This is a genomic window from Prosthecobacter gellanilyticus (assembly GCF_007992435.1).
Lineage (GTDB): Bacteria > Verrucomicrobiota > Verrucomicrobiia > Verrucomicrobiales > Verrucomicrobiaceae > Prosthecobacter > Prosthecobacter gellanilyticus.
On record NZ_BKAG01000021.1, the window covers coordinates 1 to 57,671 of the forward strand.

The 57,671-nt window shown below is 61.3% G+C and carries 27 protein-coding genes (1 of these 27 running past the window's edge); 17 read left to right on the top strand and 10 right to left on the bottom strand.

Features of this window, described 5'->3' with window-relative positions; translation table 11 throughout:
- Positions 1 to 96: 96 nt before the first annotated feature.
- From rsmD to BGE01nite_RS15210, 5 genes are all read right to left on the bottom strand, one after another.
- The gene (rsmD, locus tag BGE01nite_RS15190; RefSeq protein ID WP_218032999.1) at positions 97 to 657 is read right to left on the bottom strand and encodes a 16S rRNA (guanine(966)-N(2))-methyltransferase RsmD; all 561 of its coding nucleotides are present in this window, start codon (positions 655 to 657) and stop codon (positions 97 to 99) included.
- A gap of 147 nt (positions 658 to 804) precedes the next feature.
- Positions 805 to 1,296 carry a hypothetical protein gene (locus BGE01nite_RS15195; RefSeq protein WP_146851336.1) on the bottom strand — a complete coding sequence of 164 codons (492 nt, stop codon included), beginning with the start codon at positions 1,294 to 1,296 and terminating at the stop codon, positions 805 to 807.
- Positions 1,297 to 1,508: 212 nt separating this feature from the next.
- Positions 1,509 to 2,312, bottom strand: coding sequence for an alpha/beta fold hydrolase (locus BGE01nite_RS15200; protein WP_146851337.1), 804 nt, complete (start codon positions 2,310 to 2,312; stop codon positions 1,509 to 1,511).
- Between the two features lie 104 nt (positions 2,313 to 2,416).
- Positions 2,417 to 4,369, bottom strand: a complete 1,953-nt coding sequence (gene asnB / locus BGE01nite_RS15205) for an asparagine synthase (glutamine-hydrolyzing) (protein ID WP_146851338.1) — start codon at positions 4,367 to 4,369, stop codon at positions 2,417 to 2,419.
- Positions 4,370 to 4,389: 20 nt separating this feature from the next.
- Positions 4,390 to 6,717, bottom strand: a complete 2,328-nt coding sequence (locus tag BGE01nite_RS15210; protein ID WP_146851339.1) for a glycosyltransferase — start codon at positions 6,715 to 6,717, stop codon at positions 4,390 to 4,392.
- 212 nt (positions 6,718 to 6,929) lie between these two features.
- Between BGE01nite_RS15210 and BGE01nite_RS15215 the strand changes: the two genes are divergently transcribed.
- The 6 genes from BGE01nite_RS15215 (at position 6,930) to gcvH (ending at position 14,451) form a co-directional block, all read left to right on the top strand.
- Positions 6,930 to 8,414, top strand: a complete 1,485-nt coding sequence (locus BGE01nite_RS15215; protein WP_146851340.1) for a PTPDL family protein — start codon at positions 6,930 to 6,932, stop codon at positions 8,412 to 8,414.
- Positions 8,415 to 8,775: 361 nt separating this feature from the next.
- Entirely contained in the window at positions 8,776 to 11,292 is a 2,517-nt protein-coding gene (locus tag BGE01nite_RS15220) for a hypothetical protein (RefSeq protein ID WP_146851341.1), read from the top strand.
- A 97-nt stretch (positions 11,293 to 11,389) separates the two neighbouring features.
- Positions 11,390 to 12,721 carry a Gfo/Idh/MocA family protein gene (locus tag BGE01nite_RS15225; protein WP_146851342.1) on the top strand — a complete coding sequence of 444 codons (1,332 nt, stop codon included), beginning with the start codon at positions 11,390 to 11,392 and terminating at the stop codon, positions 12,719 to 12,721.
- A 10-nt stretch (positions 12,722 to 12,731) separates the two neighbouring features.
- The gene (locus tag BGE01nite_RS15230) at positions 12,732 to 13,349 is read left to right on the top strand and encodes a hypothetical protein (protein ID WP_146851343.1); all 618 of its coding nucleotides are present in this window, start codon (positions 12,732 to 12,734) and stop codon (positions 13,347 to 13,349) included.
- Between the two features lie 85 nt (positions 13,350 to 13,434).
- Positions 13,435 to 14,037 (top strand): 3-isopropylmalate dehydratase small subunit, encoded by a 603-nt coding sequence (leuD, locus tag BGE01nite_RS15235; protein WP_146851344.1) that lies wholly within the window; start codon positions 13,435 to 13,437, stop codon positions 14,035 to 14,037.
- A 36-nt stretch (positions 14,038 to 14,073) separates the two neighbouring features.
- Entirely contained in the window at positions 14,074 to 14,451 is a 378-nt protein-coding gene (gcvH, locus tag BGE01nite_RS15240; RefSeq protein ID WP_146851345.1) for a glycine cleavage system protein GcvH, read from the top strand.
- A 108-nt stretch (positions 14,452 to 14,559) separates the two neighbouring features.
- On the opposite strand, the gene BGE01nite_RS15245 is transcribed toward gcvH, so the two are convergent.
- Positions 14,560 to 15,858 carry a (Fe-S)-binding protein gene (locus tag BGE01nite_RS15245; protein ID WP_146851346.1) on the bottom strand — a complete coding sequence of 433 codons (1,299 nt, stop codon included), beginning with the start codon at positions 15,856 to 15,858 and terminating at the stop codon, positions 14,560 to 14,562.
- 107 nt (positions 15,859 to 15,965) lie between these two features.
- Between BGE01nite_RS15245 and BGE01nite_RS15250 the strand changes: the two genes are divergently transcribed.
- Together BGE01nite_RS15250 and BGE01nite_RS15255 are read left to right on the top strand one after the other, a co-directional pair.
- On the top strand, positions 15,966 to 16,691 hold the full coding sequence (locus BGE01nite_RS15250; RefSeq protein WP_146851347.1) for a metallophosphoesterase family protein: 726 nt from the start codon (positions 15,966 to 15,968) through the stop codon (positions 16,689 to 16,691).
- 136 nt (positions 16,692 to 16,827) lie between these two features.
- The gene (locus BGE01nite_RS15255; RefSeq protein WP_146851348.1) at positions 16,828 to 18,198 is read left to right on the top strand and encodes a PQQ-dependent sugar dehydrogenase; all 1,371 of its coding nucleotides are present in this window, start codon (positions 16,828 to 16,830) and stop codon (positions 18,196 to 18,198) included.
- Positions 18,199 to 18,684: 486 nt separating this feature from the next.
- On the opposite strand, the gene BGE01nite_RS15260 is transcribed toward BGE01nite_RS15255, so the two are convergent.
- On the bottom strand, positions 18,685 to 19,389 hold the full coding sequence (locus BGE01nite_RS15260) for a hypothetical protein (protein ID WP_146851349.1): 705 nt from the start codon (positions 19,387 to 19,389) through the stop codon (positions 18,685 to 18,687).
- Positions 19,390 to 19,494: 105 nt separating this feature from the next.
- Here BGE01nite_RS15260 and BGE01nite_RS15265 point away from each other — a divergent pair, with 105 nt between their 5' ends.
- The 3 genes from BGE01nite_RS15265 to BGE01nite_RS15275 all read left to right on the top strand — a co-directional run bounded on the left by BGE01nite_RS15265 (position 19,495) and on the right by BGE01nite_RS15275 (position 22,657).
- The gene (locus tag BGE01nite_RS15265; protein ID WP_146851350.1) at positions 19,495 to 20,571 is read left to right on the top strand and encodes an NHL domain-containing protein; all 1,077 of its coding nucleotides are present in this window, start codon (positions 19,495 to 19,497) and stop codon (positions 20,569 to 20,571) included.
- Positions 20,572 to 20,803: 232 nt separating this feature from the next.
- Positions 20,804 to 22,186 (top strand): HTTM domain-containing protein, encoded by a 1,383-nt coding sequence (locus BGE01nite_RS15270; protein ID WP_146851351.1) that lies wholly within the window; start codon positions 20,804 to 20,806, stop codon positions 22,184 to 22,186.
- A gap of 123 nt (positions 22,187 to 22,309) precedes the next feature.
- Positions 22,310 to 22,657: a hypothetical protein gene (locus BGE01nite_RS15275; protein WP_146851352.1), complete on the top strand. Its 348-nt coding sequence runs from the start codon at positions 22,310 to 22,312 to the stop codon at positions 22,655 to 22,657.
- 148 nt (positions 22,658 to 22,805) lie between these two features.
- On the opposite strand, the gene BGE01nite_RS15280 is transcribed toward BGE01nite_RS15275, so the two are convergent.
- Positions 22,806 to 24,932 (bottom strand): tetratricopeptide repeat protein, encoded by a 2,127-nt coding sequence (locus tag BGE01nite_RS15280; RefSeq protein WP_170266807.1) that lies wholly within the window; start codon positions 24,930 to 24,932, stop codon positions 22,806 to 22,808.
- A gap of 87 nt (positions 24,933 to 25,019) precedes the next feature.
- Between BGE01nite_RS15280 and BGE01nite_RS29010 the strand changes: the two genes are divergently transcribed.
- Positions 25,020 to 25,505, top strand: a complete 486-nt coding sequence (locus tag BGE01nite_RS29010; RefSeq protein WP_170266808.1) for a GNAT family N-acetyltransferase — start codon at positions 25,020 to 25,022, stop codon at positions 25,503 to 25,505.
- 45 nt (positions 25,506 to 25,550) lie between these two features.
- Complete coding sequence (locus tag BGE01nite_RS15290; RefSeq protein WP_146851355.1) at positions 25,551 to 26,021, top strand: hypothetical protein; 471 nt, start codon at positions 25,551 to 25,553, stop codon at positions 26,019 to 26,021.
- A gap of 161 nt (positions 26,022 to 26,182) precedes the next feature.
- Here BGE01nite_RS15290 and BGE01nite_RS15295 read toward each other — a convergent pair whose 3' ends face one another.
- Positions 26,183 to 27,517, bottom strand: a complete 1,335-nt coding sequence (locus tag BGE01nite_RS15295; protein ID WP_146851356.1) for a DUF1501 domain-containing protein — start codon at positions 27,515 to 27,517, stop codon at positions 26,183 to 26,185.
- A 329-nt stretch (positions 27,518 to 27,846) separates the two neighbouring features.
- Between BGE01nite_RS15295 and nuoF the strand changes: the two genes are divergently transcribed.
- Both nuoF and BGE01nite_RS15305 read left to right on the top strand, forming a co-directional pair.
- Positions 27,847 to 29,235, top strand: coding sequence for an NADH-quinone oxidoreductase subunit NuoF (nuoF, locus tag BGE01nite_RS15300; protein WP_146851357.1), 1,389 nt, complete (start codon positions 27,847 to 27,849; stop codon positions 29,233 to 29,235).
- Between the two features lie 391 nt (positions 29,236 to 29,626).
- On the top strand, positions 29,627 to 31,165 hold the full coding sequence (locus tag BGE01nite_RS15305) for a hypothetical protein (protein ID WP_146851358.1): 1,539 nt from the start codon (positions 29,627 to 29,629) through the stop codon (positions 31,163 to 31,165).
- A gap of 112 nt (positions 31,166 to 31,277) precedes the next feature.
- Here the strand turns inward: BGE01nite_RS15305 and BGE01nite_RS15310 are convergent, their stop codons facing one another.
- Positions 31,278 to 32,447, bottom strand: a complete 1,170-nt coding sequence (locus BGE01nite_RS15310) for a class I SAM-dependent rRNA methyltransferase (RefSeq protein ID WP_146851359.1) — start codon at positions 32,445 to 32,447, stop codon at positions 31,278 to 31,280.
- 215 nt (positions 32,448 to 32,662) lie between these two features.
- Here BGE01nite_RS15310 and BGE01nite_RS15315 point away from each other — a divergent pair, with 215 nt between their 5' ends.
- Together BGE01nite_RS15315 and BGE01nite_RS15320 are read left to right on the top strand one after the other, a co-directional pair.
- Positions 32,663 to 34,330, top strand: coding sequence for a hybrid sensor histidine kinase/response regulator (locus tag BGE01nite_RS15315; RefSeq protein WP_146851360.1), 1,668 nt, complete (start codon positions 32,663 to 32,665; stop codon positions 34,328 to 34,330).
- A 259-nt stretch (positions 34,331 to 34,589) separates the two neighbouring features.
- Positions 34,590 to 57,671: the 5' portion of a putative Ig domain-containing protein gene (locus BGE01nite_RS15320; protein WP_170266809.1), read on the top strand. Its footprint extends 13,251 nt past the window's final position; 23,082 of the gene's 36,333 nt are visible here — the first part of the coding sequence; its start codon is at positions 34,590 to 34,592; the stop codon falls past the right edge of the window.

Here is a 57,671-nt window from a genome sequence, read left to right on the forward strand (position 1 = left end):
ATGCTCTAATGTTCCAAACACTCTTTGGCTTGGTCATAAGTGACCATCAGTGTCTATCAGTGGTAAAGAAACGGCTCTTTCTTGATCCGCCATCAACTACCGTTTGCGCAGCCAGACGATGCGCGTGGAGCCATAGTCGCGCTCACGCACCAGCTCCCAGCGCTCACCAAACGTGGCCGTGTTGCGTGTGACCAGTGATTCAAGGATCAGACTGCCTCCTGCTGGAATGATCTGAAGCAGACTGTCCTCCGCCGCCAGCTTCGCACTGAGGTCCACATCTCCCGGCTTATGCGCATAGGGAGGATCGGCGAAGACCAGATCGAAGGTGGAGCCTGCGGTGGCCAGTTGCGTCACCGTTTTGAAGACATCCCCCTGGCGGATCGTCGCACCTTCGAGGCGCGTCTTGGCGATGTTCTTCTTCATCACCTCACAAGCGCCGCGATCCTGGTCCACCAACAAGGCACTCGTGGCCCCACGGCTCAGACATTCCAGTCCGAGCGCACCTGAACCGGCGAAGAGATCCAGCACACGAGCTTCGCCGATGAGCTCACCGAGCATGTTGAAGACAGCCTGGCGCACCCGGTCCTGAGTGGGACGGGTGACAGACTTCGGAACCTCAAGCGGGATGCCACCCGCGCTGCCGGAGATAAGACGCATGCCTCATGTGGAGCGCGAACTCGCACCTGCGGCAACTCCGAAACATTCCAACTGGAGCCGCAACAAACAAAAGACTCAGATCCCCGGAGGAATCTGAGTCTTTGCCGAACCACTAGTCCAACCCGAATGGACCAGCGGAAAGAGTGGTCAGCGCGCCTTCTTCACCGATGCTGGAGGCGGCGGCACAGGAGTGCTCACGGCAGGTTTCGGATGTGGGGCCATTCTCTCGATCCAGCCGCCACGCTCCGCCTTGGGATTCACATGGACCAAGCGCAGGTACTCGAACTCGCCACGCATCACCGCCAACTCTGCATCATTGAGCCACACGATGGCGATGCCGGGCTCATACGGGATGAGTTTGGAGGAGACGTAGTATTTGCCGGCTTCCCCCTGCCACTGATACGGCTTCAGCTCGATGCGATAACCAATCGTGCGGCCATACCTGTCCCCCACTTCCTGCAGTTCCGCACAGGTGAACAGACGCGGTGAATCAGCCTTCCAGGCCTTTGGCGGCTCAGCGCGCTGCAGATTGTCCGGATCATGGGAGTCCCTTCGGTTGTCAGGCCCCGGAGGCCCGACACACGCGGCAAGGATGACTGCCAGCAAAGCAGCTCCGATGCGTAGAAATGAAGCATTCATGATAAGCGACTTGGGTTTTGAGATCCAGCCAGGCCTAACCAACAGGCGTGACTGGAATGAAGGGGGATGAACCCGTCAGGATTCGCCCTGTACTACGCATAGGGTGAGCGCTGCGGATGTATGGCCGGCTCAAAACCTGCCGAAGCCGAAAACGAAGAAGCCGTCACGTAAACGGTGACGGCTTCTCGCATTCTAAATGGAGATCAACTGGATCAATGCTCCTGCAGCCACTTCAGTGTGCGCGGATTGAAGTCGTTCAGGCACTCCCAGTGGAAGGCGTGACCGGCGTTGTCATAGAGATGCAGGTCCGCACCGGGAATCGCGGCGGCGACTTCCTCGCTCATCCATTTTGGTGTGAAGGTGTCGTCCTTGCCGCCGATGACGAGCGCGGGGCACTTCACGTTTTTGAGTTCGCTGATCGTATTGTGCGTGATGGCGGCGGCCGCTTGCGCTTCCGTGGCATGGAGTGGCTGTGGCGCTGGGTTGTTCGCGGCATCCTTGAGTCCCTGCTGCATGTTGTTCCAGCAGTCATCGTTATCAAACCAGGGCTTGGTGAAGATGAGCATCTGGATCCACTGCATGAAGTCTTCCGGACGCATCGTCGCCTTGGCTTTCATGAGGTGCTGCCAGGTGTAGAGACCGAAGCGGTCCTGACGCGCCCAGGTACACATGAGGATCATGCTCTTCACCTTCTGCGGATGACGCAGCGCGAGCTGCTGCGCGATGACGGAACCAAGCGAGCAACCGACCACACGTGCCTGCTTGATGCCGAGCTGGTCCATGAGTCCGGCATAGTCGTCCGCCATCATCGCGGAGGTGTAGGGACCGGCAGGCTTGTCGGTCAGGCCGACACCGCGGTTGTCACCGAGGATGCAGCGGAAATGCTTCGACCACTCAGCGGCATGTGCTTCCCAGACACCGCCGGGAGCCGTGACGCCCATGATGCAGACCAGCGGATCGCCGGTGCCGCGTTCTTCATAATACATCTGGATGCCGTTGGTGCTGACGTGGGGCATGGTGGTGGTGAGTGGAGGTTGGTTGGAAAAAAAGGCCTGAGGGCGGCTAGTGCTAACGAAGCCAGCGCGCCTTGCCAAGCGTGAATGTGCGAACAACGGATCTCTCAGCGGCTGTTTTCATTCAGCCAGGCCTGGAACATGAGCACGTCCCACAGGTAGAAGTGCCAGTTCCGCGTGCCATCCACATGCTCCTGCCATTTTTTGCCAATGGGTGCCGGATTGAAATAGCCCTCACGCTTCAGGCGTGACTCGCTGAGCAGATCCTCCGCCCAGTCACGCAGCTCGCCACGCAGCCAGTGTTCCAGAGGCACCCCGAAACCACGCTTCGGCCGGTCGATCAGGCGCTTTGGCACATGGCGATAAAGCGTCTCGCGCATGAGCCACTTGCCCTTGCCTCCGCGAACCTTCATGGAAAAAGGAATGGTCCAGGCAAACTCGATCAAGTTCGTGTCCAGCAGCGGGATGCGGCTCTCCAGGCTGACGCTCATCGCGGCACGGTCCACCTTCGTGAGAATGTCTCCTGGCAGATAGGTTTCCATGTCCAGATGCATCATGCGGTGGGTGAAGTCACTCACCCGCGGCCAGCCTGTTTGATCGGTGATGCTGCTGTCCCGGTCACGGCCGTTGATGACGAGCTGCTCAGGCTTCTTCCAGTGAGACATCAGCGTGAGATACAGGCTCTCCATGCCAGGAGCGGCCACCACCTCGGCCAGCTTGTGCAGCTTGTCCCCAAAGGGGCCATGGCGCACCCTCAGGGGCAGCACAGGACGGAACACAGCCCCCATGGCATTCAAGGAATCCGGCGAGAACATGGTGAGGGCAGAAGCCGTGAGCTTCTTCAGCGCAGGCGGCATCCAGGCGAACTTGTTCCAAAGATTGCGACCGACGAAGTAGCGCTCATAACCACCGAAGAGCTCGTCTCCCGCATCACCGCTCAGAGACACCGTGACATGCTGCCGCGCCATCTTGCTGACGAGGTAGGTGGGAATCTGCGAGTAGTCGGAGAAGGGCTCATCATACATGCCCGGCATCAGCGGGATGGTGTCCAGCGCGTTCTGGCCGGTCATGTACATCTCCGTGTGATCCGTCTTCAGATGCGCGGCCACCTCCTTGGCAAACTCCGCCTCGTTATACTCGGGCACATCAAAGCCGATGGTGAAGGTGCGCACGGGCCGCGAGCTCTGCGCCTGCATCATGGCAACGATGAGGGAGGAGTCCACACCGCCGGAAAGGAAGGCACCGATGGGCACATCCGCCACCATGCGCATGCCGACGGCTTCCTTGAGCAGAGACTCAAAGGTGTCGATCGCCTCCTTCTCAGTTCCAGCGAAGGGATGATCATACCCGTGCTCGATGACCTGGCGCAGATTCCAGTAAAGCTGCGGCACAGGCTTGTCTGAAGGTGCCTTCAGCGTGATGAGCGCTGCCGGTGGCAGCTTGTGCATGCCTTCATAGATGCACCAGGGATCCGGGATGTAGTTGAACCTCAGCAGCGCGCAGATGGCATCACGATTGATCGTGGCATCGAAGCCAGGCATGGCGCGCACGGCTTTGAGCTCGGAGGCAAAAACGAAGGTGTCTCCCTGCCAGCCATAATAGAGAGGCTTTTCACCGAGGCGGTCGCGACCCAAGGTCAGCGTGCGCTCGTCGCGATCCCACACTGCAAAGGCAAACATGCCGTTGAAGCGCTTCGTGGCCTCAAAGATGCCCCACTGGCGGAAGGCGGCCAGCATGATCTCCGTGTCCGAGTGACCGCGCCAGGTGTGCCCGTGCTTCTCGAGCTCCGCACGCAGTTGCTGGAAATTGTAGATCTCACCATTGAAGACCATGACGAAACGTCCGTCCGCGCTGGTCATGGGCTGATGGCCCAGTGGCGAGAGATCGAGAATCGACAGACGCCGATGCCCGAGCGCGATGCCATTTTCCACATCCACCCACGCTCCGCTATCATCCGGACCACGATGAACGATGGCATCCGTCATGCGGGTGACTCCGGCGGTAAGTTGGTCCAGAGAGCGTGCCCTTGGAGGGGTGAAGTAGCCAGCAATGCCGCACATGAGAAGAATAGGAAACCCTGTCAGTAATTTGTAAGGAGAGTATTGAACTCTGAAAGAACACTTTGCAGCGAAAAATGTTCTTTAATTCGCTGACATCCTTTGATGCCAAGTTCGTGACGTTGACCGGCGGGCAGACGGAGGATGTCCCGACAGGCATTGGCCAGAGCTTGAGGATCCTTCGCGGGAACGATTCGTCCAGTGTCTCCCATGACCCAGGCGGTGTCACCGATGTCCGTGGCCACCACCGGCACCGCGCTGGCCATGGCCTCACCCACGACATTCGGAAAACCCTCGCCAAAAGCTGAAGAAGACACAGCGAGATCGAGTGATGCTGTGATCTCCGGAAGATCGCTGCGTTCTCCGAGCAGTCTGACATGACTCCGCAGATCCAGTTGCTCGATGAGCTGGGTCAGCTCCGTGTTCCGATCATCGACATCCGTTCCTGCGAGCAGAAACTCAGCCCCCGGCTCGTCTTTGACGAGCAGAGCCGCCGCTGACAGAAAAGTGGGGTAGTCCTTCATGGCCGTGAACCGGCCAAAACGGCCGATGCGCGGCGGGTGGGCTGGACGAGACTCCTGGCTCGGAGAAAATCCGCTCCACTTTTCCAGATCAAAGCCGTTCGGCACGAGCTTTGTCTTCGCGGCGGGATATCCGAGGGCCTCATGCTGGCGTGCGCTCAGCTTGGAATTGTAGGTGATGACTCTGGCAAAGCGCGCCAGCCATGGAAGGGAGCGGATCACCAGGGCGCTGCCACGCTTCTCCAACGACAGATCATAGAGAGACTGCCGGATGTTCCAGATCACACGTCCCTGGCCGAGACGGAAAATCTTCACCATCACGGCGGCGAAGCAGCCATGATACATCCAGCCCATGATCACCGCAGGCCTCACGCGCCAGGCGAATTTGAACAACCGCCAAAGCGCGCCCAGCGTGGGCTTACCAGCGGGCATGTCGAGCGAGAGCACCTCCGCTCCAGCAGCACGCAAAGGCTCCACATATTTACCTCCCGAGGTGAGTGAAATCACGGTGTGTCGATGCGCGGGCAGTCCGGTGATGATCTGCGTCAGCATCATCTCCGCGCCACCGGTGCCGAGTCCCGTGGTGATCCAGAGCACACGCTTGGAGCGGTCGGAGGACTGCGGAGGAGTGCTGCCGTTGGACGTGGGAGAAACGCCAGGAGCCCCCGCGAAGGAGCCCCCTGCCCTCATGGCCTCAAAAGTCTCCGTGGCACGTTGCACCCCCTTGCGCTCCAGGGCCTCGGCGAGGCAGATCACCCCCGTGGCCTCCACCATTTTGGTCACGGTGAAGTTCTGCTGAATGCGCTGATGGTTCTTCTGGCCTAACCAAGAACGCTCACGCGGATCCAGGCTGAGGAATGCGCTCATCTTCTCCGCCAGCTCCAGATCATCCCCCGAATGAAAGACCCAGCGCGGATCATCCACCAGCCAGGCGCTGTCTCCCACATCACTGGCGATCACCGGCACGGCGCAGGCCATGGCCTCGCCGAGCACATTGGAGAAACCTTCGCCATAGGCGGAAGTGGACACCAGCGCATCAAAGGTCGGATAAACTTGCGCGAGGTCATCACGCGCAGGCTGCCACTCCACACGATCCGCCACTCCCAGCTCCTGGGCCAGCGCCTGCATGTGCGAGGTGTAGGCCGCATCACCGCTGCCGATGATGACAGCCCGGGCTTCCGGCACCCGGGCGAGGGCGCGCAGGAAGGTGGGGTGATCCTTCATGGGGTGCAGCCGGCCCACCATGGCAAAGGTGCTGCCAAAAGTCTCCCTGGTCTGCGGCCGGAAGCGTGTGTCATCAATGCCATTGGGCACGACCTCGAACTGACCTGCCGGGTAGCCCTGGCGCATGTAGTAGCCGCGTCCCGCACGTGAATTGGCAATGATGCGGTCAGCCCAGCCGGAGAGCAGGCAGTTCAGCCGGAAGCTGAGAATGCCGAGCAGGCCCCAGGTCGCCGCATCCGTTTGAGAATCCCGGATGCCCCAGACCACCCGGGGAAAGCCACACAAGGGTTTCAGGAGGAGCGCCATGAGATTCGACTCATGCAGATACCCATGAATGACATCCGGGTTAAGGCCCCGCATCACGCGGACGAGACGGAGAAAGAAACCGACGAGGTCCCAGCGGTGCTTTTTGCCAATGCAGTGAGTCTTCACCCCGGCCGCGCGCAGCTCAGCCTCAAAGGGGCCGGGATAGAAATGCACCACACTCACAGCGAAAGCGGCCTGCCCAGCCAGGGCGCGTGCGAGCGTGACCAATTGCCGCTGCGCACCGCCATGACCGAGGTCACGAATCAGGAAAGTAAGGCGCGTAGGAGGCAGCTCAGGCATCAGGCTTAACTATAATCTTCATAATCATAAGCTGGCAATAAGGGATTCCTGACCTTTCGTCATGGAGAGGCCGACGCCTAAAGCCAGAAGAGAGCCAGCCCTTCCTGGAAATCGGTTTCTCTCTTTACTCGCAGAACGAATCCCGATTAAATCCGCAAATTCTGCGGTTTTTTGCCGCCTGCCCTTATTACCCGACACCTATCATTCCAGTCATGAAAATCAGCCGATTCCGCACCGCCGTTCTGGCGCTCCTTTGCGGCACCCCGCTCCTGCACGCCGACATCTTGATGCTGAAAAACGGCACTAAAGTCGAAGGCACGATCCTGGAGCAGAACGACCAGGGCGTGAAGATGAGGTACCGCCTCACGCCCAAGATCATGGACGAGAAGATCTTCCCCATGGCTGACATTGACAAGGTGGTGAAGCAGACCCCGCAGGAAGTGGAAGTCATCGAGCTGCGCAAGCTGCTGCCGACACCGAACCTTCTCAAGGCAGATGCCTATGAGCAGATCATCCAGGACCGCCTGCGTCCGTTCGTGAACAAGTATCCCGGCACTCCGGAAGCCCAGGAAGTCGAGGCGATGATCGCCAAGTTCCAGGAGGAGAAGTCCATGGTGTCCAACGGGCAGCTCAAGCATGAGGGCCGCTGGCTCAGCCCGAAGGAATACAAGGCTGAGCAGTGGAACATCGAGGCTTATCTGATCCTTGCCAGCCTGCGGGAGAAGACCGCCAAGCAGGATTACGTGGGAGCTCTGCGTGAGTTTGACCGGATGATGATGCCAGCCCCGGCGTACAAGGGCTCCACTTACTTCGTGCAGGCCATTCCTGAGGCCATCACCGCGCTCGAGAAATGGATCACGTCCCTGGACAAGATGTCCGCCGAGCAGGCCCAGCTGGACCAGGCCCGCAAGGAAGGTCTGAAAAAGCTGCAGGAGCCCGAGCTCTCCAAGACCAAGAACGCCATCTCCGATGAGTACAACAAATGGCGTGCCGCCTATGATGCCGAGCGCCGTCAGAAGCTGCGCTGGACCGCACCTTACAAGTATGACCTGCCCAGCATCCAGACCGCCCAGAAGGAGGCCGTGCAGGAACTCACCCGTCTGCAGACGCTCAACATGGAAGAACTGCGGACTAACAATGAGATCTTCACCGCCTGCTACCGCAAGATCGGTGAAGGTGACTATCTCGGTGGTGCTGCCGCCTTTGAGCGCGCCCAGGCCCTGAATCTGCAGGTGGAGTACCGTGACATCCCCATGGACCTGCGCGCACGCCTGCTGAAGCTGCATGCCCAGCTCAGCCGTGCCGCCGCGACTGGTGCCGCCACCTCAGGCTCCACCGCCATGGGCGGTGTGGCAGCAACCGGCCAGGACAGCCGCGTGGCCCAGATCCTCGCAGAAGCAGGTGCGGCTCCTGCCGCAGCCGCCACCGGCCAGCCTGCCGCTGCTGCCACGGCGCCCGCCGCTACCACTACGACGACCACGACCACCACCGCTCCTGCAGCAGCTGTGGTCCAGCAGCCCGTGCAGCGCCCTGTGGCTCCCGTGGCCCAGCAGCCTGTCCCTCAGGCGCCCGTGCCTCCGATGCCGCTGCCAGCACCCGTTCCAGTGGTGGAGGAATCCAACACCAGCCTCTACATCATGATCGGCATGGGCGTGGTCATCGTCGGCCTGCTCCTCGCCTTCCTGAAGAAGAAGTAAGTTCTCTTTAATCGAGTCTAACAGAGCCGGAGATCTCCAAGCGAGATCTCCGGCTTTTTGTTGGTCAGCAGCTGCCGCCAGAAAGAGCGGCTTGCCATTTCGAGCGGATCGTTTAAACATCGCTCCATGTTCACGACGCACTCAAGTTTTCTTGCAGCGTGGGCGGCCGCATAACAAAGGCCGCCGGAACACTTGTGGTTAGGCATCGCGGCTAGAGCCGCTCATTAGCGACATGACCTGAGCGGTCATTGCATCGCACGCCTGCACCACCTCCCCGCACCTCCATCCAGCGTGCTTTGCGCGACGCTGTGCCCGGATGGCAGGAACCTGCACAGCGTCGTGCCCATTTTTCGACTCTTTCATGAAACTCACTCACCTCCCGCTGCGCTCGCAGCAGGGACGACTGGTCATCATGCGTCTGGAGCAGCTTCCCGCCTCCTCACGCACTCATACACACTGTGCCTGTGGTTCACAGGACAGCGGTCTGCGCATCATCACGGACGACTGCTCCTCGATGATGAACATGCCATTCGGCATCTTGAATGCTGCCTGGCAGCGTCTCGCGCATTTTGAAAGCACACCACGCATGCTGTGTGATGTGCTCATCGTGCTGCTGGCACTGCCAGCGGATGAAGGCACTCTCTCCGTGTCCTTCACGCATGGCTGGGCTGGCCGCGATGTCCGCCCATGGCTGGCAGATCGTGCCGCACGCCGGTGTCTTCTGGCTGCGCTGCAGCCGCATTGGAAAAAGACGGTCAAGATGCTCGTGAAGGACTTCCCCGAAACCCTGCCGCTCCTGGAGATTTCCTCAGCGGAAGCATCCTCTATCGACCTCGCCCACCTGCTGCTCGACGGCGAGAGAAAGCCCATGCTCGAACCTGCAGCCTCACCACGCGCTGCACGTGTCTGGCTGCCTTGGTTGCGCCAACGTGGACTCGCCTGGGATGCCGTCCTGGAATCATGGGCGGCGGCTTTAAGCGAAGGTCACGAGCCTGATCGCGAAGCCTTGGTCGCGCGAATGCTTCAAGAAGCCCGCTTCAAATGGTTCCCCCTGCTGGCACGTCAGCTCAAGGAACTGCGCCTACCTCTGATGCGTGTGCTGGTGGAAACGAAGCAGCACCTGCAACTGCCGCCGGCAGGGATGCATTCACTGCTGCAGACACTCACGCATGCGATCCCGAGATCAGCATTCGCCGCCACAGCCCTGAAGGTGATGCGCAGCCTGGAGAATGGCTGCACACCACGTTTCATCGCGAAGGCGCTGCGCTTTCACCGGCGCTGGGAGCTCGAGTTTCATCCGCTGTCACAGCCTGCGCATGATCCTTGTCTGCGGCAGATCCATCAGGCCATGAATCCCCGCATTCCAGACTGGCTGCGCTATCCTCATCAGATCTGGAAGCAGTCCACGAAGCTTCGTGATTGGAGCAGTGCCATCAGCCGTCTGTTTGCCCGGCCACTGCATCCGGACATTCAAGAATCCGTGCTGCAGCGCATGAGAGGCACTGTCATCGCTGACGGAAGGGCTGCGCCCTATTGGAGTCGCTGGCTTCAGCATTGGGACGAATTCCTCCATGAGGCTTCCCAGACTCCGCCAGCACTCATTGAACTCGCCACAGGTCTGATTGAATCACTCTGGCGCGGATACGACCACGACTCCAGAACACCTCATGACGCCGGTCATCTCATCCGCTGGCTGCGCCGCATCCGGGATTTCAAAAAAGCGCCGGGGACGCACACCTCATGCATGATCTATGCCCTGTGGAGCACGGTTGGCAGGGAGGAAGAGGAGGCGCTGCTCAACCTGCCTGAATCTGTCTGGAAACAGATGCAGCCGGCACTGATCGGCTATTCCTCATGCGACAATGCGGAGGACGGCATCAAGAGCGCAAAGGATCTGCCATCCGGTTGTCTTCTCGGCATGCTCGCCTCCTCTCCTCTGGAGTGGCTTCGCATCATGCGTCGTATTGGCGAGCTCACCGCCCGTGAGCGCGGTGAGATCTGGCAGGCCTTTCGCGAGCATCCGCTCGTGTCATGCAACCTCGCCCGCATGTCTCTTGAAGAAGCCATCGTGCTTGTGGACACCATCCAGGCCAGTCACGCAGGACTCCCAGGTGTCCCTGACAAACTGCGGACTCATGCCAAGGCCATGCCCGCGCATGTGCTGGCGCATTATCGAGGCGAGCTGCTGGGCAATGCCCAGCGCCTGCGCCTCGCGGTGCTGAAGGAGATCGCGGAGTGGTCGTTGCGCCGTCGCTTCCCTGCCCTGCAAGGGGAGATTGTGAGCACGCACACACTCCGGCTTGTGGCGGCTTCTGGAGAGCGCAACGCCAGGGCGATGCGCCAGTTGCTGCGCTCCTGCCAGGAGCAGCAGGACAAACGCTCCTGGACGCTGCAGCATCCGCGAAATCAAAGCTGGCTGCACAGGCAACCGTCAACACGCCGCGAACTGTGGATGGAGGGCTTCGTCGTCGAAAAAGAGGTGCAGGACGTCGGCGTGCTGCAGCTCGGTCCCGAAGATGATCTGCAGGCCATCCTGCGCATGGGCACAGAATTCGGCACCTGCCTCAGCGCGGGCAGCTTCAACAGCTTCTCCACCGCCGCAAACGCGCTGGATGCCAACAAGCGGGTGCTCTACGCCCGTGATGCCAAAGGCAAACCGTGGGCGCGGCAGCTGGTCGCCATCTCAGAGAGCGGGCATCTCGTCTGCTTCCCTGTCTATGCCCGCCAGCAGCATGCGCAGATGCGGGATCTCTTTGGCACCTACGATCACACGCTGGCCCACCTGCTGCGGCTGCCCCTGTGGCGCACATCGAGCTACGCGGACATCGCCCCGCTGGTCTGCAAGGACTGGTATGACGATGGCCCGTGGACACTATGAGCCTTTAGGCGCTGGCGAATGACAGGCTCTGCAGATTATTTCCACCCCATTCGCCTGCCAGAGAACGGGGGTGACGTGCGTTTGCTCAACCAGCTTTATGTCCTACCCAGCCCTGACCTCACGCCGCCGCTTCCTGCAGACCGCCAGCGCCAGCCTTTTCGCCGCCCCCTTCGTCACCACCGGCCTGCGCGCCGCCTCGCCGAATGGCAAGCTTCGTCACGCCGCCTTTGGCGCGGCGGGCATGTCCTGGTCGGACATCACCTCCATGGCCAACCACGACATGTGGGAGCTCACCGCCGTGTGTGATGTGGACACGCGCAACTTCGCCAAGGTGAAGGAGAAATGGCCTAACGTGAAATGTTACCAAGACTGGCGCGAGCTTCTGGAGAAGGAGGCTGGCAACATCGACAGCGTCAATGTCTCCACCCCTGACCACATGCACGGCCCCATCGGCATGAAGGCCCTGGAGCTGGGCAAGCACGTGTATGGCCAGAAGCCGCTGGCGCAGAACCTCTACGAATGCCGCCAGCTCATGCTGAAAGCTCGTGAGAAGGGTGTGATGACCCAGATGGGCATCCAGATCTCCTCGGACTTCACGGAGCGCTTCGCCGTGGACTACATCCACTCCGGCGCCATCGGCAAGGTCAAGGAGGTGCACACCTTTTCTAACAAGAAGTGGGGAGACATGGAGCCCGTGCCGGAGAAGAGTGATCCCATCCCGGAAGGCTTCGACTGGAACCTCTGGCTGGGCACCGCCAGTGACCGCCCCTACATCAAGGGCTACTATCACCCGAGCAACTGGCGCAAGCGCCGCGACTTCGGCACCGGCACCCTTGGCGACATGGGCTGCCACATGTTCAGCGGCTGGTTCCGCAGCCTCGATCTCGCCGCGCCGATCGCGGTGAAGTCCACCGGCCCCACACCGCCGAACTCCACGAACTGGGCCATCAATGCGATTGTCGAGTACACCTTTAAAGGCACGCAATACACCGCTGGCGATGAGGTAAAGGTCACCTGGTATGATGGCGATGCGCGTCCACCAGCTGAAGTCATGGCACTGGCGGATCCTGCCAAGTTCCCCGGCCAGGGCAGCATCTACATCGGTACCGATGGTGTGCTTCTGCATCCGCATGGCAGCACGCCGATCCTGTACCCCCGGGAAAAATTCAAAGATAAGCGGCCCGCCAAGCTGGAGCCGCGCAATCACTGGTTCGACTTCATCGACTGCTGCCTCAAAGGCGGCTCCACGAAGCCCACGGCGAACTTCGACTACGCCGGCCCACTCACGGAAGCCGTGCTGCTCGGCTGCCTGGCCAGCCCCTTCCCCGGTGAAAAACTGATCTGGGATGCCCCAGGTCTGAAGATCACCAACAACGAGGCCGCCAATGCTCTCGTGAAGCGCCAGTATCGCGCAGGCTGGGAGATGTAATCTGCGGTCCATGTCACGCTCCCTGCTCAAAGACCTCGTCCACGGCTCCCTCGGGTTTGCCGTGGTCGGTGTCGCAGCATTTGCCGTCTGGGCTTTTGGATCCGGCTGGTTCCGAAACCTGGGCGGCGAGCTGGGCATGTATGCGGCCATCGCCATCGTCTTCATCGGCCTGTCCGGAGTCATTCTCGGCCCGCTGGCCGGTGGCATGGGCAGGTTTTACAAAGCCTTTCTTCCCGCCTTCCTTGTCTACTCCGTGGTCTGGTGCCTGGCCTGGTTTGGCCTCAAAGGCCGCCTTGGCGAGTGGGTGGGTGCCTTTGCCGGCTGCATGTGCTTTAGCTGGATCGCCCTCAAAATGCTGGGAAACACGTGGGGCTGGCTGGTAAGTGCCCTGGGACTTTTCGTGCTGCACACCGCTGGTTACTTCGCGGGAGACTGGGCCATGTATGACGTTCTGGTGCCCAAAGCCCGGGCTCTGGGCAAGGGCCACCCGGATTTTCAGAACTACATCACCCTCGCGAAGCTCTCCTGGGGCCTTTTTTACGGCCTCGGCTTCGGGGCGGGCCTCGGCTGGCTGTTTCACCGGGCAAACACACCGCCCCGAGTTTCCGGCTCCCTCCGCCTCCATTAGGCGGTTCCAAAGCCGCCAGGGTGATTGAACCCATTCTCACCGTTTGCCATGACGGAAATTTCCGCTAAGCCTCACCCTTCCACCCATGGCCCTCGCAAAGATCACCCAAGTTTCCGGCACTGCCGTTCACGTCACAGGTTCTGACATCGACACCGACCGTATCATCCCCGCACGCTTCATGAAGTGCGTGACCTTTGACGGCCTCGGCGAATTCGCCTTCTACGACGTGCGTTTCGACAAGGACGGCAAGCCCACCGGTCATCCTCTGGATGAACCCCGCTTCAAAGGTGCCTCCATCCTGCTTTCCGGCACGAACTTCGGCTGCGGCAGCTCCCGTGAGCACGCCCCGCAGGCTCTCTACCGCTTCGGTTTCCGCGCCGTGATCGCCCAGAGCTTCGCCGAGATCTTCTTCGGCAACTGCACCACGCTCGGCATCCCTTGTGTGATCGCTACCGCAGAAGACATCGCCAAGCTCGCCGCTGCGGTGGACGCTGATCCCAAGCTCGAAGTCGTTGTCGATGTGGCGAACAAGCAGGTGCGTTTCGGTAGCGAAAGCTTCGCCGTCACGATTGCAAACACCGCGCATGATGCGCTGGTCTCCGGCAAGTGGGATCCGATCGGCGAGCTGCTCGAGGCCAAGGATGCCATCCAAGGCCGCATGGAAGCCCTCGGTTTCGCCAAAGCCTGAGTTCATTTTAATCTCACCTCACCTTCCCTTCCCGCCATGAGCCTCGTTCCCGATCATCTTCGTTACCGCGACAGTCACGAGTGGGTGGATGCCTCCCAGGCCATCTCCCCGGTCGGCATCACTGACCACGCCCAGGCTGAACTCACGGATGTGGTCTTCGTCGATCCGCCGAAGCTCGGTCCGGTGAAGGCAGGCCAGCAGGTCTGCGTCATCGAGTCCGTCAAAGCCGCGAGTGACATCTACACTCCGGTCAGCGGCGAGATCGTGGAGGTGAATGCCGAACTCAGCGCCAACCCAGGTCTCATCAACACCGACCCTTACGGCGCCGGCTGGATCTACAAGATCAAGCTCTCTGATGCCGGTGAAGCCAGCAGCCTCAAGGATGCCGCGGCTTACAAGGCGCTGATTGGCTAAGTCCTGATGTAGAGGCATGCGTGAGCATGCCCTCTTCGAAGTGCGCAGACCTCACGTGCCCGCGAAGGAAGACTCACGTCTTCCTCTACGACACACTCACGTCTTCCTCTACGATGAGCGGTCCTTCTTGCGATAAGCCTGCGCGAGCAATGTCACAGGCTGCGTGACATTCACACCCTTCCCTTTCAAGCCATTCGCGAGCTGCAGATGGCAGCCAGGGTTCGAGGTGGCGACACAGGTGGTCTTGGTGGATTCGATGTGCCCCACCTTGCGCTTCAGCAGTTTCGCCGACTGCTCAGGTTGCGTGATGTTATAAATGCCGGCGCTGCCGCAGCACCAGTTGCTCTCAGGCAGTTCCTTCAAGGTGAGACCAGGAATGGCCTGCAACACCTGGCGTGGCTGAGAGGTGACTTTCTGACCATGGCAAAGGTGGCAGCTTTCGTGGTAAGTCACCTCGCTCAATTCAACTCCATGCTCAGGCTTGCGGATGCCGATCTGCGCCAGCCATTCGTGGATGTCCTTCACCTTGCGATCCCACTGACGTCCCTTCGCGGCATAGAAAGGATCTTCGTGCAGGAGATGGCCATACTGCTTCAGATGCGAGCCGCAGCCGCCAGCATTCGTGATGATGGCATCGAGATGATCGAGATCAAAGCTGTCGATCTGACGACGTGCCAGCTCGCGAGCCAGCTCAAGCTCACCATTGTGCGCATGCAGAGAGCCGCAGCAGGACTGCGCACGCGGCGTGATGACCTCACAGTCATTCGCCAGCAGCACATCTGCGGTGTCACGGTTGATGTTTGAAAATGCCAAATCCTGCACGCAGCCAGTGAGCAGCCCGACACGATAGCGCGGCTTCTCCAGCGGTGTGGGAGATTCGACCGGAGCGATGAGCGAGTCGGAAAAAGCATCAGCGACTTTCGGGGTCTGCGGTTCCAGATCACGGAGATGCTTCGGCAGCAGGCCAAAGAACTTCACACGGCGCATGAAGCGATCACCACCCGTCTTTTGCCAGAGCCGCAATCCCCAGCCGGTGAGGCGCAGCAGACGTGGATGCATGAAGAGAACGTTCAGCGTCAACCATCTCCAGAAATCACGCTCGGGCGTCTGCGCCACGGCACTGCGCTCGATCTCACCACGCGCTGTTTCAAAGAGTTCCGCATAGTTCACTCCCGCCGGGCAGGCCGTCTGGCAGGCGAGGCAGCCGAGGCAGTAGTACATCTCGTCCGCGAACTCGCGTGTGACCTCCAGCTCGCCATCTGCCACGCTGCGCATGAGGGAGATGCGGCCGCGGGGGCTGTTGCGCTCGCGCTTAGTCTCCACGTAGGTCGGGCAGGTGGGCAGGCACATTCCGCAGTGCATGCATTGCTGGAGGACGGAGTAGTCGAGAGACTGGAGAAGATTCATTCGGCAGGTGGAGGGGAAGAATAGACGGCTGGAAAGAAAGTCATCTCTCAGTTGATAAGAGTGCATCCACGCTTGCGGCAACCACTGGCCCCATCCAAAGTGCCCGAATGCGAACGCTGGCGATCGGCGACATACACGGCTGCTCCACGGCCCTGCGCACGTTGCTCGACATCGTGCAGCCAGGGCCGGACGATGTTCTGGTCACGCTTGGAGACTACGTAGACCGTGGTCCGGATTCCAAGGGCGTGCTGGACACACTGATCTCTTTGGAAAAGAGCACACAACTCAAGCCCATCATCGGCAATCACGAGATCCTGTTTCTGGAGGCGCTGAACCAGCGCATTGATCCCGAAGGCTGGCTGCGTGTCGGTGGCAAGGAGACGATCGAGTCCTACTCCCCCGGCATTCAGACTCTGGCCTGGAACGTGGTACCAGCCGCGCACGTCGACTTCCTTTCCCAGCGCTGCCTGCGCTACTATGAGGACAAGGCCAACCTGTTCGTGCATGCGAACGCGAACGCTTACTTCAGCCTCGCCGATCAAAGTGACGACTGGCTTTTCTGGACACGCTTTGATGATGTGTATCCACACACCTCCGGCAAGCGCATCATCTGCGGGCACACCGCCCAGAAGACCGGGCTGCCCAATCTGAAATCCTATGCCATCTGCCTGGACACCTGGGCTTATGGCCAGGGCTGGTTGACCTGCATGGATGTGGAGGCCGAGACCTTTGTGCAGGTGAATAACGCGGGTGCTGTCCGCCACACCTCCATCCGGGAACTCACGGAGCCGCCGACCGCGAACACGATCCGCATCCCGCTGCCGAAAACCTAAGGCCGGGGCGAGGATGTCGGAAACGACTCCGGAGAGGGAGCATTCCGTAACGGGGATTTTTCAGGCTTGTCAGGCGGGCGCACGAATCGCTAGCCTCCGCGCGTTCACGTCAACCTATCCTCAGAACATCCAACCCATGAAACTGACCCTCAGTCTGCTCACTCTCACCGCGCTGCTTTCTGGCGCGACTCTCCGGGCCGAAGACAAAGTCGCCCAGCCCGGTGGCAAGCTCCCCGGCAATGTCTCCATCAGTCTCGTCAAAGTCGCTGATGATCTCGTCGATCCCGTCAGCGTGGCGGCACCGAATGATGGCAGTGGACGCATCTTTGTCATTGAGCGTCCCGGTGTGATCCAGGTGATCAAGGATGGGAAGAAGAACAAGCGCCCCTTCCTCGACCTCAAGGACAAGACCATCTCCTCCTTCCTGGAGCTCGGCATGTTCAGCATGGCCTTTCATCCGGACTTCAAGAGCAACGGCAAGGTCTACATCGCCTATGCCGACCTGTGGTTCAACGGCGCCACGATGATCGCCGAATACACGGTGAGCAAAAGCAATCCGGACCAGCTCGATCCCGAAAGCGTGAAGATCCTCATGCAGATCGACTTCCCGTACTGCAACCATCATGGCGGTCAGATCGCCTTCGGTCCCGATGGTTATCTCTACATCGGGGTGGGTGACGGCGGCTGGGAAGGTGACGTGATCAATGCCGGCCAGGACCTCCACACGCTGCTCGGCAAGATGCTGCGCATCGACGTGAACAAATCCTCCGGTGACCGCGCCTATGACATTCCGAAGGACAATCCCTTCATCACCCCGCTGCAGCAGATGGTGCTCTTCGGCGTGAGCGAGGAAGCCTTCTCCAAGGTGCATCCGAAGGCCAAGCCCGAGATCTGGGCCTACGGTCTGCGTAATCCGTGGACCTTCAGCTTCGACTCGAAGACCGGTGACATGTACGTCGCTGACATCGGCCAGAACCACTGGGAAGAGATCAACATGCAGCCTGCCAGCAGCAAGGGCGGCGAGAACTATGGCTGGAAGTTCATGTGTGGCAGCCATCCCTTCCCGATGAAGCTGAAGAAGAATGCAGACGGCACCGAGACCGCTTCCGATCCCGAGAACTATCCGAAGGTGGGCGTGCTGCCCATCGGCGAATACAGCCACGTGAACCAGGGCATCTGCGTGATCAACCTCGGCGTCTCCCGCAACAAAGACTACCCTGAGCTCGATGGCGTGTACTTCTGCGCTGACTGGGGCAGCGGCAAGGTCTGGGGCATGAAGCAGGACGACGGCAAATGGCAGATGCAGGAACTTGTCGACCTCGCGGATGGCATTCGCCCGACCGGCAGCGGCATCGGCCCGGATGGCAGCATCTACCTGACCCACGCCACCGCCAACTACGGCGGCCCCGTGGACCCCTACACCAGCGAGCGCGGCGCGGTCTGGAAAGTCGTCCCGACCAGCAAAGTCCCCGCCGGTGCCGCCACGGCACCTGTGGCCGGGAAGTGAGTCACTGAAACTCGATCCTCAAGCGGAGCATCCCAAGCGGGTGCTCCGCTTTTTTTGTGGGGGGATAACCACGCAGAAAGGCAGCGGTTCCCCTGGAAACTTAGTGCCCCGGTAGGACCCAACCAAAATCCTACCGGGGCTTTAAGTGACCGGGCTGTCCCCAACCATGAAGTGACAGTCCAGCTCGTTGTAGTGAAGCTCGCGCTTCAAGACCTTTACTCAGCAGCTAGCAGGCCAAGTCAGGCGGCAAAATCGCCCCAAAAAAAGATTTTGCAGAGGCCTAACCAGTCGCGCAGCGCAGGCTGATTTCCTTGCATAATGCAGGGGTGGTTGGGCTTGTGAATCCCCGCCCTCAGCCTGTGGAGCTGCGTGGTGTAGAGGCAGGCGTCAGCATGCCTTCTGGGAAGGTTCGATGATCCTTCGTGCACCAGAAGGAAGACTGACGTCTTTCTCTACAACAACCCAAGCCGAACCAAAAGTGTGTTATCACTTCGAGGCAGGCACCAGCCAGAGGCCGAGGAGATGCATGAGGTTGTCCTTCACGAGGGTGGTGGCGGTCAGGGTGAGGGTGCTGGTGCCGTCCGTGATCTTCAGCGTGCCGAGGTTTTTCTCCTGCGGGCCTTTGGAGGTGGTGTCGATCTGGCTGGTGAGATGAAACTTCGCCTCCTTCACTTCCAGCAAGCCTCCATCCAGGGCACCACAGCGATGCTTGATGTAGATCTCATAACCACCGGGCGGCAGCGCAGGCAGCTTCCAGGTGGCGGAAGAGCCGGGCTTGCTCCAGCCAGTGAGTTCACCGCCTTCACGGCGCACATCACTGAGCTTGGCCTGCTCCAGCGGCAGGGTGATGCGGTCCGGCAGGGCGCTGGCCTTCAGGCTCTGCTCACGCGTCTGCAGGAGCAGCAGTTCCTTGTCCAGACGCTCCAGTTCATCCTCCACCGCGCGGCGCTCGTTGCGTGCGGCGATGGCACCGGCGTAGTCACGGGCCTCGGCGCGCTTCTTTTCCACATCGCTCAATTCCAGCAGATGCTTCTTCAGCGGAGCCAGGCTGGCCTCGATCATAGAGCGCTGAAAGCGCAGCCGGGCCAGTTCCAGTCCATTCTCCAGGGGAGCATCGGCAGCATGCCCTGCCCCGCTGGCAATCATGCAGGCCAGGAGAGCGATGCGGAAGATGGAGCGGATGAATTTCAAAGGAATTCGGAGGGCCGGATGCTACCCACCACCACACTTCGGACAAGATTTTCCTGTCCGAAAGAGCAGTCTTCCCGACTCGTAAGTTTCAACCCACCTCTTTTCATGCTCCGCTCTTTCTTCCTCCTGACGCTCGCCCTCGCCCTGTCTGCCTCCGCTGCTGACTGGAAAATCACCACCTTTGCAGGCACCGGCGAGAAAGGCGGCTCTGGAGATGGCGGCCCCGCCACGAAGGCGCAGATCGACAATCCCTTTGGCCTCACGCGGGGTCCCGATGGCGCACTGTACTTCTGCGAGTACACCGGTCAGCGCATCCGCAAGGTCACGCCAGACGGCATCATCCATACCGTGGCGGGCTCCGGCCAGAAAGGCTACAGCGGTGACGGCGGCCCTGCCCTGCAGGCCACCTTCAATCTGCCGCATGAGCTGCGCTTCGATGCCGCAGGTGATCTCTACATCGTAGACATGACGAATCACGCGGTCCGCAAGGTGGCCATGAAGACCGGCATCATCACCACGATCGCCGGCAATGGCAAACCGGGCTACGCGGGCGATGGCGGCCCAGCGGCACAGGCGCAGTTCAAGCAGCCGCACAGCATCCAGTTTGGTCCGGATGGCTCACTCTACATCTGTGACATCGGCAACAATGTCATCCGCCGCATCGACATGAAGACGGGCCTCATCAGCACCTTCGCAGGCACGGGCAAACCGGGAGCTACTCCCGATGGAGCGCCCATCAGTGGCACGCCGTTGAAGGGGCCGCGCTCTCTGGATTTCGACAAGGCGGGTAATCTCTGGCTCTGCCTGCGTGAAGGCAATCAGGTCTTCAAGTTCGATCTCGCGGCGAACAAGATCCATCATGTGGCTGGCACGGGCCAGAAAGGGCTCACAGGCAATGATGGCCCGGCCAAAGAAGCCACGCTGAGCGGCCCCAAAGGCATCGCCATTGATGCCGAAGGCAATGCCTGGCTGGCCGACTGCGAGAGCCACACGATCCGCATGGTCGAGGCAAAGACAGGCAAGATCCACCTCATCGCCGGTGACGGCACGAAGGGTAATGGTGGCGACGGGGATCCGCTGAAATGCCAGATGGCACGCCCGCACGGTGTGTTTGTGGACAGCGATGGCGCGATCTACATCGGCGACAGCGAAGCCCACAAGGTGCGTGTGTTGCGGAAGTAAAAGGATCAAGATCTGCGCGAAGCGTTAACGTCGTCGCTTGGAGAGAGGTGATCACTCACTTCGTCAGAAAGCGCCAGAGGACAGGCGCAATCCAGGACGCTGCCGCGTTTCACCAGAAGCCGCGCACGATCGAATCCAAGGAAGGCCGGCTAGCGAGCGGATTGCGAACCAAGGCAACCGCTCACGCACGACGAGACGATTCACAGGAAATGCGCTCTCTCGCCGGTCCTCCATGAATCGAATCTTCCATCGAGCTTTCGCGCCGGTCGATATCTCTTGGCTTGTGTTCTTCCGCATCGTCTTCGGATGCGCCATGCTCGTCGAAGTGATCCGGTTCTTCGCGCATGGCTGGATCGATATCTTCAACGCGTCAGACTTCCGGTTCGGCTACTATGCTTTTGAATGGGTGAGGCCGTGGCCTGATCCGGGCATGCACATTCATTTCGCCGTCCTCGGTGTCGCCGCAGCATGTCTGGCGGCTGGCTTTTGCTATCGCGTCGCGGCCATCATCTTTTTCATCGGCTTCACGCATGTGTTCCTGCTGGATGAGACGCGTTACCTCAATCACTTCTACCTCATCGGCCTCATCAGCTTTTTGCTGATCTTCCTGCCCGCAAATCGTGCTTGCTCTGTCGATGCCTGGCTGCGTCCCGCGATTCGATCACACGTCACTCCTGCGTGGACGCTGTGGTTGATGCGTGCGCAGATCGGCATTCCCTACTTGTTCGGCGGCATCGCCAAGCTCTCCTCTGACTGGCTGCACGGTGAACCGATGCGCCTTTGGCTTTCCGAACGTGCTCACATGCCGATCATCGGCCCGCATGTGCAGGAGGAGTGGCTGGTGTACTTCTTCGTCATCGGCGGGCTGCTGCTAGATCTCTTCATTGTTCCCTGCTTGCTCTGGCGCCGCACGCGTGCCCTCGCTTTCTGTGCTGCCGCGTCATTCCATCTCCTGAACTCCCAGCTCTTCCGCATCGGCATCTTTCCTTGGCTCATGCTCGGTGCCACGTACATCTTCTTTCCGCCAGATGCTTTCCGGCGCCTGCTTTCGAAGATCGGGATCACCACAACTGGCGATGCCACGCCTTGGTGGCGCCCCCGCAGGGCCGTCGCCTCTGTCGTCACCCTCTATCTGGCGTTCCAGGTCTTGATGCCTTTTCGCCATTTCCTCTACCCCGGAGATGTGCACTGGACGGAGGAGGGCCACCGCTTCTCCTGGCACATGAAGCTGCGCACGAAGTCAGGTGACGCGCTCTTTGATCTTGTTTCGCCGTCAACAGGCCGAACCTGGGTCGTGGATCCCCTGATGCACCTGAGTGACACGGCCTATGAAAAAATGGCCACGCATCCAGACATGATCCTGCAATACAGCCACTTTCTCGCCGAACAAAAAAGACGGGAAGGATTCCCGGACATTGAAGTTCGCGCAAGGACGATGGTCTCGCTCAATGGGCGCCCACCCCGACCGCTCATTGATCCCCAGGTGAATCTGGCGCGGGAGCACCGCACCCTCTCCCGCAGTTCCTGGATTCTCCCGCTCAACGAACCCCTGGCACGTCCCGCGATTCGTCCTCCTGAAGACGCCCGACATTATGTGTTGAGTGGTACGGAGTAGCGTCGCTCAAGCCCGCAACATAAGGGCGAGACCTTAGTTTGGCATGGTGGAGGGCGCGGCATCGCACTGCCAGCCGATCCAACGAATGCAAAGTTGAACCACAACAAAAACACCAAACAAACTATGAAAACCCTCCTACTCCTCGCCGCTGTTATCGGCATGTTTAGCGCATCGCTGGCCTCGGCACAAACCGTCACCACGGTTTCGGCTCGTGGCACCGTCTCTGCCTATGATCCGTCAGGCCAGCTCGTTGTGACCGAGGCCAGCGGCCCCGTGACCTACCACTACGGCCCTAGCGTCGTCTACAGAACTAGCAGCGGGGTCGTGATCCCTGAAGCTGAATACCGCACCCGCTTCGTGGCAGGCGCGCCAGTCCGCGTGCACTACGTCCAGCAGGGTGAGCGCCGCGTGGTCCAGCGTGTCGTCCTCCGTGATCGCGGTGACAAGGACGATGACGATGACGACAATTGAGCCGCCTATAACAGGCCATCACGGCGCGGCTTGGCTTTGAGCACCAACGCGCTTTGAAAAAATCAGAAGCCATTGGGAAACCCCCAATGGCTTTTTGTTTGCAAGGCTGAGACCGGAGCAGAACGTCATGACCTAACTAAAAGCAAGATCAAGGCTTGTACTCGACTGGCTTTTGGATGGTGCCTGACGGAATCAATGAGGCAGGGTCAGCCGATGGAACACCAGCACCGGCGGCTCCCGGAGCTCCGATGAGAGGGGGCGCTGCCTTGTCGGCCCCGGACATGGATACCGGCTGCTGAAGGGTACCGGGAACATTAAGCTCGAGAGGCACTGGCACACGCAGCTGCCGGAGCTGGTCCAGAGTGCCCTTCATCTGCGCCACGTAGGCAGGATTCACATCCTTGCGGTCCTTCACCGCCATGTAGCTGCTCTCCACCAGTTCCTGAGACTCCTTGAGCTTCCCACCCTGACCCAGGCAGACGCCCAGCTGGTAACGGGTTTCCTGCAGCGAGACATCGCCAGGTTTGACGAGAGCCGAGCGCAGCGCCAGCACCTGGCGGTAGTTCTTTTCAGCCTCCGCGTACAGGCCTAGCGCTTGCTGCCCAGCGGCGACCTTTTGCATCACGTCCACCGTCCCCAGATGCTTCTTTCCCAGGGTCTGCAGACAGCCAGCGAGCACCTTTTCATACTCAGCGTGCGAGGCCTTTGCCTCGCCAATGCCAGAGAGATAACCAGCCAGAGCCGCGCGCATGTTCAAGACGTCCACATGGTTCTCACCCAGCTGCCGCGCTTTCGCCTCCACGGGTGCGGCCTGCTCCTCGATGAGAATCTTCCGGCCCGCCTCCAGCTGCATGAACTCGCTCGCAGAGTTGTCGATGGCGGCCAGCCTGGGATCACCCTCCTTCAGCAGGCGCTTGTAGGAATTGGCGACGATGCGGATCTCAACCAGCGCCGACTTGAGCTTGTTCTGCCTGAGCAAAGCGATGCTCCACTGATGCTGAGTTTCCAGTGTGTTCAGGTCCTCTGCCGGAAGGATGCGTTTCCGGATCTCAAACACATCCGCGAGAATCGCCTCGGCGTGCTCATACCGCTTCAATGCATTCAGACAGGTTCCCATCGCATGACGGACACGCAGTGAATCCACATGCTCCTCACCAAACACGCGGACGCAGTCTGTCTGCAGAGCCTCAAGCTCTCCCAAAGCCTGCTCGTGATGTCCCTGCTCGAAAGCGGCCAGTGCCGCGCTGATGCGGGCCGCCAGGGTAATGGCGGAATCCGGCCCGTTCACCTTGCTGCTGCTCTTGACGAGAATGAGCGCCTCCGACTCAGCCTCGCCGAACTTCTTTTGCTCAAAAAGATTCTTCACAAGCTGCTCGCGGCTGCGCAGCGTGCCTGCGGCACCCTCCCCGAGAGTCTCCATCTGAACCACGACGACCTTCCGCCGCAGTGCCTCGCCCTCCGCGGCACGACCGTTGACCTCCAGCACACGCGCGAGGTTCTTCCGCAGGATCTGGGTCTGCTCATGCATCGGGCCATGAACGATCTCCGTGACCTTCAAGACATCACGTGTCTCGCGCTCCGCATCAGCATCGCGACCATTCTGATACAGCAGCCCCGCATAGGCGCTGTGGTGCTTGATCGTCTCGGGATCACGTTCGCCACGGATGCGCTCATGCTCGGTGTAGATGAGACGCATGGTCTGCTCCTGATCCTTGTCCATCTTCATGCCGCCATAGGCACGGGCCGTGGCGGACTGGAGCTGAGTCCACAGCTTCAGATCACGATCCGCGCTGGTCTCTCCTAGAGCAACGCTGAGATACTTCACGGCATCTTCAAAGCGCGAAAGCTCCAAGGCGGCAAAGGCGGCCAGTTGCAGGGCCTCGATGATGCTCTCAGGGCGACGTGAAGCGGCCCGGTGAGCCTGGTCCCCAGCCTCAAGCGCCAAGGTCAGTGCCTGCTCATACACACCCTCGACAAAACGGGCGCGTGCATGATCGACCTTGGCCACTCCATCACTCTTCTGCCGCACATTTTTGAGGACGGCCGAGAGAGCCTTGCCCACATCCTCAGGGGTCATGTGCAGATGAATGCCGATGAGCGCCTGAGTGCGAGCGGCACGTTGATCACGGTTTTCCCCGGTCTCTCCCGTTTGCAAGCTGTAGAGCGCGGGGAACTCACGCAGGCAGTCCATGTCCTCCGCCATCCCGCTCAAAGTCATGAGACCCAGCAGGAAGAAAGTGAGAATGACGTGAGAAGCGCGGAGGGAAAGAACCATGGGGGACGTGAAGACGAGCATGATCCTCACCGGGCGATCGTCAAGCCTTGCGGAATGTTGTGCGTGGTGTTCGTTCTCCCTTCTTCCATGACTCCCCAGCTTCCCGTGACCATCCGCCACTACCGCCCCGAGGATCTGCCCGTCTTGCGACAGATCACGATCGACTCCTTTGGCAGCGTGGCGCTCGACCAGATGTTTGAAGACCGGCTCGGCGTGTGGAATGACCGTGACTGGAAGGCGCGGAAGGCGGACCACATCGATGATGACTGCACGAAGAATCCGGAAGGCTGCTTCGTGGCCGAGCGGGATGGGGAGATCCTGGGTTACATCACCACGCAGCTGGATCACGCGAACCTCGTCGGACGCATCCCGAATCTCGCGGTGGTGGAGAATGCACGGGGCCTCGGCCTGGGCCGACGCCTGATCCACCATGTGCTGGATTACTTCCGCGAGTGCGGGATGAAGGTGGCGAAGATCGAGACGATGGCCTCGAACGTGATCGGACAGAATCTGTACCCTTCCTGTGGTTTCGAGGAAATCGGCCGTCAGGTGCACTTCGGCATGCGTTTGTAATGTGTTGAACAAAGAGCTCCGGCCGCCAGTCTTCACCTCATCTCCATGAAACGTTTTCTTCGACTCTTTGCCAGTCTCACACTGGCTGCGGTGACCCTCAGTTGCACCAGCGCACGGGAGCGCCGCATCGCCAACAACCCGCAGATCTACCAGAAGCTCAGCAGCAGTGATCAAGTGCTGGTGCAGCAGGGCCGCATCCGGGAAGGCATGACCAAGGAGGGGGTGTTCCTTTCTTATGGCCGGCCTGACTCCGTGGCCCAGGGCCGCCAGAAAGGCAGCAGCGTGGAGCAGTGGACCTACATGAGCACACAGCCCGTGTACACGAACAATTTTGGCATGGGGCTCGGCTATGGGTATGGACGCGGCTGGGGTTACCGGGGCTACGGTGCTGGCTACTATGGTGCCTGGGACCCGTACTGGGGCATGGGACCGAACGTGGTCTATGTGCCTTACAAGGATGCGACCGTGACCTTTCGTGGGAATCGCGTGTCCGAGTATCTGACCGGGCCGCAGTGATCCGACGAGAGTGGAGTGATGGAGTAGCGGAGTGATGACTTGTTGAGTCTTCGGCACTCGAGGAATCGACATGCTCACGCCTGCCTCTACATAGCGCAAAAAAAACGGCGCAGCTTATGAGGCTGCGCCGTCTCCACAAAACTAAACTAACGACTGAGAAATCAAGCCAGGGCTTCCGTGAGGATGCGACCGCCATTGACGATGTCGATCGGGCGGGCGCCGTCAGACATGATGCGCTTCTCGGAGTTGATGCCGAGGAGGCGGTACATGGTCTTGGCAAGATCTTCTGGACCCACGGCATCGCGGTCCGGCTCACCACCCAGCGCATCAGATGCACCGTGGATGTAGCCTTCCTTCACGCCGCCGCCGGCAAGGGCGACCGAGAACACGCGAGGCCAGTGGTCACGACCATTGGTGCCGTTGATCTTCGGCGTGCGGCCGAACTCGGAGCTGACCATGACGAGGGTCTTCTTGAGCATGCCACGATCAGCAAGGTCGGTGATGAGGCGGGCGAAGGCCTGGTCGAAGTTTGGAGCCTGACCGTCGAAAGCGCCCTTGATATTGCTGTGGTGGTCCCAACCACCGTAGTTGACGGAGACCATGCGCACACCGGCTTCCACCAGACGGCGGGCCAGGAGGAAGCGCTGACCGGCAGGGTTGCGACCGTATTCGTCACGGAGCTTGTCGGTTTCCTTGGAGAGATCGAAGGCTTCGCGGGCCTGGGTGCTGCTAATGAGGCCGTAGGCGGCCTGATAGAAGCTGTCCATGGCGTTGATGGAGTCAGCCTTTTCGACAGTGCGGAAGTGCTCGTCCACGGTGCCGAGGAGGGAACGACGGCGCTCGAAGCGCTTGTCGTCGATGTCCTTCGGCGTGAGGAGGTCACGGACGGTGAAACCCTTGTCAGCTGGATCGCTGCCGAGAGCGAAGGGGCCGAAGGCGCTGCTCATGTAACCGGTGCCCTGCTCAGGAGCGATGACTCCTGGGACAGCCACGTAAGGAGGCAGGTTGTTCCGGCTGCCCATCTCATGGGAGATGATGGAACCGAAGCTGGGGAACTTGATGGCCGGGCTCGGACGGTAACCCGTGAACATGTTGTGCGTGCCACGCTCGTGGGCGGCCTCACCATGAGTCATGCTGCGGATGACCGTCAGCTTGTTCATGATCTTGGCGATGTTCGTGAACTTCTCACCCACGTACTCTCCAGGAATGGAGGTCTTGATGGGGGTGTAGGGGCCGCGGTAGTCCGGGCTGGCGAAAGGTTTCGGATCCCAGGACTCATGCTGGGCCATGCCACCCGGAAGGTAGATGTGGATGATGGAATCCGCGATGGGCTTGAAGCTTTCCACTTCAGGCATGACGCTGGCCGCCTGGAGGCGCATCATTTCCGGCAGGGTCAGGCCGAGCCCGCCAAGCATGCCGACATACATAAAATCACGGCGGCTGACTCCGGAACGGAGGTCGAGGTGGTTGCCTTGGCAATTGGGATGCATTTTCATGGCGTGTGAGCGGGGGGATGAGTTTCGGGACGGGGTGAATTACGGGGGGCCTATTTTCTTTCTTACAGTTCCGGAAAAAATTCCTTCCGCCGAACCATTTTTTGTCATTTGCCCAGGGAAACCGGGCTAATCAGGAAGGATTAGCCGTGCCAGAACGAGGCTGTCCAGGACCTTCCAAGATAGACTTATTCACAATTCAAAGCAAGTGCGGCGAGTGGTGCCAGCCCTGACAAGTCGCCAGAACCGCCTCGCTTGTGAATTTTTTCACAAAGCCGCTTGCCGCCCCCTCCCGCAGCGGAATACTGCCGCCAAGCGACCTACATCCCCTCATGGCGATCCAATACATTTCCGGCAAAGAGCCCCACGCTCGCGAAAAGCGGCTCATCTTCAAGAACATCGACCGCGTCGGTTTTACGCCGTCCATCGACAGTTTCCTTGAGGACGGCGGCTATGAGCAGCTCAAGGTCGCCCTGAAGATGGAGAAGAGCGCCATCATCAATGAAGTGAAGGCCAGCGGTCTGCGCGGCCGAGGCGGTGCGGGCTTCCCCACCGGCGTGAAGTGGGGGTTCATCCCGCCCACGAACACCAAGCCCGTGTACATCATCTGCAATGCGGATGAATCCGAGCCTGGCACCTTCAAGGATCGCTACATCCTGCATCAGGACCCGCATCAGCTTCTGGAAGGCATGATCATCGCCTGCTTCGCCGTGAACGCGAAGCTCGGCTATATCTACATCCGCGAGGAGTTCCCGCAGGCCGCCATCATCGTGGAAAAGGCCATCGCTGAAGCCCGTGCGAAGGGCTTCCTGGGCAAGGACATCCTCGGCAGTGGTTTCGATTGCGAGCTGTATGTGCACCGCGGAGCGGGCGCCTACATCTGCGGTGAGGAGACAGGATTGATCGAGTCCCTCGAAGGCAAGCGCCCTTACCCACGCATCAAGCCTCCGTATTTCCCGGCGGCGCTCGGCCTCTACATGAGCCCGACGATCGTGAACAACGTCGAGTCCCTCTGCCACGTGAAGCACATCATCCAGATGGGCGGCGCGGAATACGCGAAGCTCGGCACGCCTAACAACACCGGCACCCGCATCCTGTGCGTAAGCGGTGACGTGCAGAAGCCCGGCTACTACGAGGTGGAAGTCGGCAAGGTGACGATGGGCGAGGTGATCGATGTGCTCTGCGGCGGCATGAAGCCCGGCCGCAAGCTGAAGGCCATCATCCCTGGCGGCAGCTCCTCCAAGGTGCTGCGCGCTGATGAGAAATTCAAACTCAAGGACGGCCGTGAGATCGGCATCATGGACATCCCGATGGACTTCGACACCATGGCCGCGTGCGGCTCCATGGCGGGTTCCGGCGGTGTCATCATCATGGATGACTCCCGCAGCATGACATGGGTCATCAACAACCTGAACAACTTCTACGCCCACGAATCCTGCGGCCAGTGCACCCCGTGCCGCGAAGGCAGCCTGTGGATGAAGAAGATCAGCGACCGCATCGTGTCTGGCGAAGCCAGCCCGGATGACGTGGACTCCCTGGAAAGCGTGGCGAACCAGATCGAGGGCAAGACCATCTGCGCTTTCGGCGAAGCCTGCTCCTGGCCTACCCAGAGTTTCATCAAGAAATTCCGTGATGAGATGAAGGGTGACTGCAAGCCTGAGCTCGTCGGCGAGATCGTGTCTGACGAAGGCAAGGTCGCAGCCGCAGGACTGGCGGCTTGATCAACTGCTTCATCGAGTGTGATTTAGCGCAGCGGAAGACGTGAGTCTTCCGCTGCTTCTTTTTGGGCTGAGCGCCCTATTGAAGGCATGAGGACTCCTGCCCTGCCTCTCCGGAGCCCAATTGATGAGCCCAGAGGGGTGCCAGGGCATGCTCCATGGGTAAGACTGGCAGATAGACGCGATCAAAATTGATTAGGTAAATCTGAATAAACTCAGTTTATGAGTGCAATCGGGGGCGGATGGCAGGTTTAAATCAGATCAAAGCCTATTTTTATCAATCTTGTCACAATTAGGTAAACGTCCGTTATTATAATTTGAGGTAGGTTTATTAAACAAAACCACCAATAACTACGACACATCTTAAATAATACGAACATCACTCATTCCACCCATGAGACACCACCTTCATTCTGAGCGCTTCATCCCAAGCGCCTTCCAATCGGCCCGCCAGATCCTGGCGAGCATCCTAGCCTGCTCCGTCGGGTTCATGGGGACGGCTTTGGCTCAAACACCGGCGGTCCAGTCCTTCTGCCCCACGATGGGCTGGTCGGAGGGCCTGGTGAACAACTTCATGCAGCCCAACTCCCCCTTCCCCACGGAGGACACGGCGAATGTGAACTCGCCTGATTGTGCTTTCCATCAGTGGTCCTGGGAGGCTTTTGCCTGGGCGATCACCCTGGTGAATGATGCTGGCAGCGACTCCAAGGTGCCGCGCTTCCTGACACTGCACCGGCCGGATGAACTGCTGCCTGCACCTGGAGGCGTGCTTAAAAAAGCGGGCCCACGCGCGCTGGTCCTCGGGGGGCGCTCGCTCATTGCCCACGGCACCGCCGGCTTCAAGGAAGACGCGGGGGCGATCGTCGAAGCCGACGGCAACATGATGGTCGGGCTGAACGGCTATCCTGTCTATGCCTCCGTCCACATGAACGACTCCTACTTCAACACCGCGAAGGCGAACCTCATCGCCACGGGAGACTACCAGAAGAACGCCCCGAACGATCCCTATTTCGAAGTGGGCGCGGCCGTCTTCAAGGCCACCTGGATGCGCGTGGATGATGTGAGCCAGGCACCGAAGGGATCCTACACCACCACGGCCACCGTGCCACGCCTCTCCACGACCACCAAGCCTAACCAGAAGGGTGGCACCACCACCACCATCGCTCCGAACGGCCAGACGGACACGGTCACGGTCGCGCTTGTTGGACTCCACGTTGTTGGTTATACCGTGAACCATCCCGAGTTCCTGTGGGGAACCTTTGAGCACAACCTCAACTCTCCGATGGTGCCAGACGGCACCTTCTCCCCCAGCGGCTCCAGCTCCACAGGTTACACCTTCTACACGGCCAACACCTCCTATGCGAATGCGAACCTGGCGGCGGTTCCACCTCAGCTGACGCTGAATGAGTCCACCCAGAAGCTCACCCCCGCCACCCAGACCGTGCTGCAGTGGGCCACAGGCGGCGAAAATCATCCCGATGGTCCCAAGAACATCCAGAACATCAACTCGCAGGCACAGGGCATCGTGGCCAAGCTGGAGAACGTGCAGAACCTCTTCGCCAATTACAACCTCATTGGCACCGTGTGGCTGCAGCCCAACACCTATGTGGCGGGCAACCCAGCCTCCACCGCAGGCAACCTGAACAAGCTGGCCACGGGCTCGATCACCCTGGCCAACACCACCGCCGAGACTTTTGTGCAAAGTCCCAGCTCGAAAGCGATGCTGAACTGCTTCATGTGCCACAACGCCACATCCTACTCCTTCCAGCCACCTGCCTTGGCCACCGCCCGTATCGCCATCAGCCACGTCCTCGCCATCGGCACGGACAAGGCCGTGCAGAACGAGGTGTCAGGCAGCACCAGCGCCCCGAAGGCAACCGCCGAGGCGCCTGTTGAAAACAAGGTGCAGAAAAAGAAGAAGAAAGAGAAGTAAGAACCCGCGTCTGATCTGAAAGCGTGTGTCATGCCTCGGAGCGCATGGCATGCGCTTTCAGCGTTTACGGGCCGTTCCTTCAAGGCATGCTCACGCCTGCCTCTACATCACCTCACCAGGAGGCGACGACCTCGTAGGCGTAGCCAGTGAGGTATTCGGTTTCGGGGATGGTGGCGAGAATCGGGTGATCCGGGCTCTGGGTGTAGGTCGCGACGCGGCGGAGGGTCTTGCGGGCATCCACGGCGGCGTCCTCGATGCTGGCGTGGAACTCACCGCGACTGACGTGGTGGCTGCAGCTGAAGGTGGCGAAGATGCCGCCGGGCTGGAGCATCTTCATGGCGCGCAGGTGGATCTCTTTATAACCACGCATGGCGTCCTTCACGGTGGCCTTGGACTTGGTGAAGGAAGGCGGGTCCAGGATGATCAGATCGTAGGTGGCACCGGAGGACTCCTGCTGCTTGAGGAAATCAAAGCAGTTCGCGGCGATGAAGTTCACTCGTGATCCGGAGATCTCGGCATTCGCCTTCGCGGTGGCGATGGCTGGCTCGCTGATGTCCACAGCGGTGACTTCAGCGGCACCGGCCAGGGCGCAGGCCTGGGCAAAGCCGCCCTGGTTGGTAAAGCAGTCGAGCACCCGGCGGCCTTTGGCGAGCCTGGCCACGTGCTGGTAGTTGTCGAGCTGGTCGAGATAGAGGCCGGTCTTCTGGCCTTCGATCGGGTCCACATGGAAGGCGCTGCCTTGATGGCGCATGACGAAGGGAGCCGGGGCATCTCCCAGCACCGGACCTTTGATGAGCTCGAGCCCCTCGGCCTTGCGGACATTGCCTTCATTGCGCTGCACAATGCTGCGCGGGGAGAGCAGGCTTTGCAGGGCCTGGATGATCAAATCCTGGCGCTGCGCCATGGCGAGCGTGAGGGTTTGCAGCACAAGACAGTCGCCGTAGCGGTCGATGACAACGCCAGGGAGACCATCTGACTCACTCCAGACGAGACGGCAGAGCTGCATGTCCACACCTGCGGCCTCACGGGACCGCATGGCGCGCTCGATGCGGCGGGTGAAAAAGTCCAGGTCCAGATCCTGCCGGCGGTAGGAGAAGAGACGGGCGCTGATCTGGGACTGCGGATTGTAGATGGCGCTGCCGATGGGCTTTCCACGCGCATCCTGGAGCTGGACCACGTCCCCGGGCTTGGGATCGCCGAAGCGGGCCTTGATCTCGGTCGCATAGACCCAGACGTGACCATGAAACAGACGGGCTCGGGGCTGGATGGATAGGGCAGGCATGAACCGGGAGGGTGTAGCGGCTCTTTGGCCCGGGGGCAAATGAGAACGTCGTGCCGCGTGCAGCCGCATTCACCACCCCAAGAACGGCAATGTAACGCTTCGAAACTACTTTCAGGGCTATCATTATCAAAAAAGAGAGGCAAAAAAGATTAGTTCTCCAAAAATTAAAGTTGTCTTAACTATTTAAAATCATTAAAAGCTCCGTCATCGCTCCCATGACTCTCGCTCCCGACACCCTTCGCCCTGAGACACTGGCCGAGTTGGAAGCCAGTCTCGACCAGATGAAGACGGCCAACTACTTTCTGCGCGTGGCTTTGGACCAGGTGCCGGAAGGGCTGTTAATCATTGAACCTGAGGCCTCTGGAGCCTACGGGCCGCAGATCCTTTTCAGCAATGCAGCAGCGGCGGTGATGGTGGGCGTGGAGCCGGACAAAGGGCTGCGCGGAATGACCCTGAGCGACCTTGCCGTGGATGAAAGAGACGCGGTCACACTTTTGCAGAGTCTGAGTCTGGCTGTGGAAAATGGAGGCACTCATGAATGCGAGTGCCGTCTGCAGAACTTCTACGGCCATGAAGCCCAGCGCTGCCGCTGGCGCGTGCGCGCTGTGTTTAACAGCCTGCGCAAGCTGCTGAACTTCACCCTGCTGGTGTCCCCTGCCCCGGTGCCTACCATTTCAGCTACCGCGACCAAGACCGGCCCTCTGAAAGGCGACGATCTGGATGCCAGCTCTGACCGCCTGAAGAAGGACAATCTGGCCGCGCTGGCCCAAGGGATCGCCCATGACGTGAACAACCTCCTGGGTCCAGTCACGATCCGGCTGTCTGACCTCGTCCATAAGGTGGGTAATTCAGATGCGGCCCTGCAGGAAGATCTGCAGCTCATTTTCAGCGGCCTGAAGCGTGCCAAGCAGTTCACCTCCCAGGTGGTGACAGCCTGCAAGGCCAGTCCACAGGCCAAAAAGCCAGTGGACCTCATCTCCATTGTCAAAGACACCGTCAAGCTGGCCAGCGCTGGCGCGAATGTGCAGGTTAGCGTTCGCCTGGGCGACAGCCTCCGCTGGGCGGTCGCTGATGGCACCAAGATCAGCCAGGTGGTGCAGAACCTCATCATGAACGGCATCCAGGCCATGCCGCGCGGCGGTCATATGGATGTGGATGTGGAGAACATGGACATCGCCCTAGGTCAGGACGCGGTCTTGAAGCCCGGGCTCTATGTCCGTCTGGCTGTGCGTGACCGCGGCTGCGGCATCGCCCCGGAGAACCTCGCCCGTCTGTTCCGGGAATCCTTCACCACGAAGACGGACGGCAACGGCATCGGCCTGACCACCTGCAAACGCTTCATTAAAGAGCACGAAGGGGATATCCGCGTGACCTCGAGGCTGAATGTGGGTACGGAATTTACCGTGCTGCTGCCAGCCGTGCCCGCCCCTGCCCCGGAAGCCCGCTCGGCCTACGTGCCGGGAGGCCTGACACCGGTTCCTCTCAAGCACGGCCAGGGCCGGGTGCTTATCGTCGATGACGAAGATGACCTCCGCAAAGTCGCCCACATGATCCTCAAGCGCTGCGGCTACGAGGTGGTGGAGACAGACAACGGCCAGGACGCCATCAAGATCTACCAGAGCCTGGCACGCACCGGCACGGCACCTGATGTGGTCCTCATGGACCTCACTCTGCGCGGCGGCATGAACGGCGGCGAAACAGCATCCGAGATCCTGAAATTCGATCCTGAGGCCCGTCTGGTGGTCACCAGCGGCAGCGTGAATGAGGACGTGCAGATGCTCTTCCTGGAAAAAGGCTTCGTCGGCGTGCTGCCGAAGCCCTATGAGGCCGGAGAGCTGACCCAGATGGTGCACAAGGTCATCGCCATGATGCGGCGGGCCTGAAAAAGAGGTGTCGTAACGAGCCGATTCGTTACCTTTTTGGAATGCCAGGCAGCACACGGTGAAGCGGGATGTCTTTAAAACCGCCGGGGACGATTTCTGAACCCGGAAACGACGGTCACGAAGAGTAGCGGAATGACTTTTGAGGATTTTTTGGCTTGTAAGCCATTTCCCAGAAAAAGTTAAGATATTCTAAATATCAGCCCAAATTATATTGAAATTATAGACACTATGGTTACAATTATGGGAATTGATGGAACACATGGACTCTTTCAGCTCCCGCTCCCTGGGCTGCCTGAAGAGGGGCGACAAGCCTCTCGGCGGGACCTCCATGCCGCTGCGCAAACCTCGTTATTCCGATATCGAAGGTTATGCCAGAAGCATGTATCAGCACTTTTTGTTAGGTCTTCTCATGCTCGTCGGAGGCTTGATTTTCAAGGGCTCGGCGCTTGCGCATAACTTGAACCAGCGCGCCGATTACATCGGCTTTGACAATGAGACACTGGCCCGCATGCAGCAGCGGCAGGCGGCCGGACAACCCCTCATCCAGGTGGGTGATATTGTGGGCTTGGTGATGAAGGCGACCCCCTCTGTCGGCACCCCGACAGGAGCCGGCGGGTACTCCACTTTCTTCGTTCCAGTGGGCTCCCAGGTGGTCGGAGCGCACTATGGACGCCTCGATACGACAGGAAAATTTATCCCTATTGCCATGAAAGGGCAGTCGGTTTTGGCGCTTGGAGACGGCTCCGTGGGGGCCAAAGTTCAGAACGCGCTTAAGGGTCTGGAGCTCGGGCCTAACATCCTGGGCCAGAAGGCCTATGTGGTGGACAGCAGCACGGGTCTGATGCGCGGCACCATGGCTGGCGTGTACTCGGACACCGGTATTTTCTACTCCACCGACCCCAAGACCGCGTGGCAGAGCTGGGTGAGCATGGGGGGCCTGGATGGCAACACTGGCACCGCTGACAACGTCATTCGCAACAACTCGGGTGACAACATCACCCCGACGACACGCTGGGATGGCGAGCAGTTGGTCGCCTTTGGCATCAGCTCCCCCATCGCCCCGCTCCTGGATCCAGATGGCCGTGGCAACACGCCCTGGGGCATGGGCAGCCCCGTGGCAGGTCCGCAGAGCGGCTATGCCTGGCACTTCGACAAGACTTACTGGGACGCCAACGCCAGCGATCCTGCGCGCATGCGGAACTCCGTGCGCAACTACGGCCCTTGGAAGCGCGTGCGCTACTCCGGCAGCATGATTGCGAAAGACACGGACGGCCTGCGCAGCACCGCGCTGGGCCTTGTGGGCGTGGACGGCAGCAACACCGGCTGGGATCTCACCACCGCCAATCCCCTGCCCCCCACCACGAGCTGGACAGACAGCACCAGTCCCAAGGCGATCCGCATGGCCTGGGGCAACCTGGAGCTCTTCCGTCCCGAGTACGCACGCGTGCAGATCAAGGTGAACGTGGCCGCCGGTCAGACGGGCTCGCCCTTTGATGCGCTTGGCTACCTGCAGGCGTATGCAGACACCTTCGGTGGTGACGCCGGTGGTGAGTACACGAACAAGGACCATTTGTGGCGCTACTATGAGAACACCACCGTGTCACTCGGCACCAAGCCTCTCGTCTTCAAGCAGGCCTCCAAGGGCATCGTCGGGCCTAACGAAACATTCACCTACACACTCTGGTTCACCTCCCACGGCACCATTCCGCTGACGAACGTCGTCATCGAGGACACCCTCCCCACCGGCATTGCCTATGTGAGCGCCACGCCCGCGCCTAACAGCACCGGCCCGCTGCGCTGGAACCTGGGCACGGTGCAGCCCAACGTCGTGCGCAGCATCACCATCACCGTGCGCGCCACTGGCACGGGTGTGATGACCAACACCGTCTGCTCCACCAGCGACCAGTCCCCCAAGACCTGCAACACTGACACGGTCGAAGTTTCCGCCAGCGCGCTGCTTTATCCAGACAAGACCGTCACCCCCACCCAGGCTAATCCGGGGGATACCGTCACGTATACTCTGACGATGCTGAACGACGGCCCATGCCCGAACGCGGTGCCGCTGATCATCCGCGAGAAACTTCCGCCGGGCTTCACCTATGACGGCATGGTTTCAGCAAAGCTCGCGGGTTCAGTGACCTCCGCCGTCGTGGTGAATGCCCTCAACACGGCCGAGCCGGTCTTCACGGTAAATTCCCCGATCGCCTACAGCAAGAGCCTGGTGCTGGTCTTCAAGTGCAAGATCAATCCCACCCAGCCCGGCGGCGTGTACACCAACAGCTTCGTGTATGAGAACAGCGGCAAGATCATGTCCACAGGCGCCCTGGCTCCGGTCACCGTAGGTGGCGGCCGCATCGGCGACACGGTTTTCCGTGACTGGGATGGTGACGGTCTGATGGACCCCGAGGACGAAGGTCTGCCTGGAGTGACCGTGCAGCTCTACGCCAGCAATGGCACGACACTGCTCAACACCCAGATCACCGACTCCCAGGGCAAGTATGCCCTCACAGGTCTCACCGGCGGGACCTTTGTGGTGAAAGTCACCCAACCTTCTGGTTATACCCCCACGTACGATCTCGATGGCATCGCCACCGCGAACCAGGCCACCGTGGCAGTCGCGAACAATGAGCAGAAGCTCAATGTGGACTTCGGCTACCGCACGGGCGGCACAGGAACGATCAGCGGCACGGTCTTCAATGACCTGGGCAGGGACAGTGTGTTCCAAAACAGCGACACCGGCATCAGCAATGTCACCGTCCGTCTCTATCGCGACCAGAACAACAATGGTGTCATCGACACCGCCACGGACCCTCTGGTGGGCACGAAGGTGACGGATGTGGACGGCATCTACAGCTTCACCAATCTTCCGCTGAGCCTGGACTACCTTGTGGATGTGGAGCAGACCGACTCGGACATTCCCGCCGCGGTCGGTGGCAGCAACTACTTCATCACAACACCTGATCCTCACCGCGTGCAGGAACTGGCGGCCGCTGCCTACACCAAGGCCAACTTCGGCTTCTGGCGCGAGTCTCCTTCCAGCATCGGCGGCAGGGCCTTCCAGGACGCGAACGTGGACGGCGTGATGAACGCCGGCGAAATCCCGATCGCCAACCTCACGATCAGCATTTACGCCGACACGGACAGCGACAACCGTCCCGACGCTAACGAATTAGTGGGCAGGGTCCGCACTGACACGACGGGCGCCTACCAGTTCGACAATCTGGGCGCGGGTGACTTCATCGTCATCTGTGATGCGAATGCTCCAGAAGTGCCGCCCGGCTACATGATCTACATGGACGAGCTCAGCGTGAGCGTGATGGCCTCTGAAACCAGCCTGACGAATGACTTCCCATTCTCCCGCCTGCTCACCAAGGCCGCCAACCGCACCACAGCGGCCGCAGGAGACCAGATCGTCTACACCATCACACCGAGCTATGCTGGTTATGACTTCCTCAGCGGTCTGACCGTCTCTGACAACGTGCCTGCCGGCACGACCTTTGTCAGCGCTGGCCAGGGCGGCACTCAGAGCAGTGGCATCGTCACCTGGAACCTCGGCACCACCGTCGCGTCCCAGCCTGGCACCTACATTCAGAACCTGAATCTCTTTACCTTCCGCGGTGGTGACAAAACGGACTTCTGGCTCTTTGATTCCGCCTCACAAACGTGGACGATCAAGGCCGCCGCACCGGGCACGGTGTATGCCGGTGGCGCGCTCGCCTCCAACGGTGTCAACATCTACGCCCTGCGTGGTGATGACACCACCTCCTTCTGGCGTTACAATGTCAGCTCCAACAACTGGACCACGCTGGCCAACACCCCGGCCACCTTTTACAACAGCGCCAACCGCCTGGAGTTCCTCTCCCCCTACTTCTATGCGCTGCGCGGCGATGACTCGACGAGCTTCTACCGCTATAACATCAGCTCCAACTCCTGGACCTCGCTGGCCAGCTTCCCTGGTGGCAATGTTGGTTCGGGCGGATCCATCGTCACTGACAAGGTGAACATCTACGCCCTGCGTGGTGCCGGCAGCAAAGTCTTCTACCGCTACAATGTCAGCTCGAACAACTGGACGCGGCTCGCTGACACGCCGGATGGCATGAACTCCGGAGCCTCGTTGATTTATGACGGCACCTACATCTTTGCCTTCCGCGGGGGCGACAAGACCAACTTCTACCGCTACAGCATCAGCACGAATACCTGGGCACGCATGACCAGCGCTCCGGGCACGGTGAACGCAGGCGGTTCCCTTGCATTCGGGGGTGTGTCTCTCTACGCCCTGCGCGGTGACGGCAGCACGAACTTCTGGCGTTACAGCACTCAGTCCAACACCTGGACCAGCCTGCCCGCCACACCGGGTTCTGTGAGCTCGGGTGGTTCCATCGTCGAATATGGCGCGCCGATCCCGACTGAGATCACGGTCGAGCTCGTGGCCAACAACTCCCTCGTCACGGACGGCACCACGACCTCCGTGCAGATGACGGTCGGTTCCAGTGAGACGAAGATCAACAATGTCAATCCTCCCACGCTGAGCACCACGCTGACCAACGGAGCCACCGCCACACTTCTCAGCGGTCCAACACCGTCCTCGGGCGATGTGCCTGCGGGCGGCTCCATCACCTTCACCTGGACCTATCGGCTCAATGCGGGCACCACCCCTGGCAGCGTGCGTTTCTCCAATGCCGCGTTTGTCTCAGGTTCCGCCAACTTCCCGGCATCCGCCTCCAACAGCGTGCTGGTGACCCGGCCGCTGACCTTCACGGTGAGCGTGAACAGCAACAGCGGACGCGACAACGTCGACAACGTCGCGAGCATCCAGACAAATGAGTTCCGCGGCGCTTACGTCGTGGCGAACTCGATCAGCTCCGGCACCTCGGACCGCCTCCTGAAAGTGCTCGGCACCACGGTGACAGATGTAGGCAGCACAGGCACGACCTACATGCGCGCCACCACGCTGAACCTGGACAGCAGCGTGCTCTATGGTGTGGACCGTGACAGCACCGCAGGCGCGGGTGCGGATCGTTTCGGCACAGTGAACACCTCCACAGGCGCGTTCACCCTCACCAACCGTGTCGCGAATGCCGGCAATCCGATCTCTGGAGCACTCGGCGCCATCAGCCTCGCCGACATCCGCGGCATGAGCTTTGACCCGAGCTCGGGCGAGCTCTATGCCATCCATCGCCGTGAAGACAGCACCACGGGCAACACCCTGCTGGACTGCCTCTTCAAGATCGATCCTGACACCGGCCTGCATGTCGATGACGCCTTCGGTGCGGGTGTTGACTATGTCGTGGTGGCCACGAACACCCTGCCCACGGCGCTTTACGACATCGACGACATTTCCTTCGACCCCAACAGTGGCGTCCTGTTTGCCATCGCCAGTGACTCGACCGCCGGCATCGGCGATTCCGACCGCCTGATCACGATCAATCCGGAGACTGGAGCGACGACCAACGTTGGACGCTTCTTGTTAGGCACAACGACCACCAACATCACGAACGTGCAGGGCATGGACTTCGATGCCAACGGCGTGCTGCGCGTGGCCACAGGCAGCAGCGGTGTGGCCGCTTACAACAACCGGATCTGGACCGTCGATACGACGAACGCACGCTGTACGCTGCAGGTGTCTCCGACCGCCGTCTTCTCCGCTTACACTGACTTTGAGGCCATGTCCTGCCCCTCCAGCCCGGTCGTCATTCCGCCCACGAACTCCAACGCGGTGCAGACGGGTCTGACCGGCAGCATCGGCGACCTCGTTTTCGCTGACACCAACGCCAACGGCGTGCGTGACGCGGGCGAGCCTGGGGTGGCCGGCATCAAGATCACGGTCAAAAGCGGTGCCACGAACAAAGAGGCCACCAGTGACGGCGTCGGCGCCTATCGCGTCTTTGGTTTGAACACCAATGGCGGCACGCCTTGGAATGTGGCCGTGGATCTCAATACTCTGCCCGCTGACTGGGTGATGACCACCGCCCCGAGCCTGCAGCGCACGCTGGCCTCCAACAGCGCGCAGATCAATGATGCTGACTTCGGCATCCTGACCCCCGCGCCGCCATCCACCGCCGCCAGAATCAATGGCACCATCTGGACTGACCATGATGAAGATGGCGTGATCGATGACGATGAAGCGAGGCTTCCGGATGTCAGCGTGCAGATTTACCGCGACACGAACAGCAATGGCAGCATCGATGCCAGCGATCTGCTGGTGCGCTCTGTCCTCACGAATGCCGACGGCCAGTATTCCTTCACACGCCTCTACCCCGGCGCCTATCTGGTGGATGTCATTGAAAGCACACTGCCAGCCGGCATGGACTTCGTCAGCGGTGGTGCTGCCATCCGTGCCATCACGGTGGTGGCCACACAGACTGTCAGTGGTGTTGACTACGGTTTCAATCACACCGGCAGCATCGGCGACCTTGTCTATTACGACATGGACTACGACGCCGTGAAGGATGCGGGAGAGGCCGGCATCCCGAACGTGCGTGTGAGCGTCTACCTCGACAAGAACAGCAACGGCGCGGTCGATGCGGACGAAGTCGAGTACGGCATCGCCTTCACCAATGCCAGCGGCATCTACACGGTGCAGAATCTGCCTGCGGGAGACTATGTGGTGCGTGTGGATGAGCAGCATGTGCCAGCCCCGCCCTCCAGTCCGAATGCAGGTCAGTACAACACCATGCTGCCCACGAATGGTGAGGAGATCGGCGTGTCACTGGCCGCAGCCCAGGCCCTGACCACAGCGGACTTTGGTTTCGCCGAGCTCGCGGAGCTTGGTGGTCACGTCTACAACGATGCGAACTACAGCACGGTGCGCGACCTGACGGAAGCCGGTGTGGCCAACATCAACATGACGCTCAACGGCATGAGCTTTGCAGGCACAACTGTGAGCCGCGCCACGGTCACGGATGCGAATGGTGCGTATGATTTCCTGGTGCCTGCGGGCACTTACACCATCACCTTCAACACCAGTGACCCGGACTTCCCTGCGGGGATGACCCAGACCACCACGAACACTTCCCATGACGTGGCCATCCAGGGCGGCTGGGAACTGACGAACCTGGACTTCGGCCGTGCCTACACAGGGGCCATCGGCGGCATGATCTTTGCGGACTCGAACGGCAACGGCACCCGTGACACGGGTGAAGGCGCGGTCGTCGGAGCCGTGGTGGAGCTCTTTGATGCTTCGGGCACGACCTGGCGCGACGGCCATGTGGTCGGAGAGGACGGCATCTATCGCTTCTCCGGACTCAACAACGGGACTTATGTGGTGAAGGTGCGTGTGGACTCTCTCTCCAACATGAACAACGCCACGGTCACCGCTGACCCGATGGCCCCGATGGATGGCATCGCCAGCAGCACGGTGAGCAACGGATCTCAGAACCTTAATCTCAATTTTGGTTACCTGTCCAGTATCGCACCGCCTCTGAACCCCAACTGTCCGCCAGCGCGCGGCCAGACCCTCGGCGCGCAGTACATGGTCACCCGCATCGGCAGAGACGTGCTCGGCGGCCAGACCTACGCACAGGGACAATCTTTGACCGGCATGTCACCGAACGGCCGTTGGGTCACAGGGGTGCGTTTCGGCACCCTGGCACGCGCCTTCATCATGCAGGTGCCCACCTATGGCTACACTGATGTGCCGAAGGTGACGCCGACGAACAACTACGCCATCGGCACGGACATCAACGATGACGGCAACGCCGTGGGTTATGAACGTTTCACGGCGGGCAAGAACATCACCCTCTTCGGCTGGCTGCACACCCGCGCGACAGGTGTGACTCAGCGCCTGACCACGCCTTTTGATTCAAACCTGAACATGACGGCCCAGCCGGTGAGCATCACCAGCAACAGCATGTATGCCTTCGGCACCGTCGATCCGGACGGACCTGGCGCCACGGTGAGCCAGGGCGGCTACTGGAACCTCAACACACGCACATGGACGGCCATCTCCGGCCTCCGTGAAGTGCTGGACGCGAGCGCGGACGGAAGCCTGCTGCTGGTGATCAACAGCAGCAACCAGGGCCAGATTCTGCGCGGCACTGTGGCAGGTGGTTACACGACCGTGGTGGCCACCTTCACCGGCAGGCTGAAAGGCGGCAAGATCAGCCCTGGCGGCCGTTATGTCGGCAGCTCGGAAACCATCGCCGGTGTGCCGACACCCTTCGTGTACAGCGTGCTCACCGCCACCCGCATGAACTTGCCACGTGGCGCTGGTGACACGCTTGGCGGCATCATCGGTGCCATCAGTGACACGGGTCGCGTGCTCGGCAGCATGTACACCACCAGTTCCAACAGCATCGCGGTGCTTTGGGAGTCGCCCACATCTCCTTACACCACCGTTCAAAACGTGCTGCGTAATGACGGCCACACCCAGCAGGATCCGGCCTACAGCGCCTGGTCCATCTACAACGGCGGTGATGGCATGAGTTCCGACGGCATGACCTGGGGCGTGTATGCCAGCAACAGCTCTGACATGCAGGACAGCCTGCTCTTCCAAACTCTGCCTGCTGGCAACGAGCGCATCTGTCTCGGTAACTCCGTCTGGCTCGATGCTGATGCGGATGGCATCAAGGAGGCTGGCGAGCCGGGCATCAGCGGTGTGACCGTGCGTGTGTATCACACAGGTGCTGACGGCCTGATGGGCGGCACGGGAGACAATGCAGACTGGGAGGCGGCGCCTAGCGTCACCACCACCAGCTCTGGAAGCTATGTCTTCAGCCCGCTGTGGTCGGGACGCTACTACATCACCGTCCAGCCGACGTCGCCGTATCCCAGCTCCTCGGGCGCGCCTGACCTCGACGACAATGACGAGGACAATGACAACAATGCCCGCCAGCCTGCGGGTCCCGGCACACTGGCCTACAGCCCTGTCATCACCCTGCAGAGCGGCACCGAGCCCACCAATGACGGGGACGCGGATGCCAACACCAACTTCACGCTCGACTTCGGCTTCAACAATGCGCTGAACATCGGCAACATGGTCTGGGGTGACACCGACAACGACGGGACCGCTGAAACAGCGAATGGCGAGCTGGGTGTGGAAGGTCTCACCGTGGAACTGCTGAACTCCACCGGAACCACCGTGCTCCTCAGCACCACCACGGACAGCAACGGTTACTACAGCTTCAACACCGCCACCGCGGCCAGCTACCGCGTGCGCATTCCTTACCTGCCCGAGACCTTCCCGCTCTCCAGCAGCAACGTGGTCACCACCGACAACGGCGTGGACAATGACAACAACGGCTCGCAGCCGAGTGTGAAGCAGTCCGCGGTGACATCGATGATGTTTGCCCTGGCCGCAGGCACCGAGCCCGGCACCAGCGGCGGAACGAATTACGAGAAGACCATCGACTTCGGTCTGCGCCCCTGCCCGGCCTTCACCATCAATCCAGGAGTTCTGCCTGTGGGTTCCCAGGACACCACCTACAGCCAGGCTCTCTCGGCTGGCGGCGGTGTCTCACCCTACTCCTGGAGAATGGTGGCTGGTTCCCTGCCTGCCGGCATTTCCATCAACAACGCCGGTGTGGTCAACGGTACTCCGACGGAGATCGGCACCTTCATCTTCACCGTCCAGGCCACGGATGCGAAAGGCTGCTCCACCACGCAGACCTTCAATCTGCTGATGAGCTGCCCGGCCGTCACGCTGGCCCCGACGACGCTGCCTAGCGTGACCCGTCTCGCGAGCTACACACAGCTCATCAGCATCTCCGGCGGACGCGCGGACTATGTGCTGGAGATCAGCAGCGGCAGTCTGCCTGCGGGACTTTCCCTGAACAACAGCTTCGAGATCACCGGCAGCACCAGCGCCAATCCGGGAAACTACAGCTTCACGCTGCGTGCCACGGATGCACAGGGTTGCGTCGGCACACGCGCGTATGCCCTGACGGTCGTCTGCCCGACCATCACACTGACACCCGTCTCCCTGGTGAACGGCACCGTGGGCACGGCCTATTCGCAGACCATTGCAGCCACTGGCGGCAGCACTCCTTATGCCTTCAGTGTCAGCAGCGGCACCCTCCCGGCCGGTCTTGTGCTGAACACCTCCAGCGGCCTCATCAGCGGCACGCCTACCAGCAACGCCAGCACCAGCTTCACCATCCGCGCCACGGACTCTGCAGGCTGCCTGGGAACACGCAGCTACAGTGTCACCCCAGCCTGTACGACGGTCACGGTGAGCCCCTCGTCATTGAGCAATGGCGTGGTCGGTCAGAACTACTCGCAAACAGCCGGCGCTACTGGAGGACTCACGCCCTACAGCTACGCCGTGAGCGTGGGGACACTGCCTTCCGGACTGAGCCTGAATTCAGTCACGGGCGCCATCACTGGCATTCCGACGAGCAACACGGCCACCACCTTCACCTTGCGCGCCACTGACAGCGCCGGGTGCGTGGGCACACGCAGCTTCACCGTGACACCGGTCTGCCCCACGGTCAGCGTGACCCAGACCACGCTTCCTGCCGCGGCCATGGGTTCTCTCTACACACAGACCCTCACGGCCACCGGCGGTACCACTCCCCATACTTGGACGATCACCAGCGGCACGCTGCCCACCGGCCTCAGCCTGAGCAGCGAAGGCGTGATCAGCGGCACACCCACGGCCACAAACGGCGCGGGCACCACGATCACCTTCCGTGCCACGGACACTTATGGATGCGCTGGCTCGCGCGCCATCGTGGTGCGCATCTGCTCCGCCATCACGATCAGCCCCACGAGCTTGAGTGATGGTGTTGTCGGCACAGCATACTCGCAGACGATCTCGGCCACCGGCGGAACCTCGCCGTATGTGCGCGCGGTCAGTCTCGGTTCACTGCCAGCCTGGGCTACCTTCAACACTTCCACCGGGGCGCTCACAGGCACACCGAACACGCCGGGAAGCTCCAGCTTCACGATCAGCATGACGGATGCGAACGGCTGTGTGGCCACGCGTGCCTACACCATCAACACCGCCTGTCCGGTGATCACCCTGTCACCCGCATCACTGTCAAATGGCACGGTTGGCAGTTCCTACAGCCAGGTCGTCGTCGCCAATGGCGGCAACACTCCCTATTCGTATCTGGTCACCTCCGGCACCCTGCCCGCCGGCCTGAATTTGAATGCTGGCAACGGCGTGATCAATGGCACCCCGACCAGCAGCACGGCAGCCACCTTCACGATCACGGCCACGGACAACTACGGCTGCCAGGTCTCGCAGTCTTACACCGTCACACCTGCCTGCCCGACTCTGGTGATCAGCCCCACCTCGCTCCCTGACGGCACCGCAGGCTCCTCTTACGCGCAAACCATCAGCTCCACCGGAGGCAGCGCCCCGTATGCCTTCACCATCACCAGCGGCTCGCTGCCTCCAGGCATGAACCTGAATGCGGCCAGCGGTGTGCTCGGCGGAACTCCCACGGCAGGCAATGGCGCCGGTGCTTCCCTTATCTTCCGTGCCACGGACAACTACGGATGTCTCACGACAAGAACGCTGAGCCTCAAAGTCTGCCCCGTGATCACCCTGGATCCAGCGACGCTGGCCGCAGGCACCATCGGCCTTCCTTACTCGCAGACCGTGACCGCCAGCGGTGGAGCGGCACCCTACACGTATGCCCTCACCAGCGGCACACTGCCTCCAGGCCTAACCTTCAATACTAGCACGGGAGCCATCAGCGGCACGCCGACCACGGGCGGCAACTCCAACATCACGGTCAGCGCCACCGATGCCAACGGCTGCCCCGGCCAGCGTGCCTACACCGTGGCCATCAGCTGCCCGGTCACTGACATCAGCCCGAACACCGTTCCCGCAGGCCTGGTCGGCACGGCCTACTCGCAGACCGTGAGCGCCAGCGGCGGCAGCGCCCCGTATGCCTGGAACATCAGCAGCGGCACCCTTCCTTCCGGCGTCACCTTCAGCAACGGCGGCGCCTTCGGTGGCACGCCCACCGCCAGCAACGGCGCGGGTGTGAACGTCACCGTGCGCGCTTTGGACAGCTTCAACTGCGCCACCACGAAGAGCTACCTGCTCAAGATCTGCCCGATCATCACCGTGAACCCGGCGACGATGTCCGCCGCAACGGTCGGCATGAGCTACTCACAAACTCTCACCGCCTCCGGTGGAGCCACGCCTTACACCTTCACTGTCACCACGGGATCACTGCCAGCCGGCCTGAGCCTCAACACCAGCACTGGCGTCGTCAGCGGAGCCCCCACCAGCAACACAGCGGCGAGCTTCACCATCACCGCCACCGATGCCAATGGATGCACCGGTGCCCGCGCCTACACACTCACACCAGCCTGCCCCACCGTCACGGTCAATCCATCCGTTCCGGCGGTGGCCACCGTCGGTTCGGCCTACTCGCAGACACTGACTGGCAGCGGCGGCAGCGCTCCTTACACTTTTGCGGTCACCAGCGGCACACTGCCTGCCGGACTGAGCCTGAACAGCACGACTGGAGCCATCACCGGCACGCCCACCACCTCCAACGGCGCAGGCATCTCCATCACCTTCCGGGCCACGGACAATTTCGGCTGCCAGGGCACGCGTGCCATCACCTTGAAAGTGTGCCCGGTGATCGCGATCGCGCCTGCGTCCCTGTCGAACGGCACGGTCGGCACGGCCTACTCCCAGACGGTGAGCGCCAGCAACGGTCTGGCTCCTTACATGTACAGCATCTCCAGCGGCGCGCTGCCTGCCTGGGCGACGCTGAACACCAGCACGGGTGCCATCACCGGCACGCCGACGACCACCACGAGCGCCACATTCACGGTGCGTGCCACGGATGCAAACGGCTGTCAGGCCACGATCAGCTACACGGTTACTCCAGCCTGCCCCACGATCACCATTTCTCCGTCCACACTGCCTTCACCGACCGTGGGCACCGCCTACTCGCAGACACTCACCGCCACTGGAGGAAACACTGCCTATACTTTCGCGGTGAGCACGGGACTGCTGCCGAACGGACTCACACTGGACACCAGCACAGGTGTCATCAGCGGCACGCCGACGAGCACCACGAACGCGACCTTCACGATCCGTGTCACGGACAGCTACGGATGCCAGAGCACCCGTAACTACAGCGTCACTCCGGTCTGCCCGGCGATCTCCCTGACACCTGCCACCATGACCTCCGCCACGGTAGGCGTCAGCTACAGCCAGACTCTCAGCGGCACGGGTGGCGCATCTCCCTACACCTATGCGCTGACCAGCGGCTCGCTCCCCGCCGGCCTAACTTTGAACACGACCACGGGCACGGTCAGCGGCACGCCCACCAGCACCTCCAGCTCCAGCTTCATCATCCGTGCCACGGACTCGAGCGCGTGCTTCGGCACACGCGCCTACACCATCACTCCGGTCTGCCCGACCGTCACCGTGGCGCCGTCCAGCTTGTCTGCGGGCACTGTCGGCAGTGCTTACACACAGACGGTCAGCGCCAGCAGCGGCACCGCCCCCTACACCTTCAGCATCAGCTCCGGCACGCTGCCCGCAGGCCTGGGCCTGAACAGCAGCACCGGTGAAATCAGCGGGACACCGACCGCTGGCAATGGTGCGGGTGCCAACATCACCGTCACCGCGGTGGATGCCAACCTGTGCTCCGGCTCCCGCGCCTACTCGCTGAAGATCTGCCCGGTGATCGCGATCGCGCCTGCGTCCCTGTCCAACGGCACGGTCGGGGCCGCCTACTCCCAGACGATCAGCGCCAGCAATGGTGCGACACCGTATGTTTACTCCATCACCAGCGGCACCCTGCCTGCAGGTCTCTCGCTGGCGTCAACCACAGGTGTCATCAGCGGCACGCCGACCACGACCACCGCAGCCACTTTCACCGTGCGCGCCATGGATGCAAACGGCTGCCAGGCCTCCCGCAGTTACTCCGTCACGCCGGTCTGCCCGACGATTGTCCTGAGTCCATCTTCCCTGGCTCCTGCCACGGTGGGCAGCGCCTACAGCCAGACCTTCACCGCAAGCGCAGGCACGACTCCGCTTACCTTCACGGTCATCAGCGGCACCCTGCCTGCCGGTCTGGAACTCGCGGAAACCACGGGCGTGCTGAGCGGAACTCCGACCAGCGATACCGCCAGCAACTTCACCCTCCGTGTGACGGATCAATATGGATGCTCCGCCTCCCGTGCCTATTCGCTGAGCCCCGTCTGCCCCGTCGTCACCGTCACTCCAGGTTCCCTGCCCCGCGCGCAGGTGGGCACGGCCTACACCCAGGCACTGGCCGCAGGTGGCGGCACCGGACCTTACACCTGGTCCCTGACCTCGGGCACACTGCCTGCAGGCCTAACGTTTGATACGGCAACGTCCACCATCACCGGCACACCGACCGCTGGAAACGGCGCGGGAACAGCCCTCACCTTCCGCGCCACGGATGCCTATGGCTGTCATGGCAGTGTGACCACCACGCTCATCTCCTGCCCGCTGGTGGCCCTGGATCCAGAGACGCTGCCGGATGCCACCGTGAGCATTCCTTACTCGCAAACCGTCACCGCCAGTGGCGGCGCAGCGCCCTATACCTTCACACTGAGCAGCGGCGTGCTGCCCATGGGCATCACCCTGAACAGTTCGGGATCCCTCGTCGGCACGCCGACCGCCAGCGAACCTGGCACCTTCGTCATCGCCGCCACGGATGCGAACGGCTGCTCCGGCTCGCGCACCTACAGCATCACCACAGGCTGCCCGGTCATCACCATCACCCCGGCCACCCTTCTCAATGCGACGGTCGGCGGAGCCTACAGCCAGACTCTCTCCGCCACACCGCAGAGCGGGCTGGTCGGCCAGTATTACTCAGGCACCAGCTTCAACACCCTGGTGCTCACCCGTGGTGAGAGCGCCATCGACTTCAGCTGGGCAGGCGGCTCACCTGACGCATCCGTGCCGGCAGACAGTTTCTCCGTGCGCTGGACGGGCACACTGGTGCCGCAGACCACCGGCAGCTATACCTTCCAGACGACCTCTGACGACGGTGTGCGCCTCTGGGTGAACAACAATCTCGTGATCGACCGCTGGCAGGATCAAAGCGCCGCCAACTACAACGCCACGGTCTCCCTCACCTCCGGCACCGCCGTGACCATCCGCATGGAATATTATGAGAATGCTGGTGATGCCGTGGCACGCCTGCAATGGAGCGGACCGGGCTTTGGATTGCAGCCTGTCACAGGCTGGCAGACCTATCGCTATGTCCTCAGCAGCGGCGCGCTGCCGACCGGGCTGGCCCTGAATGACGTGACCGGCCAGATCAGCGGCACGGTGACCACTCCAGGCACCAGCAGCTTCACCATCAGTGTTTCGGATGGAAGCGCCTGCTTCGGCACCCGCACCTACAGCGTCTCCGCGAACTGCCCGGCCATGGCGATCACCACCACGTCACTGCCGGACGCCTACTCCGGCACTGCCTACAGCCAGACGCTGAGCTCCACAGGCGGCGTGGCGCCGCTGACCTGGGATCTCGCCAGCGGCACACTGCCCGCAGGCCTGAGCCTGAACAGCAGCACCGGTCAGATCAGCGGCAGCCCCACTGTCTCCACCGCGGCCAACATCACCGTCCGTGTCGCAGACGTGAACGGCTGCTCCGTGACACAGGCGCTCACCTTGCAGTCCCACAACCTCGGCATCGGCAACCTGGTCTGGGTGGACACGAACAATGACGGCCTGCGCGGCAACACGGAGGCGGGTGTGGCAGGTCTCCGCCTGGAACTCTGGACCGCAGGCAGCAATGGCGTGCGTGACAATGGCAGCGGCGATGACGTGAAGGTGACGGAAGTCCTGTCCGACACCAACGGTGCCTACAACTTCCTCAATCTGGTGCCCGGTGTGTATTACGTGCGCATCCCGACTCCGCCGACCTACTACCCGACGATCAGCACGACCTCCGTCACCACGGACAACGGCATCAACAATGACAGCAACGGTGTGCAGCCAGCCGGCCCGGGCACCGCGGTGGTGAGCCATCTGATCACACTGACCGCAGGCGCTGAACCTGGCGCCGGTGTGGATGGTGATGACAGCGATCGCGACAGCACCATCGACTTCGCCTTTGCGAATCTGGACCTCTGCTACGCCCACACCCTGGTGGACAATGCGAGCTTCGAATTCCAGCAGCTTCCGAACGCCACCGGCACGGCCAGCGCGCTGCTCGGCTACAATGGCACGGGAACAGACTTCGGCACGAACATCAACGGTCTGCAGTGGGTGGGTGGCACGAACGGCACCAGCGGTGTGGGCGAGCCCATCCAGCGTGTGCAGGTGCTGGCCGGCAACAGCGGATCGCGTGTGAGCTGGGTGGAGTCCTACAAGGCGCGCCACGGCCGACGGTACATGCTTTTCCAGGGCACGAACTCCTGCGTGAGCCTGCGTGCCGCAGGGGGCGGAGCCTGGAGCACGGTGCTACAGCCAGGGCGTGAGTATCAGGTGTCCATCTGGGCGGCGACCGCCAGCAGCGCGGCGGCATCCGTCGTGCTCGACCTGGGTGCGAATGCTCAAATCTGGCAGGTCATCACCGGCACGACACCGGGCCTCTACCAATACTACACGGTGAGCCAGGGTGAGATGAACGGCACAGCGCCGGGCGAGCAGCAGTGCTGCGGATTCAGCGGCAGTGGCGGCAGCTTCCCTGCTTTTGGTTCGGCCGATTACAACAACTGGTCTGAAGCGGCGGCGAACAGCACGCAGCCAATGTGGCGGCAGTTCACCTGGCGCTTCCGCGTGGCCAACGGTGCCCTGGCTTCCCAGATCGACACGGCCACGCTGATCTTCTCCGCCGGATCCAACAGCGGCCCGATCGCGATGGATCACCTGACGGTCTGCGAAGTGAGCGCCTCCAACACCCTGACGCTGGGCAACCAGATCTGGAACGACACCAACAACAATGGTCTGCGTGACAGCGCCGAGCTGGGTGTCAGCAATGTGACGGTGCAGCTCTACACCAGCGGCAACAACACCGCCGGTGACGCGGACGACCTGCTCGTCGCCAGCACGACGTCCACGCCTTCCGGTGCCTATAACTTCAATGGTCTCGCCGCTGGCAAGTATGTGGTGAAAGTGACTCCCCCAGCTTCCCTGCCCGCGACAGCCGGCACGCCGGTCGCTCTGGACAACGGAGTGAACAATGACAACAACGGCTCGCAGCCTGGCGGACCTGGCACGGCAATCCTCAGTCCCGTGATCACCCTCAGCACAGGTGATGAGAGTGTGAATGATGGCGACACCAATCCTGACACCGAGCTCTCGATCGACTTCGGTGTGTGGAGCGGCATCACGATCGGCAACCAAGTCTGGGCGGACGCCAACAGCGACGGCGCCTTCCAGAGCGGCACCGAAAACGGCATCAGCGGACTCACCGTGGAGCTTCTCAACAGCTCCAACACCGTGCTGCAGACCACGACAACGAATGCGAGCGGTGTGTACAACTTTGTCACCTATCAGCCCGGCCAGTATCGCATCCGCATCCCAACTCCGTCGGCCTCATTCCCGCTCATCGCCGCCGTGAACGACCCTGCGGACAACGGTGAGGACAATGACTCCAATGCCCTCCAGGCCGGCGGCACGGGCACGGCAGTGACCAGCCCGCTGATCACCCTGGCGGCAGGCAGCGAACCAGGCGTGACTGGCGTAACCAACATTGAAAACACGATTGACTTCGGCTTCCGCGTCTGTCCGGCCATCACGATCAGCCCGAGCTCGCTGGCCGCGGCCACGCAGTACAGTCCGTATAGCGTGAACCTCAGCTCCACCGGCGGCACCGGCCCCTACTCCTGGAGCGTGAGCAGCGGCGCCCTGCCCGCCGGCCTGACGCTGACGAGCGGCGGTGTGCTCAGCGGCACACCCAATGCCTCGGCGATGCCTGGCTACCACACCTTCACAGTGCGCAGTGCCGACGGACCCACTGGATGCTCCGCCACACGCACCTACACGCTCACCGTGCTGGCACCGATCGTGACGGTGACGCCGACAACCCTCCCGGCCGGCACCCAGTATGCGAGCTACTCGCAGGCACTCAGCTCCAGCGGTGGCACATCTCCCTACACCTGGAGCGCCAGTCCGCCGATGCCTTCCGGCATGGTCTCATGGTGGATCGCTGAAAACGGCCCTGCGGATGCGCTGGCCGCGAACCTCTCCGTGGCTTACGGCGGTCTGGCCTATCAGAATGGCAAAATCGGCCGTGCCTACAACTTCGACGGCGTGGATGACCTCGTGGAAGCCCTGGACAGCAGCACGCTGAAGCCTGCGCAAATCACCCTGGAAGCGTGGGTGAATCCAGCCACCTCCGGCCTAACCACGAATGGCACCATCATCACCAAGACCACAGGCTCCGCAGGCACGGATGGCTATGGGCTGGGCTATCTCGGCAGCACGAGCAGCTTCGGCTTCTGGCTGAATGACCGCGCGGGCAACAGCATCACCACGACACTGACCGCAGGAGACTGGAGTCATGTGGTGGCCACCTATGACGGAACGACCATGCGCCTGTATGTGAATGGCGCGCAGGTGGGCTCGAAGGCTTACAGCACGGCGATCACCCACAGCACGGATGCCTTCCAGATCGGCAACCATGGCGGCGGCAGCGCAGCCTTCAAAGGTGGCATCGATGAAGCGGCGCTCTACAGCCGTGCGCTCAGCGCCGCCGAGGTGCTCAGCCGCTATACTTCGACCATGACGGGCAACAACGGCATGCCTGCCGGCCTAACGATCAATGCCACCTCCGGGCTGCTGAGCGGAACTCCGACCAGCGTGCCTGCCACCTATGACTTCGTGGCTCGTGCCAGCGACGTGAACGGCTACCCAGGCGTGCGCAGCTACGCCCTGCTCATCAACTGCCCTGCCATCGCCATCTCTCCGACCACCGTGCCGGATGCGGCGCAGTATGCGGCCTATGCCACGCAGAACATCACGGCCAGCGGCGGCACCGCACCGTATGCCTACAGCGTGTTCTCCGGCACTCTGCCCACAGGCATGACTCTGAGCAACACCGGCACGCTGAGCGGCACGCCGGGCAGCAATCCAGGCACCTACAACTTCACGGTGCAGGCCCGCGACGCGAACAATTGTACGGCCACACGCGCCTACACGCTGGTCGTCACCTGCCCGGTGATCACACTTTCGAACACGACCTTTGCCAATGCGCAGCAGTTTGCCGCTTACACACCGCAAACCCTCTCGGCGAGCGGTGGCAATGCGCCTTATGCCTTCTCCATCAACAGCGGCGCACTGCCGACTGGCATGAGCCTCAGTTCCGCCGGCATGGTCAGCGGCACCCCCACGGCGGTGCCGGGAGTGTACAACTTCACCGTCCGCGCCACGGATGCGCAGTCCTGCGTGGCCACGCGCGCCTACAGCATCACCGTGACCTGCCCGGCCATCGCCATCACGCCCGTGAGCGTGCCGAACGCCACGCAGTATGCGGCCTACAGCCAGACGCTCACCGCTTCCGGCGGCAATGGTGGTTATGTCTGGGACATCACCACGGGCTCACTGCCAGCAGGTGTGACTCTCAGCACGGCAGGTGTGCTCAGCGGCGCTGCCACGGCTGCACCTGGTGCCTTCTCCTTCACCGCCCGTGTCACGGACAGCCAGACCTGCGCCGTCACACGCGCCTACACTCTGACCGTGGTCTGCCCGACGATCACCGTGAGTCCTGACACACTGCCAGCCGGCACGGCGAACACTGCCTTCACGCAGACGCTTACGGCCAGCGGTGGCACGGCTGCTTATGCCTGGAGTGTCCAGAGCGGCACGCTGCCCACGGGCATCACCTTGAGCGCAGGCGGTCTGCTCAGCGGCACGACCAGCCAGGTCGGCGGCTTTAACTTTGTGGCCCAGGCCACAGACGCGAATGGTTGCACAGGCACGCGCAGCTACACGCTGAGCATCGGGTGCCCGGCCATCACCATCAACCCGGCCTCCATGCCCGCAGGCACCGTCAGCCAGGGTTACCTGCAGACTCTCAGCGCCACTGGCGGCACAGGTCCCTATGTGTGGAGCGTGTCCGGCGGTGCCCTGCCCTCCGGCCTCAGCCTGATCCCAGGTCCGATGAGTCTTGCGGGTCCTGGCACGGTCTACAATGACATCTTCAACCCGGCGGGTTCCGTGACGGTGGATCCACCCAACGGCGGCATCCTCTCCGTCAACACAGGTGGCAGCGCAGGACCAACCGATCTGGGCATCTGGACGATGAAAGCCACAGGCGGTGCCAGCGTGGGCCTTCTGGGTCTCGGCATCCTGGAAACAGGTGCGAGCGTGCAGCTGGACACGGCGGCGATGTACTTCCGCATGAGCAACAACAACGCGAGCCTGCTCGGCGCGCTGGGCACTGGTACTTCCGTCGCCTCGACGTGGGAAGCCACGGCGACCTTTGACAAACCCGGCCAGGAGATCGTCCCGCTGCCGAACAAACGATACGTCATCAGCTTCTACGTGAACGGAAGCAACGGCCTCCTGCAATCCGGTCTTGGCATCACCCCGACCTTCACCGTGGAACTGCTGGATGGTGCCGGCAACGTGCTCACCACGCAGACATCCTCCACGCTGGTGAACCTGCTCGGCGTCTTCGGCACCGGCGTGACCAGCGGCACGGTGACGCTGACCTACATGATGCCTTCGACGATGCCCGCCGGGGCTCTGTCCCTGCGCTTCAAAGGCAGCGCGACCCTGAACACGACCGTGCTGGGCATTGGACGAACCTTTGCGACCGTCAGCGGTCTGACACTGATCCAGTCCGATCCGGCCGCCAGCACGCAGGCACGCATCATCGGCTCTCCGCTGTGCTCGATCGGGCCTAACAACTTCACGATCCAAGCCGTCGACACACGCGGTTGCGTGTCCACGAAGGACTACACGCTGACCGTCAACTGCCCGGCCCTGAACATCATCACGGATACTCTGTCCAACGGCGTCACGGGCTCGACCTACTCGGCGAACCTGCAGGCCGAGGGCGGATACACGGGCAACCTGGAAGCCACGGGCGGTATCGCGCCTTATGTGTGGCAGATTGTCTCGGGCGCACTGCCACCCGGCCTGTCACTCTCTCCCTCGGGCACCATCTCCGGTGTGCCGACCTCCGCGACCACGGCCACGTTTACCGTGCGCGCCAGTGACTCCTGCGTCTGCGGTGCCACACGCACCTTCACGCTGACCACGGTCTGCCCAGTGCTGACCCTGGGACCTGCCTCGCTGGGCACCGGCTATGTGGGCGTGGCCTACAGCCAGACCATGACGACCGCAGACGGCACTGCGCCTTACACTTATTCGGTGGTCAGCGGCAGCCTGCCAGCGGGCCTTTCCATCAGCAATGCAGGTGTCATCAGCGGCACGCCGACCACCGTCGGCACGTCCACCTTTGACATCCGCTCTGTCGATACCTACGGCTGCCCGGTCACAGGCACCCGCAGCATCACGATCAAGAGCCTGAGCCTCGGCAATCTGGTCTGGAACGATCTGGATCAGGACGGCACGCTCGACGCTGGTGAGAACGGCATCAGCGGTGTCTCGCTGCAAATCTTCAAGACCACCAATGCCACCATCGGTGACGCGGATGACGTCTCCCAGGGCACGACGACCACCTCGGCCAGCGGCATCTACAGCTTCAGCGGCCTGGCTCCGGGCATGTACTATGTGCGCATCGCCACACCACCCACGGCCACGCCGTTCTCCTCCGGTATCATCGTGACTTCCGACAATGGTGTGGACGGTGACAACAACGGTTCTCAGGCCGGCGGTTCCGGCACGGCGATCACGAGCCCGATCATCACCTTGGCCATCGCCCGCGAGCCTGGTGACATCACTGGTGGCGCCGATGTGGATGACAGCATCGACTTCGGTCTGCGCACGGTGCCAAGTGCAACGCCGCTGCTCGAGTACGACCTGAACACCGCCAGCAATGGTCTGCCAGCTCCGCCGAGCTACCAGAACTCCGCCATCGTCAACGCTCCCAAGATCCAGGTGGAGGAAGACCTCAACGGCCTCACGGACGTCAGCGAGCCAGCGTACAGCGGTCCGATCAAGAGTGGTGCGCTCAGCCGTCGTGTGCGTGACTGGGACTCGACCTACGACACGACCTTTAACAACACGCGCACCAGTCTGACCCAGGGACGCGACAGTCTTTGGGCGCGCTTTGACTTTGACCCGACGACGACCGGCAACATCGGCAAGCTGCTCTTTGACGTGCAGCGTGTGAACTCCACCTCCCCCGTGAGCGGCAAGGCCTTCCTCACCTGGAAAGAGGGCAGCTCCTACTACACCGCGACGACGGACACCTTCTCCATCGCCGCGCAGCCTGCCTGGTACTCCATGAACCTGAACTGGACGAGCTTCATCGGCGGAGCCACCGCGCTGCCGACCGGCTCGCAGCTCGCAGGCAAGTCCTTCCTCCTCGAGATCTATCTCTGGGGCGGCGACAGCACGGGCTACATCGACATCGACAACGTGATCCTGGAAGGCAATGCCACCTGCGCACCAGCAACGCTGAGCATCGGTGACTTCGTCTGGAGCGACCTGAACGGCAACGGTCTGAAGAATGCACGCGAGCCTGGCCTGGCTGGCCTCACCATGCAGCTGTGGCGCTCCGGTGCGGACAACACCGTGAACACGGCTGATGACACGCTGCATGCCACGATGGTCACTGATGCCAACGGCTACTACCTCTTCAGCGGGCTGTCCGCGGGCAACTACTTCGTCAGGATCCCGACACCGAACTCTGAATGGTCCACGGCCTCGCCGGCCGTCAACTCAGACAACGGCGTGGACAATGACAGCAATGGCAACCAGCCGGGCGGCATCGGCACGGCAGTCACCAGCCCGATCATCAATCTCGCGCTCGGTGTGGAGCCTGGCAGCGGCGGTTCGACCCACCGCGACATGACGGTCGATTTCGGCTTCACGGCCAACATGAGCATCGGTAACTTTGTCTGGGGTGACCTGGACAACGACGGCATCGTGGATGCCGGTGAGACTGGTGTGGCCGGCGTGCCGCTGGAACTCTACAAGTCCACCGACACGACGGTGAACAATGCTGACGATGTGAAGGTGGGCAGCACCATCACCACAGACAGCAGCGGCGCTTACAGCTTCTCCGGACTGAGCATCGGCAACTACTATATCAAGCTGACGCCACCGATCTCCCACCCGCGCCGCAGCAGCACCAGCAGCAGCACGGACAATGGTGTGGACAATGACAACAACGGCATCACCCAGGCATCCACAGGCGCCCCCATCTACTCCATGATGGTGAACCTGCAGGCCCTGACCGAGCCGGGCAACCTCCTCGCGCCATTCGGCAGCAATGCTGAAATCACGGTCGACTTCGGTCTGCGCCCTGTGTTCGTCACAGTCGGCAACCTGGTCTTCAAGGACGGCAACAACAACAACCGCTAC

Excerpts from the sequence above, each read along its gene's own strand:
- rsmD (WP_218032999.1), bottom strand. The coding sequence starts at position 657 with ATGCGTCTTATCTCCGGCAGCGCGGGTGGCATCCCGCTTGAGGTTCCG.
- BGE01nite_RS15195 (WP_146851336.1), bottom strand. The coding sequence starts at position 1,296 with ATGAATGCTTCATTTCTACGCATCGGAGCTGCTTTGCTGGCAGTCATC.
- BGE01nite_RS15200 (WP_146851337.1), bottom strand. The coding sequence starts at position 2,312 with ATGCCCCACGTCAGCACCAACGGCATCCAGATGTATTATGAAGAACGC.
- asnB (WP_146851338.1), bottom strand. The coding sequence starts at position 4,369 with ATGTGCGGCATTGCTGGCTACTTCACCCCTCCAAGGGCACGCTCTCTG.
- BGE01nite_RS15210 (WP_146851339.1), bottom strand. The coding sequence starts at position 6,717 with ATGCCTGAGCTGCCTCCTACGCGCCTTACTTTCCTGATTCGTGACCTC.
- BGE01nite_RS15215 (WP_146851340.1), top strand. The coding sequence starts at position 6,930 with ATGAAAATCAGCCGATTCCGCACCGCCGTTCTGGCGCTCCTTTGCGGC.
- BGE01nite_RS15220 (WP_146851341.1), top strand. The coding sequence starts at position 8,776 with ATGAAACTCACTCACCTCCCGCTGCGCTCGCAGCAGGGACGACTGGTC.
- BGE01nite_RS15225 (WP_146851342.1), top strand. The coding sequence starts at position 11,390 with ATGTCCTACCCAGCCCTGACCTCACGCCGCCGCTTCCTGCAGACCGCC.
- BGE01nite_RS15230 (WP_146851343.1), top strand. The coding sequence starts at position 12,732 with ATGTCACGCTCCCTGCTCAAAGACCTCGTCCACGGCTCCCTCGGGTTT.
- leuD (WP_146851344.1), top strand. The coding sequence starts at position 13,435 with ATGGCCCTCGCAAAGATCACCCAAGTTTCCGGCACTGCCGTTCACGTC.
- gcvH (WP_146851345.1), top strand. The coding sequence starts at position 14,074 with ATGAGCCTCGTTCCCGATCATCTTCGTTACCGCGACAGTCACGAGTGG.
- BGE01nite_RS15245 (WP_146851346.1), bottom strand. The coding sequence starts at position 15,858 with ATGAATCTTCTCCAGTCTCTCGACTACTCCGTCCTCCAGCAATGCATG.
- BGE01nite_RS15250 (WP_146851347.1), top strand. The coding sequence starts at position 15,966 with ATGCGAACGCTGGCGATCGGCGACATACACGGCTGCTCCACGGCCCTG.
- BGE01nite_RS15255 (WP_146851348.1), top strand. The coding sequence starts at position 16,828 with ATGAAACTGACCCTCAGTCTGCTCACTCTCACCGCGCTGCTTTCTGGC.
- BGE01nite_RS15265 (WP_146851350.1), top strand. The coding sequence starts at position 19,495 with ATGCTCCGCTCTTTCTTCCTCCTGACGCTCGCCCTCGCCCTGTCTGCC.
- BGE01nite_RS15270 (WP_146851351.1), top strand. The coding sequence starts at position 20,804 with ATGAATCGAATCTTCCATCGAGCTTTCGCGCCGGTCGATATCTCTTGG.
- BGE01nite_RS15275 (WP_146851352.1), top strand. The coding sequence starts at position 22,310 with ATGAAAACCCTCCTACTCCTCGCCGCTGTTATCGGCATGTTTAGCGCA.
- BGE01nite_RS15280 (WP_170266807.1), bottom strand. The coding sequence starts at position 24,932 with ATGGTTCTTTCCCTCCGCGCTTCTCACGTCATTCTCACTTTCTTCCTG.
- BGE01nite_RS29010 (WP_170266808.1), top strand. The coding sequence starts at position 25,020 with ATGACTCCCCAGCTTCCCGTGACCATCCGCCACTACCGCCCCGAGGAT.
- BGE01nite_RS15290 (WP_146851355.1), top strand. The coding sequence starts at position 25,551 with ATGAAACGTTTTCTTCGACTCTTTGCCAGTCTCACACTGGCTGCGGTG.
- BGE01nite_RS15295 (WP_146851356.1), bottom strand. The coding sequence starts at position 27,517 with ATGAAAATGCATCCCAATTGCCAAGGCAACCACCTCGACCTCCGTTCC.
- nuoF (WP_146851357.1), top strand. The coding sequence starts at position 27,847 with ATGGCGATCCAATACATTTCCGGCAAAGAGCCCCACGCTCGCGAAAAG.
- BGE01nite_RS15305 (WP_146851358.1), top strand. The coding sequence starts at position 29,627 with ATGAGACACCACCTTCATTCTGAGCGCTTCATCCCAAGCGCCTTCCAA.
- BGE01nite_RS15310 (WP_146851359.1), bottom strand. The coding sequence starts at position 32,447 with ATGCCTGCCCTATCCATCCAGCCCCGAGCCCGTCTGTTTCATGGTCAC.
- BGE01nite_RS15315 (WP_146851360.1), top strand. The coding sequence starts at position 32,663 with ATGACTCTCGCTCCCGACACCCTTCGCCCTGAGACACTGGCCGAGTTG.